Here is a 55,984-nt window from a genome sequence, read left to right as displayed (position 1 = left end):
GTCCAACAGCGAGCGGGGCCAGCGCGCCGATGGTTGCAATAGCTGTCATGAGAATTGGGCGCAGACGTGTGCCTCCTGCTTCCAATAGAGCTTCCCGTGTGGATAACCCTTCTTTTTCTTTATGGATCACACGATCAATGAGCACAATCGCATTTGTTACGACAATTCCGATCAGCATCAAGGCGCCAATCATTGCCGATACACTCAATGTTTCCCCTGCTATCAGTAAACCGACAAGTCCGCCGATAATCGTAAACGGCAGAGAGAACAAGATCGCAAATGGAGCCAGCCCCCCGCCAAACGTGATGACGAGAATCAAATAAACAATAGCGATCGCCGCAAGCATAGCAAGACCGAGCTGTGTAAATGACTCATTAATGTCTTCCGTTACGCCGCCCATGGAAACATCCACGTTTGCTGGCAGCTTCATTTTATCTACTTCACTTTTAACATCAGCAGATACTTTTGTTACGTCTTTAGATGTAATTTCACCGCTTACTTCTGCATAAATTCGGCCATTCCGGCGGGTAATCGTATTGGAAGTACTGCCTTCTTTCACTTCTGTAATTTCTTCTATCGGCACTTCCATACAGGAAGTTGCCGATGAAAGCGGTATATCAAAAGGAACTTTTTATTTATACTTTAAATCAAAAGATGCCCTCCTGTATTTTGTGCTGAAGTATTACTTTGATATCATCCAATCAAGGCTGGCAGACTTTGAGAATCAAGCGATGCCGCCGCGAGAAAAATTCACGAGCCAATTGAGAGTCCTAATGGAAACATTGAGTGAGCATAAAGAATTTATTATTATGCAGGCGCGAGAACAGGCTATTCCTTTAAACGAGTCAGTGAAGAATCTGCTTTTTCACATGCATGTAGAATCACAGAAATTTTATCGGAACGGCTTACGTGCCGTTTACGGAGAAAAATCCGAGCCATTTATTTGGGACTTATCATTAATGCTAGACGGCATCTTTCAGTCATACACGAAAATCGTACTAGCCGATGAAGAATGCTTTGATTTTAAAGAGCTTGCAGGGTTTATCATGAGAAGAATGGACAGTTTGGCAGCGGGATTTTCAGAGGATGCACCTCTTCTCTCTGAAAAGAAAGCCAAAGATTTGCTAAATAAAACAAAGAAGATGTTTATGCAGGATAATCACCCAGTAAGAACAATCTTAAATCAAATGAAACATGAGCTTCAGAAAATGGAAGACAAAAATGGCCTTGACGTGTCACTGGACGTGCTCATGGCGGAAGTAACAAAAGAAAATCCTCGCATCCCGGTCATTCAGGGAATGCTATCAAACTTTAAAGACGTGAAGGCCTTTGAAAAGTTTCGTCAGGAAATCGCGGCATTCTATCAATTTGAGGTATAAATAAGCGGCGCTGCCATTGATTCCGGGATAACTTACCTCTTCTTTCATAGTTAAGCCCTTCGCAGCATATGGAATCATGTGCATAATCGGTTGAAATAATGGTCCGTACCACCTAGTTTAAAGAAAACAGCAGCCGGGAATGATACAATAAAAAGGAGGTAGGAAATGAGAAAATTCAGTTACTTATTTGCAGTTATGGTTGTCATGTTATTAATAGTTGCTGGCTGCGGCGCTAACGAGGAAGAAGCTAGCCCACCGAACACGGAGCAGCCTGAAGAGCAAGTGACCACTGAGGGAGAAGAAGAAGCTGCCAAGCAAGAGGAAGAGAAACCGGCTGACTTGTCCAGCGGCCTTGATGAAGTGTCTACTTCTCTGAAAGATTTACAATCCAATATAGAAACTGTCCCTCAAGACGCTGATCAATTAAAAACTGCCGGCAAAGACGTTGAAGAGAAGTGGGATGCCATTGAAGAACAAATAGAGGAACAGCACCCGGAAGACTATAAGAATATCGAGGAAAGCCTGTATCCTCTTATTGATGAAACGAAAAAAGATGAGCCAGATGTAGAAAAGATGAAGCCATTACTTACTGACACAATGAAAAAAATCGATGCTTTTAAAGAAAAGGTATCATCCGGTTCTTAAAGAAAGCCCCGTCTTCCAATAAGGAATGCCCCCTTTAAACGAGCAATGAGTTTAAAGGGGGCATTTCATTTCCTATTCCGCTGTTTGAACAACTGCTTTCACTCTTTTTCTTTTCGAAAAAAACAATCGATGGCCTATTCTTTCAAAGCTATGCAAAAGAAAGCCTCCACTTGTCGTGGAAGCTTTTTTCAAAAATCAGTTACGTATTTAACTTTCAGGTTCTTTCTTTTTAACGAAAGGGAGCAGCAGGCGTCCAAATCTTTTAGCAGAAAAACCGGCAAGTTTTTGTTTTTCATATTGCTCTTTGACAAAGTCCAGAAACTTAGGAGAAACTTTCTTCGAAGCGATCAGTGGATAGTACAGCCGGTAGCCTTCTTTTAAATGCTCCCAACGCTCGTCGTTTCCGGGCTTGACGTATTCAGATACATCGATCAGCTTTATTGTTCTTCCCTGTAAAATAATATTTTTTAAATGAATATCTCTCGGGTTCAATCCTGCAAGGCGTGCCTCTTCCACCGCTTTGTCCACTTGTTCAATGACTTCGGGAGAAATATACGTCCCCGTGATCAGGCAATCGTACAAATGAATACCCGATTCAAAGCTGATAACAATAAATCGCTCGCCGGAACCATAGAAAATGGGATAGTAAGAAGAGCCGCTAAGCTTTTGATACGCCCGTTCTTCATTGATCCGCTTTTTTTCCAGACCCTCGGCATATACTTTAAACGCATAGCGTGAACTGGCAGAATGGACAAACACCGCAGCGTCAGTTCCGATTCCGATGCATTGCAGTTCAGTCGGGACAGAGCCAACCTCCACCGGCACGTTTCCCTCTCCTGCCTTTACTATAAGTGATTCAATGAGTGGAACAGCGTCTTTCCAATGAAATTCCTTCACGCAATTTTACTCTTTTTCTCTGTTGACAAAAGAACACAAAATAACCCGCGTTCTTCATTCACAGAGCCTGCTTTCATTTTTATTTTCATAAGTGTACCTTCTTTCCTTGTCTTCCTATTCAATACGCCGGCTATCAAGCTTCAGTCTCTGGCTCTTTTTTCTTCACTTCAATAAATAAAATATGGTGGCCTTCAATCTCTTTCACTTTAAAAGAGAATCCATCTTCACCCACTTCATCGCCGAGTTTTACATCGTAGCGCATCGAATGAAACCAGCCACCGAGTGTATCTACTTCTTCTTCCGAGAGAGAGGTGCCAAGAATGTCATTTACTTCTTCTATTAATACTTTTCCGTTAATAACATAATGACCTTCTGCGATTTTTTGCAGATCAGCAACTTCATCTGTGTCAAACTCGTCCCTTATTTCCCCAACGATTTCTTCTAAAATGTCTTCAACTGTAACAAGACCGGCTGTTCCTCCGTACTCATCTAAAAGCAAAGCCATATGGATGCGTTCTTTTTGCATTTTTAACAGGAGATCGTGGATCGGAATGCTTTCAATCACTCTAATAACCGGCTTAACAAAAGGAACAACAGAGTCTTTTTCCATTACAGGATCTTCAGAAGCTGCAGCGGTCAAAATTTCTTTTAAGTTGACCATGCCGACAACATTGTCTTTATCCCCTCCACTAATAACTGGATAGCGGGTATACTTTTCTCCTATGATCGTATTCAGAATTTCATGCATGGAATCTTCCACGGACAAGCTGACAATTTCCGTGCGGGGAACCATAATTTCTTTTGCTACCCGGTTATCAAATTCAAAAATACGGTTCACGTAGTTTAATTCGGATTGATTAATTTCTCCGCTTTCAAAGCTTTCCGATAAAATCATTCGGAGTTCTTCTTCAGAATGGGCCATCTCATGTTCCGAAGCCGGCTTTAGTCCAAATAAACCAACGAGCAGCCTGGCCGAACCGTTCAATACCCAAATGAAAGGAAACATGACTTTGTAAAACATAATGAGCGGGCGGGAAAATAGCATAGTGACGGCTTCTGCTTTTTGAATGGCAACCGTCTTTGGAGCCAATTCTCCAACGACAACGTGCAAAAATGTAACAGAGGCAAACGCGATACCGAATGATAAAATACTGGATAAAGAATCATTTACATGCCAGCTTTCAAACAGTGGATGGAGAATTCTTTCGACCGTCGGCTCCCCAAGCCACCCCAAGCCGAGAGCAGTAATCGTAATGCCAAGCTGGCAGGCCGACAAGTATTCATCTAAATGTGTAATAACACGCTTGGCCGACTTTGCTCCATTTCTATTTTCTTCAATCAGCTGGTCAATCCTCGTGCTTCTGACTTTAACGATGGCAAATTCAATGGCCACAAAAAAGCCAGTCAGCGCAATTAAAACAGCGACAAGAATTAAGTTAACAGTTAACAATATGCCGCCTTACATTCGTAAGGCGTCCACCTCCTCAATTATATGCAAGTTGACTTCTCATCAATCACAACAGTAAAAGAAACAAAGTTTGGATTAAAGAAAGACTTTCATGAGACAAATTATTCTGTAACAGGTCTCGTTTATTGATTCCTTTTTCTTCAAGATAAGACAGAACAACGGAAACATCCTCTTCCAGTCCCCGCATTTTTTCCTTCAACTCTTGAATATCGATCATATCTCTTTTTCTTTCAGATAATTTCATCTTAATTTCATCAAGAGAAAGATTATCTTCTTTGCATTTTTCAATAAAACGGAGCTGTTCCAAGGCTTCCTGATCGTAATAACGATAATTTGATGCAGAACGCTGCGCTGTCAACAGCCCGATATTCGTGTAATAATCAACTGTCCGCTTCGTCACATTCGCCATAGCTGCTAATTCTCCAATTTTTAGCGACACTGTCCCATTGGAATCCCCCCTTAACTATCACGTGATGGTTTGGTTATGATTATAATTTATCCTATTCCTGTTAGCCAATCATACGAACAGTGAAGATAAAAAATTTTGAGAAGATATGAAGATTTAATGAATTTCCCGAATTTGCCCATATTTACTGTGCAGCTTGCATGCACCCAGGCAGAAACATTGGCATCTATGCTAAAATCCCCTGCAGCTGATTTCTTGCCGCAGGGGATTTCCATGTTTCAAATAGACTTTTTATTCGACGAACTTAGCTTTTTTCTGCTGTTCCTCTGTTAACTTTATGCCAAGTAAGTCAGCTGTTTTTTTGTTAATGACTAATTCCAGTTTTTCAGGGAAACCGACTGGTATTTCGTTCGGTTTTTTACCTTCAAGAATGTCTACAGCCATCTTCCCTGTTGTGTAGCCAAGGTCATGGTATTCAAAGCCGTATGAGGCAAAACCGCCTCGTTTGACGGAATCGCTTTCTCCCACGAACGCTGGAATTTTCTTTGCATTAGCTACTGAAATGACCGACTCAAGAGCGGAAACGACCGTATTATCTTTCGGAACGTAAAGTACATCGGCTCTCCCTACGAGTGTTTCTGTTGCCTGCTTTACTTCCGAGCTGGCAGAAACCGTTACTTCTACTGCTTCTAATCCGTTTGCTTTCATTGCCTCCTTCGCCTTGTCGACGTTCACTACTGAATTTGGCTCTCCAGAGTTATAAATAACGCCTACTTTTTTCGCGTCAGGAAAAAATTCTTTAATCGAACCGATCGTGTTTTTTATCGCATCCGGATGCGTGTCAGACGTTCCTGTTACATTTCCGCCAGGATTGTCTAGACTTTTTACAAGCTTGGCACCGACTGGGTCAGTAATCGCTGTAAATAAAATCGGGATTTCCTTCGTCGATTGTAAAGCGGCTTGGGCGCTCGGCGTCGATATAGCCAAAATTAAATCATTGCCATCATTAACGAGTTTTTGCGCGATTGTCATATTGTTATTTACATCTGCCTGTGCATTTTGGTAATCAAGCTTCAGATTCTTTCCTTCTTCATAGCCGGCATCTTTCAATGCAGCAACGAATCCTTCTCTTGCCCCATCCAAAGACGGATGCTCAACAAGCTGCGTAATTCCTACCTTTACATTTTCCTTTTCTGCTTTGCCGCCTTCCGTTTCTCCGCCGCTTTCACTGCCGCCGGAATCGCAGGCAGTAAGTACAAGCAGAAGACCGATCATAACGGTCATCATCCATTTTTTCATTCGTTTTCCTCCTCGGCTGTCCATTCGCTTCTTTTTTAATCATTTGCTAAAGAATAAAGCATGGTATGTAAGTTTTACGCTAGTTTTCCTCCTTTTTTAGTTAATACAGGTTTTATTTTCACTCTTTTAAAAATATTCCATCTATTCCGATAGTACCATGGCTTTATAGATAGAAACAACAAATAATTTGTTATTTGCCGGAAAAGTAAAATCGGGCAGCTTGTCGAAAACAGATCCATTCACAAAACTTCTGAACTCCTTCTTTACGGATTTGCCCGAGACGGAATAACCTGCTCGGGAATCGCCCAGCCAAGCTTAATTGATGCTCATACGTCAATAAGATAGTGTTAAACAAATATAATTTTTTGCCAAAATTTAAGATCGGGCGAATGATGTAGTACCTTCTCCTACTTTGCAACATATAAATACAGGGAACTTTCTAAATAGGAGGAGAAAAGCAAATGAATAGAGAAATACTGAGCTCATTGGTAGATAAAACAGTGAAAGTGAACCGCGGCGGTCATGATTCAAGAGTTGGGCAGTTGTTGGCGGTAGAGGAAGATTACTTTGTATTGCTCACAAAAGAAGACGGTGTCCTTTATTACAAAGGCCATCACGTAAAGAGCTTAACTGACAATACGAAAAAAGGGATCGAGTTCGACCTTGTCATCCCAGAAGACTTTGATTATATGCAAGGCAAGACTTTCAAAGATATATTAAAAGGCTTAAAATATCACTGGGTCACGGTCAATCGAGGAGGACACGAAAAATATCAAGGCGTAATGGATGATATTACCGATGATTATATTACAATCGTTTTCCACGAAGAAGTTATCCGTGTAGCTATGTTCCACATCCGCAACATTAGCTATGATTTAAAAATTGAAGCTCCTCTTGCAGAAAAAGAGCCAAAAGAAAAAGAAGAAAAAAATAAAGAAAAAAATAAAGAAGAAAAAAAGGAGAACAAGGGCGAATAACCAAGCCTTATTTATTTTCAATCTATCCATCAAAGGTGCCACTTTTGAGTAATCGTGCGAGGAAATAGGCGCATTCCATATTTCCGATCTATTCAAAGTGGCCCTTTTCATATATTTCAATAAAAAGAAGGAACCTGTGAGGAGGGTTGGATATGTCGAGCCCTTATTTTCCTGAGACACTTACATCACTTATCGGGTATTCAATCGGTATTTTTTCAAGTGATGGCGCTTTAATTAAAGGAAACTTGATTGCTGTTAAAAAGGATTATCTGATTTTGCAAAACGAGAAAGATAAATACTTTTATTATCACCTCGATCAAATCAAGTCGATATCTAAAAACACAAAAGATTTAAACACAAAAAAAATAAATGATGACTACTTACAAGCAGAAAAACTACATGACATTCTTCAGCATTGCCAGCGTAGTTGGGTCACAATTAACTGCCATAATGATCAGCTCGTCACAGGCTTTTTGAGCCAAGTATTTGACGATCATATCATTTTAATCAACGGTGAAGAAAAGATTATCATGCAAAACTCATACATCAACAATATTTTCCCGGGCTTCTATGAACAAGGTGATTCTGCTGTAACTGATCATTCAAATGACAACGAACGACTTTCAGATAATGAAACAAAAATGGGCAATGAGTTATCCTCCGCCAAGGAATCAGAGACGGATATTGAAGTATCTTCCCGCAAGGAATCCAAGATGGACATTGAGATATCTTCCGACAAAGAATCAGAGAGGGACATTGAAGTATCTTCCGGCAAGGAACCGGAGAGAGAAAATGAATCATCTTCTGACAAGGAACCAGAGAGCGACATTGAAGTACCTTCCGACAAAAAATCAGAGATGGGCATTGAAGTATCTTCCAACAAAGAATCAGAGAGGGACATTGAAGTACCTTCCAGCAAGGAATCAGAAATGGAAAGTGAATCATCTTCTCACAAGAAACCAGAGAGCGACATCGAAGTATCTTCCAGCAAGGAATTGGAGATGGAAAACGATTCATCTTCTGACAAGAAACCAGAGAGCGACATTGAAGTATCTTCCAGCAAGGAATCAGAGATGGAAAGTGAACAAGAGATCGATACGGTAGACTACAGTTATTTTGACCAAAGACTACGATCAAATTTAGCTTCTCGTAAAAAAAGCTCATCAACTGCCCCTAACAAACAAACTAGACAGCCTTCTGCTTCAAATGATTTTTATATCAAAAAAAGACGAAACAACAAAAAAATAAAAATTAGCAGAAAAGAAATCCAGACGCTGCATGCGGGAGAAAAACAAAGCGTTAAACAGCAGCCAGTCTGTGCACCAGAAGATTACGTAAAGATGGCAAAGCCGGTATTGACCCTTGAAGAAAAGGAAAGACTGCTCGAATCTCAATACTACTCACTGATGAAACAAGCGGAAAAAAACTACTTGAATTTAAAAACAAGAAGGATCAATCGAGAAAAAATGAAATGATTGTCCTCTTTACAAGAAAGGAGGAGCAAATATGGCAATGACTTTTTTTTATTTGGCCACAAGCGGCTTTTTTTACTTTTTATTTATTAAGCCGACTTTCTCATCCAACTCAGCAAAAAACGAAAAAGAACTCCTTTATATAGAAGAGACTTCCTTAAAAAATAAGGCGGCGAAATCGAATGCTTGATTCTCAGCTTCTTTTAATGATAGTGACTTTTTTTGCCGTCATTATCATTATGTTGTGGCGACCGCTCGGTATGAATGAAACAATTCCAACGTCCGCCGGGGCTGCCCTTGTTTTACTTTTAGGCATCGTTCCATTAACTGATGTAATGAATATATTTAATATCGTGAGCGGCGCATCGCTGACTATTTTATCAACCATCATGATGTCTATTGTCTTAGACAGCATTGGCTTTTTTAAATGGATTGCTTTTAATATTATTATCCGATCAAGAGGGTCTGGAAAACGTCTGTTCTTTTATATTATTCTTCTCTGTTTTTTAATGACAATGTTTTTTAACAATGATGGCAGCATTCTCATTACTACCCCGATTATTATCCATATTATGACTCTTTTAAAAATGAAGCCAAAACAGGCGTTTCCCTACTTTATCTCCGGCGCTTTAATTGCCACGGCAGCAAGTGCACCGATCGCAGTCAGCAACATTTCCAATCTTATTGCTTTAAAAATAGTTGGGCTCAGCTTAAACAGTTATATTGAGATGATGTTCATTCCCTCTTTAGCAGGGATAGCACTGATTGCCCTGCTGCTTTATTTGTATTTTAAAAAAGATATACCGAATAAGACTCCTTTTCTTCATTTAAAGTGGAACCAAACATCAAATACTATTAAGTTGGATCACCCTTTAAAATTAGCAGAATCAAATGAAGAAGTTGATTGGCGGCTATTTAAAGTCTGTTTATTTGTCGTTGTTTTAACGAGGGCGAGCTTCTTTGCTTTATCTCCTTTCGGCATTCCCACTGAATGGATCGGGTTAAGCGGCGCCTTTTTACTTCTTTTCATCAGATGGTACCGGACGAAAGTAGGCGTGCTCGATGTGTTCAAGAAAACGCCGTGGCATGTGTTACTATTTGCTTTCAATATGTACGTTCTCGTTTATGGATTAAGGAACGTCGGATTAAACCACTTGATCGTGGAGAACTTAAAAGGATTTGTCATGGCTAACCACTTCAATGCAAGTATGGTAATGGGACTATTTCTTACTTTATTATCTAATGTGACGAATAATCTGCCGGCCGTAATGATTGGAACTTTATCGATTACAGAAATGGGTCTTGATCACCAGACGATGCAAATTGCCTATTTGGCAAATGTGATTGGGAGTGATATTGGCGCGCTGCTGACCCCTGTGGGTACTTTAGCTACTTTAATTTGGATGTTTTTGTTAAAAAAACATTCCATAAAGATTACTTGGGGACAATACATGAAAGTAACGTTTATCGTGATCCCTATTGGCCTTGTTGCCAGTTTACTCTTTCTTTATCTCTGGAACATTTGGCTTTTTTAAAGAATTAAGGAGGATTTTAATTGACGAAACAAATGAAAGATTACATTGGGGAACCCATTCATCTTAAGCTTTCAGGAAAAAGAGAAGTGTCGGGGATATTAATTGAATTGGGCAGCGATGTGCTCGTTCTTTATAAACAAAATGAATATTACTATATCCCACTCATTCATATTCGGGAAATAAAACTTTTAACGAAAGAAGAAGCAGATTCAATCACTCAGCCTGATACCGTAACATCTCCTCCTCTTGCTGAAAAATTGTCATTAACAGAAGTACTTCTTGCAGCCAACGGGGTGTTCGTTGAAATGAGCGTCACAGCAAACCAGCCATTCCACGGCTACATCACAAATACTTTGGATAATTATCTCGTATTTTTCTCTCCCGTTTATCAAACGATGCTCATTCCACTTCAACACATAAAATGGCTGATTCCATACCCGGCAGCTTCCCGTCCATATGGTTTTAAAAATTCCATGCACTCAGCTTCTTCTTCAGCCGCTAAAACTTGTGCCCCGACACTTGAGAACCAGATAAAAAATATGACAGGTACATTTATCACTTGCAATATCGGCGAAAAAGAAAGCATAAGCGGTAAACTGCTTCAAAAGGAAGCCCATTTTATCGACTTATTGACAGTGAAAGAGCAGCAAATTCACATTAATATTCACCATATTAAAACGATCGTGTATACGTAGTCTTTCATTGCAGCTTAAAAAGCAGCCGAGAATTGATGTCCTAGTTCTTGGCCGCTTTTTTATTTAAATGGACTGCAAAGCCTTTGAAATGGGCGTGCCACCGGAAATAAGATCAAAAGACCGGTTATATGTACGCTTTTCATCGAGCGAAGCAACAACTGTTTTCGCTACATCTTCACGCGGAATAGACGAACGCTCCAAATTTTCCGCTGCCATTATTTTTCCAGTACCGGCTTCGTTCAACAGCCCGCCCGGACGAATAATCGTGTACGTTAAGCCGCTCGCTTCTAACGCTTTGTCCGCGTAATGCTTCGCCGCATAATACGGACGGATAGCTTCGTTCCAGTTTTCTCTCCGGTGGGCCTGAAGCGCGCTTACCATGATGAATCGGCTGATACCCACCTTTTGGGCAGCTTCTACTGTTTTCACCGCTCCGTCCAAATCGACTAAAAGTGTTTTATCAGGACCTGTATGACCGCCGGATCCAGCAGTGAAAACAACCGCTTCACAGCCTTTTGCCGCTGCTGCGATTTCATCGACACTGCCTTCAAGACTAGCAACCGCTGCTTCCACTCCTGATTTTTCAAAAGACTCCGCCTGCTCCCGCTTTCTTACTAAAGCCCGTACTGTGTGCTCTTCACTTGCTTTCAACAATTGCACGACCTGCCGGCCAATTTGTCCATTGGCTCCCACAATCAATACCTTCATTTCTGCCTGACCCCTTTCTCATTCGATAAGTCTTCTCTATTATTTCAAAATTCGGATAACCCATCAAACTATACAGCCTAATGAGTAGTTACTGGCCACAACTCGATAAATACGAGCCACGCCAGGAGATTTACCGGCCGTCCCCGTCCTTCTCCCCCAAATTAAGACACAAGTTTCAAGCCAATAGCCGCCCCAAGCACCATCGCAATAAAGACGAGCCTTTTCCAATCTTTTGATTCGCCGTACAAAGCCATACCTAAAATGGCGCCGCCTGATGCACCGATGCCTGTCCAGATGGCATAGGCTGTGCCCATCGGCAAAGTTTTCATCGCCAAGGCAAGAAAAACAAAGCTTGCGCCAAACCCAGCCAGCATGAAAACGAACGACTGCCAATTTTTATTTTTATGAAGGCTGTTGATCATGACAACACCGATCATTTCAAAAACACCGGCTAACACAAGATAAAACCAACTCATGACGATTTCTCTCCTTCCGTATTATCTGTTACCAGCTTCAGACCGATCACTCCAGCTAACAGCACTAGAATCAATAGCAGCTTCACGATTTTTACTGGTTCGCCAAAAAAGAGAATTTCCGACAAAACAGTTCCTGCTGTACCCATCCCGACAAAAACGGCATACGCTGTTCCAACCGGCAGTTTATTTCCTGCCATAATTAATAAATAAAAACTCACAAAAATAGCCACTGCTGTTCCCGCCCATGTCCAAATATCATCGGCGTGTTTTAAGCCAATGACCCAAAACACTTCAAAAAAAGCGGCAATAAAGACTTTCGTCCATTCTTTCGTCATATCTTTCACTCCTTTCGTTATTAAAAACAAGAAAACCCGGAAGATTACACAATTGTATTGTCGTAATCTCCCGGGCTTTTATCCCTCCGTGTCACAGAAAGAATCTGTGCGCTTTCTCTCGGACCAGTCCGGAATGCTCCGCGGAACCCTAGAAAGCCTTGGTTATTTAATTTTCGGTAACATCTTTTAAGTTTAGCAACAAACAGCAATGTGGTCAATTCTTTTTATACTTAGGGAGCTGGAAGACCCAAACTCCAGAGATTAAACTTGAACTTCTGGTGAAGTTTTCCAGCCTGTTTTATCATCATCTTCAATAATTCCAAGCGTCACATCGGCAATTTCCGGTTCGCGCAGCAGCCGGTCCATAACGCGGAACTTAATGTCATCTGCTTCAGCAAGTGAAAGTCCTTTTTTCAGCTCTACTATGCCGTCTACATGGTAGACGCGGCCTTCCTGCATAACTCTCATTTTATAAATATCCACTACATCCGGATCGGTTAACAGCACGGCAGCCATTTTATTTTCCACTTCCATCGGTGCAGCTACTCCAATCAGCCCGACCATGTTATCATAGCCGACACGGAAAGCGACGAAGATCATTAAAAGGCCGATCAAAATCGTAATGATGCCGTCGACGACAAGTATGCCAAAAAATTGAGTAATAATGATGCCAAGCAGCGCCAGTATCGCCCCTGATGTCGCCACCAGATCCTCATAAAAAACGAGACGCGTCGCCGGAGAAGCTTTGCTCACGTTTTTAAAAGCGGCAGCAAACACATTTCCGCTTTTCTCCACTTGTGCCTCTTCTAAAATTTCTTTCATCGCTTTGAATAAAATAAACCCATCGATTACAATGGCTGCCAAGAGCACAAGAATGTTCAATAGAAAATCACTCGCTTCAGATGGATCCTTAATCAATTCCCACCCTTTCATAATCGTTTCATATGCCATAATCGTCACCACGATTACGGCAATCATGCAAAAAATATTGACGACTCGCCCGAAACCGGTCGGAAATCTTTTCGATGGCTTCATTTCAGCAAGTGCGCTGCCAAAATAAACAAAGCCTTGATTCACAGCATCGGCCAGTGAATGCATAGCCGAGGCGAACATCGTCCCGCTTCCGCTGAATGCAGCGGCCACTCCTTTTAAAATGGCGAGTACCGTATTGCCAAGTGCTGCAATGCCTGAAGAAGTGTTTCCTTTTTTTAATAGTTGAATAATGCCCATTTTCCGCCTCCCTGCTTTTTTATAGCTTTACCCAAGATGGCGTACTTTTTATCCCTTCATTTTTAAAAATGACAATTTCCTCAGCGCACAGTTATGTACTTTCCTGGTGGATGCTAATTTGAGATACATTGGAATTAAAAAAGAAAGGACAAATAACAAAAGTCCGCTTTATCTTTTGACAGCGGAATAAAAGATGCAAAAGTTAATAAATTTCCGGATGTTATTCGTTCTCGTTTTACTGTTAGCCGGATGTACAGATGCGGAAACGGAAGCAGAAGTTGCTTTATTGTATAAGGTTGAATGGACAGACGATACTAAAGATTAACTTTTGCTTCGATAAAAACGAAACTTTTTCCGCGGAAAGACCGTACTGCAATTTAAGAATTTGAAAAAAGGAGGAATTATTATGAATAACCATGAAATAGATTACAAGATTTATGGAGATGATATGCAGTTTGTGGAAGTGGAGCTTGATCCGCGTGAAACAGTCATCGCGGAAGCCGGCAGTTTAATGATGATGGAAGACGGCATTGAAATGGAAACGGTATTTGGCGACGGTTCTTCTAATCAAGGCAGCGGGTTAATGGGCAAGCTGCTCGGCGCTGGTAAACGCGTGCTGACCGGAGAAAGCCTATTTATGACGATGTTTACAAATGAAGGACAAGATAAAAAGCACGTTTCTTTTGCTTCGCCTTATCCAGGCAAAATCATTCCGATAGATTTAAGTGCGCTGAACGGAAAAATCATTTGTCAAAAAGATGCATTCCTTGCTGCTGCTAAAGGTGTCTCTGTCGGAATTGAACTGCAGCGTAAACTTGGCGCAGGATTTTTCGGCGGCGAAGGCTTCATCATGCAGAAGCTTGAGGGCGATGGCATGGCATTCGTTCACGCCGGCGGTACGATTCATAAAAAAACGCTGGCACCCGGCGAAGTACTGCGGATTGATACCGGTTGTCTCGTCGCGATGACAAGCGGCGTTAATTACAATATTGAAGCAGTGCGCGGCATTAAAACGGCTCTGTTCGGCGGCGAAGGTTTATTCTTCGCAACGCTTCGCGGGCCGGGAACTGTCTGGATTCAGTCACTTCCATTCAGCCGTCTCGCCAGCCGTGTGTTTGCTGCCATGCCTCAAAATGGCGGATCAAAAGGCGAAGGCGGAATCGGCGGACTGTTTGACATGTTTAGTGACAAATAATAAAACCGGTCCTTTCATTGAAAAGGGCCGGTTTTATTATTTTACTTTTTTCGATAACTGTAAAGCCGGGCAGCTGCTTCACCTTAAACTTGAACACTATATTGGTTTATCTACTTACATCAGGCTTTTACGTACTTGCTGTCAATTTTTATTCGCTCTCTAATTCCAACGGCCGCAAGCTTGCCTCTATTTCGTTTCGGCGAGGCTCAAGAAACGGAGGAAGAGCCAGCCTTTCTCCTAATGACTCGATCGGTTCATCTACATCAAAACCTGGTTCATCCGTCGATAATTCAAACAAAATATGATTCAGTTCCCGGAAGTAAAGGGCTTTAAAGTAATAGCGCTCTACTTTTCCGGAGTTAGGCAAACCGCTTTCCTCCAGCCTTTTTGCCCAATAATCATATTCTTCTATTGTAGGAACACGGAAAGCGACGTGGTGGACGCTTCCTCTTCCCGGACGTTCTCTCGGCAAGTCTGGCCTTGTTTCAATGTGAACTTCCGCTCCTGCTCCGCCCTCTCCCGTTGCAAAAACCTTAATATCCGGGAAATCACCGGCAAGCGATGGATAAGAACCGGCCTCTCTGAACCCCAGCAACTCTGTTAACACCCGAACAGTCGGTTCCGCATCCGCTACCGTTAAGGTGACCGGTCCGAGACCAACAATGCCGTGCTCCACAGGAATGTCGCTTTGATTCCACGGCTCGCCGGGAACCACTCCTTCTTCCCCGTTATCCGCCACTAAAATTAAGCGCGTGCCTTCATAATCTTGAAAAGCAAGCGTATCACGGCCGGCTCTTTTAACAATCTCTTCATGAGTAATGCTGTGCTGTGAAAACCGCTCTTTCCAATAGTGCAGAGACTCCGTGCTTTTGACGCGCAAAGACGTCGATGAAATACTGGAAACGCCCGGATACGTTCTACCCGCATTAGGAATATCAAAAAACGTAATTTCCGTGCCTGGGCTGCCTTTCGCATCCCCATAAAAAAGGTGATAAGACTGAGTGTTATCCTGGTTCACCGTTTTTTTAACGAGTCTCATGCCCAGCACTTTCGTGAAAAACTGATAATTTTTTTCTGCTTTCCCTGTTATAAGAGAAACATGATGCAATCCTAATAACTTCATTTCAATCAACCTTTTCATTTTTTAATTGGATGTTTTTCCCGCTGATAAAATAAAAAGCGATGACATCATGCCACCGCTTCTATTCATTCGTTTATATTACTGCATACCGTTTTTAACGGCTTGAGCGACAGTGACTGTGCGCTTTGCTTGATGTTTAACCGCTTCTTGTACATCTTCAACCATTTTTCCGTCCTGGTCCACTGAAACAGATGTGCCGTAAGGGTTTCCTCCGGCGGCAAAAACGGCATCTGCTGTATAACCAGGGGCGGCAACGATAGCTCCCCAATGATACATCGTAGTATACAATTGTAAGATTGTTTGTTCCTGTCCGCCATGCGCATTTTGAGCAGATGTCATCGCGCTTACTACTTTATTGGCCAATTTACCATGGAACCATAGCCCGCCTGTCGTATCTAAAAATTGCTTCACTTGGCCTGGGACATTACCAAATCGTGTAGGTACACTGAAAATAATGGCATCCGCCCACTCCAGATCAGCAAGTGTCACTTCAGCTACATTTTGAGTTTCGTCATGATGAGCTTTCCAGGCAGGGTTGGATTCAATTGCTGCTTGCGGAGCCGTTTCCGGAACCTTTAATACTTTTACTTCAGCACCTGCTTCTTTCGCTCCTTCTTCTGCCCATTTCGCTAACTGATAATTCGTACCTGTTGAGCTGTAATAAATAATAGCTGTATTCACATTTGACATTTGTTTCGTCTCCTTTTCATTTGAAGGTCCAAAAAACTTGCTAAACCATCCCATAACATACACCTACAGTTTTCACTTATTTATAACGAACTATGCTTAAAATTACCCTAACAACCAGCGCCTAAAACGACTTCTTCCAAAATCCTTAAATCATATATCTTGAATTCGAGATAATTATAAAACAGCCGTTCATTCTCTGTCAACGTTTTTGTTTTGCATAAGTAGTTGTCTATTACCACTTGTTTTTCTTTTATCTACAGATGAGGAACCTGTCTCTTATATAACGAATACATGGAAATAGAGAAAAATTCCAAGCGCAGACAGTTCATCCGGAAGCGGCAGCTTTTTCAGCAGTGACAGCAGTGAAGGAGGCACCGACTGAGACACTTTTTTCCTAATCGAAAAAGACCTGAAGCGGATAAATATCCGCTTCAGGTCTTTTTTTTTAACGGCCTTTTCGGCATAGCAGAAAATAGGCAGTGATTGCAGACAGATGGCAGCTTACCATAATAATGCCCATCGGCAGCGTTGTGCTGCCGGCGCCGATGCCAGCGAGTGGAGCAGCGGCAGCACCGAAAATATATGGCATAAGTCCAAGCAAGGCCGATGCACTTCCCGCTGTTTTTTCCTTATCACTCATAGCTAGTGAAAAGCACGTCGTTGCTACAACACCAACACTTGATACAGCAAACACTAACGGGATAAGAACGGCAATGAGATTTGCCCCGATCGCAAGCATAGTAAGCATAGAGCTGCTGCCGGCCAGCGCCATAAAAAGTCCCGTCTTCAATAAGGTTGATTCCTTTACTTTTCCAGCCAGCCGGCCAGTAAGCTGGGTAGCCACGACAATCCCTAGTCCGTTTATCGCAAAACATAGGCTGAAAGCTTGCGGCGATAGTCCGAAAAAATCCTGTAATACAAACGGCGAACCCGCTATGTAAGCAAACATTGCCGCCATCACAAATCCTTGCACGAGACAATAACCCATGAACACCTTGTCAGACGCTAACATTTTAAAAGTGAGTAAAGTCTGCTTCAAACCGCCGTTCGACTTCCGTTCAGCCGAAAGCGTTTCAGGCATCCCTGCAAACACCGCAATAAAAGTGATGACTCCAATGGCTGCAAGCACACCGAAAACTCCGTGCCACGACATAAACGCCAACAGCTGGCCGCCGGCGACTGGTGCTGCAATCGGCGCCACCCCATTGACAAGCATCGTCAGCGCAAAAAACTTCGTCAGCTCTGAACCAGAATAGAGATCACGGATGACCGCCCGTGAAATCACGATGCCGGCGGCTGCCGCTGCTCCTTGGATAAACCGCATAGCAATCAACCCCCAAATAGACGGCATTACCATACAGAGAACAGACGCAGCAGTAAATACAGCAAGCCCAGCCATAAGAGGCCCTCTTCTTCCCTTTGCATCACTCAAAGGTCCCGCTATCACTTGTCCGGAGGCAAGGCCAATTAAAAAAGCCGTCAAGCTGAGCTGAGCAACCGACGCCGATGCATGTAAATCACTCGCTAAAATGGGCAGAGCCGGCAGATACATATCAACGGACAACGGTCCAAACGCCGACAGCGATCCAAGCAGAAGCACCATCCACAGCCTGTTTGGCCGCCTCATTGCCTGCTTTTGCGGCAGTTGTTGTAATGCAGATTGTTTCAAGCTTTCTCCCCCCTGATTCTTATAGCGACAATCACGTCGTCTATTTTTTTCCATCATACACCATGTCAAGGCAGTGAACCAACCGGTCAGACTTTTTATCAGCCGTTTTTTCATTTACCATCCTTAGATGAATTTCACCAGCCATTTTCTTGATTCATTAGCTTTTCACTGCAACTCCTCTGGGGGATTACTGTTCAAGGTCCTGCCTTTCCGAACGCTTTTAGAATGGTGTATAATTAAAACGAAGAAACAGGGAAGCGGAGATGACAGGATGAAAACCATTGCGGATATTGCGAAGCTTGCAGGCGTGGCAAAGAGTACCGTCTCCAGGTATTTGAACGGCGGTTCGGTCAGCGAAAAAATGAAGCAGAAAATCGAAACGATTATTGAAGAAACCGGATACACGCCGAATACCTTTGCCCAAAGCTTGAAAGCAAAAAAAACAAATATGATCGGCACCATTGTTCCGCGCCTTGATTCGTATGAAACGTCACAAACCCTGACCGGAATTGATAACGAGCTGCGCGAGTGGAATTGCCATATGCTCGTTTCCAATACAAATCAGAATGTAGATCGTGAAATTGAAACTATTTATACGTTCGCAAAGCAAAAAGTTGCCGGTATCATTCTATTAGCGACCCAAGTAACTGATACGCATCTGCAGGCGTTCAGCGAAATTAATGTCCCGGTTCTCTTAGTGGGCCAGCAGCATGAAGACGTATACAGCTTAGTCCATAATGATGAAGAAGCCGGTTATGCGATTGGAAAATATATTATTGAACAAGGTCATCGACGCCTAGCCTTTTTAGGCGTCAGTGAAGAAAATATTGCTATCGGCTTAAAAAGAAAAGAAGGCTTTAAGCGGGCCATCAGAGAAGCGGGCGGCTGTGAAGTTCATTACTTCGAAACCGGCTTTACTATGAGTGAAGCGACGGCTGGCGCATTGGCGGTTTTTGATGGTTTCTTCCCTTCCGCCCTTATTTGTGCTACAGATGATATTGCCATTGGTGCGGTAAAAGCCGCTTATAAAAAAGGTATGCATGTTCCCGCTAACATATCTGTCACGGGATTTGGCGGCTACGATATAACAGCTATGATGAACCCGGCTTTAACAACCGTCAAACTCCACTTTATTGAAGCTGGAAAAACGGCTGCTCGAAATATTATACAGCTCGCAAACGGACAAGAAATCCCTAAGCTGACTTATTCGGGATTTGAGATCATTGCAAGAGAAAGCGTAGACAAACGATTCGTCCCCGGCTGATTGTCGTTCTGCATCTATTTCCTTTATAAAGATGCAGCAAAAGAAACAGTGCAAATTTTATTCAAAAAGAAATTTACACTTACTTCAATCCAGTTTGGGGCTTGTTTTCTACCCCCTTTTGGAACCGGTTCCTTTATTCCGGAACAAAAATACTGTTTTTTGCTCATTTTGAGGAACCGGTTCCAAATAGCGGTCTAATAAGGCTTGCTCCTTTAGCAAATAAAACGGATTTCCCCTCTTCCCTTACCTTTAAAAGCTGGCGGATCAGAGTAACCAGACTAGAATCCCTTTTTTCTTCCGCGAAATTCGACAATTTTATTTGGAGGTTATTATTCTAAAATATAAATACGTTTATTCTGAAGCATCAACATTCACTCCTTTTTGTATTTATATTCATTTCCCATGCATAAATGCTGCTGTATCAATGCTTCTCCCACTAGCCTTTTTGCCGTTTTCCCGTCTCTTCTTCACAAAAAAAGAGCTGGAAAATCAGCTCTCTTTTTCCAGCTCTTTTGCTAAATCATTCCTATTCAACTCTTCTATATGACTGCAAATTATTTTTGCATTTGCATCAATTCGACTCTTCCAGCTGCCTTGCTAATTATATTAAGACCTTTTATTTCCCGTCGATTACATTGCCTTCTGTCGGGATCGGATTCTCTTTTAATAACTTTGCAAAATGCATTAAGTTGTACGCCATGATTTTGGCGTGTTGCATCGTGAATTCGTTTTTGTATCCTTCGGCTTCAATGAACGATGGACCCGGACCCGCTTCTCCTACCCAGTACGTATCAACATTCGGCGGAATAGTCACCCCGATATGTGATAAGGCATAGATGATGTTACGGGAAACATGCTTCGCTCCGTCTTCATTCCCTGTCACAATGACACCACCGACTTTGTTGTAATAAATATATTGGCCTTTTTCATTTGTTAAACTGCTGCCGCCATAAAGTCTTTCAATAATTTTCGTAGTGATGCTGCTTTGATCGCCGAGCCAAATAGGCGAACCGATAATAAGAATATCTGCTTTCTTCACTTTTTCAAAAATCATTGGCCATTCATCTTTTTCACTGACAGCTTCTGCCGTAACTCCTACTTCAATATTAAAATCGTTCATTGTTAAAATTTCTGTAGAAACATCATTCGCTTCCATAATCTTCGTTACTTCTTCAATCAATGCCTGTGTATTTGAAGTCTCTCTGCTTGGCTTTAATGTGCAGTTAAGCACAAGTGCCTTAATCATCATTTGCACATTCACTCCTATAAGAATAATGTTCCCTTACTGTTCCCTGATGCATCTATTCCAAACAAGCGAAACCACTCGCCAAGTCTATTTTGCCCTCTGAGCCCCGGAAAGCTTCGTTCATCATTTTGATCATTTTGTCCACCATTCCATCTACCGAAAAAAAGAGGGCATCCTAAAAGCTTGGCTTTTAGGACACCCTCTTTCATTCTATATTTTTTCTACCTCATTGCTTCCATGCATCACCCGCAATTTTCACTACGTGGTGGACTTTCTCCCCCTGCTGTTCTTCCGTTAAAAGATTTCCTTCTTCTGTGGAAGCGAAGCCGCATTGCGGGCTCAGGCAAAGCTGGTCGAGACTGACATATTGGCTCGCTTCTTCAATTCTCGCTTGAATGTTCTCCGGCTTTTCCAGCTCGCCAAACTTAGAAGTGATCAACCCGAGCACAATTTGCAAATCTTCTCTATTGACGTGCTTCAATGGTTCAAATCCGCCTGAACGTTCGTCATCAAATTCAAGGAACAGACCATCTACATCAAGCCCTCCGAAGATAACTTCAGAAACGCTGTCATAGCCGCCGCTTGCTGTATATGTAGATTTAAAGTTTCCGCGGCAAATGTGCATCGTGATGACCATATCTTCCGGTTTGTTGGCAATCGATTCATTATTGTTATAGGCATTTGAGGCTGGTCGAATACAAAATATACAATTCCGATGAAATAAATAAGAATAATCTATTGACATCTATATTGTTTGAATATTATGATAAGATCAATCGAATAAATCTTATCAAGAGAAGCTGAGGGACTGGCCCGGTGACGCTTCAGCAACCTCTGTCTAAAGACAGGATGGTGCTAATTCCAGCAAGAAACTTCTTGAAGGATAAGAGTGAATACATCCATGTCATTCCTCTTTGCTTTCGAAAAGGGGAATTTTTTATTTTTTATAACTGCAACGAGGAGGCAGCTTTCATGACAGCAGAAGAAAGAAACCGGAAATTTGAAACAAACACAGTTCACGGCGGACAAATACCGGACCCTGTAACAGGTTCAAGAGCCGTACCTATTTATCAGACGACTTCTTACGTATTCCAAAGCACAGACCACGCCAAAAAACTTTTTTCATTAGAAGAAGAAGGAAATATATATTCACGGATGAGCAACCCGACAGTTGATGTGTTTGAAAAAAGAATGGCGCTATTGGAAAAAGGAACGGGGGCAGTCGCAACTTCAAGCGGTCAAGCCGCTATTACACTCGCCTTGCTGACACTGGCAAGCGCAGGAGATGAAATTGTCTCTGCTTCAAACATATACGGCGGCACGTACAATTTATTTGCCTCCACATTTGCCAATTACGGGATCACTGTCAAATTTGTGGACGGAACAAATCCCGAAAACTTTAAAGCAGCGATCACTGATAAAACAAAAGCCGTCTTTGCTGAAACAATCGGAAACCCGAGCCTGCACATCCTGGATACAGAAGCTGTGGCAAACATTGCTCATGACAACGGTATTCCGCTCGTAATTGACAATACGTTTGCTACTCCTTTCGTCAACCGTCCGATCGAATATGACGCTGATATCGTCGTACACTCGGCGACTAAATGGATTGGTGGACACGGAAATGCGATTGCCGGCGTGATTATTGACAGCGGCACGTTTGATTGGAATAATCCGCGGTTTCCGCAATTTACGGAACCCGATAAAAGTTACCACGGCGTTCGGTTTGCTGAAGATTTCGGAGATAAAGGCTATATAACGAAAGTGAGAGCTCAATTGCTGCGTGATTTCGGCTCAAGCCTCAGTCCGTTCAACGCATTTTTACTCCTTCAAGGGCTGGAATCATTACATGTCCGCGTAGAGAGGCACAATGAAAATGCCGCAAAGCTGGCCGAATACTTGGAAAAACATCCGGCCGTTTCATGGGTGACCTATCCTGGCCTTCCAAGCCACCCTTCTCATGAACGCGCAAAAGAAGTACTGGAGAACGGCTTTGGCTCTGTTCTTGTTTTTGGAGCCAAAGGTGGGCGCCAAGCGGCAGAAAATGTGATTGACCAAGTTAAGCTCTGGTCTCACCTGGCGAATGTCGGTGATGCTAAATCACTCATTATTCATCCAGCTTCAACGACTCACCAGCAGCTGTCTGACGAAGAATTAAAAGCAACAGGCGTGACGGAAGAATTAATCAGACTTTCCGTAGGCCTGGAAGCTATTGATGACTTAATTGAAGATTTGGATCAGGCTTTGCAAAAAGCTGAAAAACAGCAAAAAGCACCTTCTTTTGCTTAGCTGCACGATCAGATGATTGAACATATGGAGGGGAAAAATAATGGCAAAAAAAAGAATTTATTTAAATGCGTTTGATATGAACTGTGCTGGACACCAATCCCCCGGCTTATGGACGCATCCTGAGGACCGCTCTTCCACTTACAAAGATGCAGAGTATTGGGCACACTTGGCTAAGTTATTGGAAAAAGGCCGTTTTGATGCGATTTTTCTAGCTGATGTTTTAGGTACATATGACGTGTACAAAGACTCACGCGATCCCGCTGTGCAGAGCGGTGCCCAAGTACCGGTAAATGACCCAGCTTTTGTCGTTCCGATTATGGCGCAGGCAACAAAGCATCTCGGATTCGGGCTGACGGCTTCTGTCAGCTACGAGCACCCTTACACATTTGCAAGGAGAATCTCTACGCTAGACCACTTAACAAAAGGCCGGATTGGCTGGAATATCGTCACCTCTTACTTGGACAGTGCCGCGCGCAATTTAGGCCTTGACCGGCAAATGAGTCACGATGAACGATACGACATGGCCGATGAATATTTAGAAGTGGTTTATACATTGTGGGAAGCCAGCTGGGAAGACGATGCGGTTATTATGGATAAAGAACGCGGCATTTACACAGACCCTGCGAAAGTTCACGACATTCGGCACAACGGAAGATACTATCAAGTGCCCGGCGCTCACCTTTGCGAACCTTCACCGCAGCGGACTCCGGTTATTTTTCAAGCTGGTGCTTCATCCCGCGGCCGGAAGTTTGCAGCCAAACACGCAGAACTCGTTTTTATCGCTTCCACATCCATGGAAAAAACGAAAAACACCGTCACCGCTTTTAGAGAAGAAGCTTTAAAAGCGGGGCGTGAAGCAGATGAATTGAAAATCATTACAATGATTACTCCGATTGTCGGTGCCACAGAGGAAGAAGCGGAAGCAAAGTACAAAGAGTATAAAAAATATGCAAGTTACGAAGGTGCACTTGCTCTTGTCGGCGGCTGGACAGGTGTAGACATGGATGGGCTGAAACCGGGCGAAGAAATTCAATATGTTCAAAACGATGCTATCCGCTCAACCTTAAAATCCTTTTCCCACTTAACAGTTGAAGAAACGGCCGACTTTGTCGGTGTCGGCGGATTTGGACCAGTCGTTGTCGGTTCTCCTGAACAAGTGGCGGACTCGCTTGAAGAGTGGGTCGATGTAACGGGCGTTGATGGATTTAACGTGGCTTATGCCATAACACCTGGCACGTTTGAAGATTTTGTTGAATACGTAGTGCCGATCTTGCAAGAGCGCGGATTAGTGCAAAAAGAATATGGCGAGGGTACATTCCGCCGTAAATTGTTCAACAGCGATCACTTGCCGGCCCATCACATAGGCAAACAGCAAAAGGAACAGCTATTCGCCGCAGAAAGCCGCGCTTAACATATTCACCAAGGCTATGTAAAAAAGCCTAGAGATTACACAATTATATAATGGGGGAAATAAAGATGAAATATGGATTTTGGCTGCCTATCTTTGGCGGATGGCTTAGAAATGTAGAAGAGGAGCAAATGCCGCCGACGTTTGATTACGCAAAGCAAGTCATCCAGTCTGCTGAGAAATGGGGCTATGATACGACATTGATAGCAGAATTATATTTAAACGATATTAAAGGAATTGAGCATGATTCTTTAGAAGCGTGGTCAACGGCGGCGGCACTGGCGGCTGTTACAGAAAAAATCGAAATTATGACAGCCGTGCGGCCCGGCTTCCACAATCCTGCTGTTGCAGCAAAGATGGCAGCAAATATTGATCATATATCAAACGGCCGCTTCACTTTAAATGTCGTTTCAGCTTGGTGGGAAGAAGAGGCAAAACAATATGGCGGAGTATTTACTGCACACGACGAGCGATATGACCGCACAGAAGAGTTTATCGATATTTTAAAGGGGTTATGGTCGGAAAACACCTTTACTTACAAAGGGGAGTTTTATAATATCCAAAATGCCCGGCTGGCGCCTAAGCCGGTACAGCGGCCAAATCCGGTTCTGTATGCAGGAGGCGAAAGTGAACGCGGCAAACAGGCGATCGTTAACAACTGTGATGCCTACGTCATGCACGGAGGCACAGTGGAAGAAGTCGAAATAAAAATTAATGATATGAAAGCACGCCGGGAAAAAGCAGGAAAAGATCCGCTGCAATCATTCGGCATGGCTGCCTATGTCATTTGCCGCGACAGTGAAGAAGAAGCTTTCGAAGAGTGGCAGCGTATTACGGACGTAAAAGAAACAGACGGCTACGCCGGATACAATGATTTCGTCAGCAAATCGCAGCTTGAGCAGCAAGTGAAGCTGAATGATTACTCGGTTTCCAATCGTGGCCTGCGCCCGAATTTAGTGGGCACTCCGGAACAAATTGCCGAGCGTATTCTCGCTTACGAAGAAGCTGGCGTCGACTTGCTCCTGCTCCAGTTTTCTCCGCAGTTGGAGGAGATGGAGCGGTTCGCCAAAGACGTCATGCCTTTAGTAGAAGAAAAACGGCGCTCTTTACAAGTGGAAGGAGTATTGTAAATGACAGAAAAAATTTATATCATCCATGAAAATGACGAATGGACGGTTCATTTAACGAAGCGGCTCGATGAATTGCAGCTTCCTTACGAACAATGGCATTTGAATGAAGGTATAGCGAATTTAACTTCCATCCCGCCAGAAGGCATATTTTACAGCCGGATGAGCGCCTCTTCCCACACGCGGGGCCACCGATTTGCGCCAGAGTTAACGGAAGCAGTACTCGCTTGGCTTGAACAGCACGGACGGACAGTATTAAACGGCAGCCGTGCTCTCCGTCTGGAAGTAAGCAAAGTGAATCAATATACAGCTCTGCAATCTGCCGGCATCCGCACACCAAAAACGATTGCGGCTGTGGGCAAAGAGAACATTATTGAAGCAGCAAAAAAGCTGCAAGTGTCTTCCTTTATCACGAAACATAACCGGGCCGGAAAAGGGCTTGGCGTCCAACTGTTCCATTCCATCGATGCGCTGTCTGAATACGTCAACGGCCCAGCATTTGATCCGTCTGTTGACGGCATCACACTCGTGCAGGAATATATCCAGGCCTCTGAACCGTATATTACCCGTTGTGAATTTGTCGGCGGCAAATTTGTCTACGCCGTCCAGGTCGACACATCAGAAGGCTTTGAACTTTGCCCGGCAGAAGCATGCCAAATTGGCGACTTGTTTTGCCCGGTCGGCGAAGAAACACCGGAAAAGCCGAAGTTTCAGGTTATCGAAAACTTCCAAGATCCGATTATTGAAAAATACGAAGCATTTCTTAAACAAAACAATATCCAAGTTGCCGGTATTGAATTTATCCGCAATGAAGCGGGAGAAATTTTCACTTATGATGTCAATACAAACACAAACTACAACCCTGATGCGGAAGCAGCCGCTGGCAAGTATGGCATGCTGGAAGTCGCAAATTATTTAGGAAGCAAACTGCAACAAACAAATCGCAATCTCGTTAAATAACGATGAAAAAAGCTAATCGCCTACCCGGACGATTAGCTTTTTGCTTTTCACTTCTGTTTAGCTCCATGTTTTTCGGTACCATGCGGCAGCCGTTTCTACTTCTTTAAAAGTCAGCTGATGACCGCTGTTTTCCCAGTGAAGCTGTACATCGGCATTGGCTTCTTCCAGCAACGATTGAAGCTCTTTCGATTCTTCCGGCGGACAAATCGGATCGTTGCTGCCTGCTCCGATAAACACAGATTTTCCAGTTAAATCCGGCAGATCAATGCCTCTTCTCGGCACCATTGGGTGATGGAGAATCGCACCACGTAACGCATCCTCATAATGGAACAACAAGCTTGCTGCAATATTTGCTCCATTTGAATAACCAACTGCTACAATATTATTTCTGTCGAATTCATACTTTTCTGCCGCTTCATCGAGAAATTCGTTTAATTCTTTCGTGCGAAAAATAAGGTCTTCTTCATCAAACACACCTTCCGCCAATCTTCGGAAAAAACGGGGCATGCCATTTTCCAGCACATTTCCCCGGACGCTGAGGACTGACGCCTCCCCGTCTATTTCTTTTGCTAAAGGCAAAAGATCTTGTTCGTTGCCGCCTGTTCCATGAAGTAAAAGCAACGTTGGCTTTGAAGGCTGCTTGCCTTGTTGAAATATATGTTTCATCCTTTTCTCCTTTCGATGTGCATTCGTTATTTCGGTCTTTTCAAAGGAAAAATCTCCCCGACTTTGGCGTAGTCGGCACCGGCTAAACGGCTCACTGCCTTTAATTCGCCGTGATTAATCTTTCCGTTTTCATAAACGTCTTCTTCAAAATGAAACAAAACGACTTTTCCAATGAGCAAATCACTGGCAGGAGTATCCTCTCCTCCGAGTTCAAACGCATGCTCAAGCACACATTCCATCCGAATCCTTGCTTCTTTTATCCCCGGCACAGAGATGTTTGTGCTGTCGACAGGAGTCAAGCCCGCCAAATCTATTTCACTTTCATCAGGCGGCAGAGTGGCCGCTGTTTCATTGATTTTTTCCACGTTCGCTTCATCGACAATATGAACAACAAATTCTTTTGATTGTATGGCATTGCGGGCGGTGTCTTTTTGCTCTGCACCTGTTCTTTGAATCGCCAATGAAACCATTGGCGGATTAGCAGAGACGATATTAAAGTAACTAAAAGGCGCCCCGTTAAGCGTACCGTCCTTCGTCTTCGTTGTTACGAAAGCAATGGGTCTTGGCACGATGCTTCCAATCATTAGCTTATAATTTTCTTTCACATTGTTCGCTGTTGGATCAATCGAAATCATAGTCACCACTCCTTATGAAATCATCTTGAATTCGAGATAATTCTAAAACAAAAGATGGATAATTGTCAATCAGGGCATCTTTTTAAAAGATTAAAACTGCTTGTTGACTCTCCCGTTACGTCATACTTTATATTGAACGTATAAGGGAGGCAAAAGCATGGCAAAGAAAATTAAAGAAGTCGCAAATATAGCAGGCGTCAGTGTACGCACACTGCATCATTATGATGAAATTGAGTTATTAAGTCCGAAGAAAACGGCCGATTCCGGTTACCGACTCTATACGGATGAAAACCTTGAAACATTGCAGCAAATCCTGTTTTTTAAAGAACTCGGCTTCCCTTTAAAGAAAATAAAAGAAATAATCAGCAGTCCTTCATTTGACCGCCGCGAAGCGTTAAAGCTGCACCGGAAAATGCTTATAGAAAAGCGCCGCCGGCTCGATCAAATGATCACAACAGTTGAGAAAACGATCCAACACTCGGAAGGAGAGATTTACATGTCCAATAAAGAAAGGTTTGAAGGCTTTGATTTCAGCCATAATTCATATGAACAGGAGGCACGAGAACGCTGGGGCGATAAAACAGTTGATGAGTCGAATGCCAAAATGGGAAACATGTCTAAAGAAGAGAAAAACGATCTTTCTGCAGGAATGAATTCGATTTACACAAAACTTGCTGCTTTGCGCCATACTTCACCTGCTTCAGAAAAAGCGCAGGCAGCTATTAAAGAATGGTATGACTTTTTAAACAAAATTGGCAGCTACTCGCTTGATGCCTTTAAAGGATTAGGCCAGATGTACGTTGATGATGAACGCTTCACAAAAAACATCGACCAGTTCGGTGAAGGTTTGGCAAAATTCATGTGTGATACCATGGCCATTTATGCAGATAACAACAAAAAATAACAAAAGTCAAAATATTCCATATTTATCAAAACAAAACACATTGTTGAATTTTTTGTGAAGTTCGGAAATTGTAAAAACTAACATTTGCTATCTCGCTGAAAAATTGTTTAAATAATTATATGTGTTTAAAAATAAAGCAAAAGACATTGTTTTTTGCAGAAAAATTATTTTGATAAAGGCGGCAAGAAAATTGAATACAACAAAACCATATAGAGTTTTATTATATTATCACTATGTTCCTATTGCTGATCCCGAAGAATTAGCCAGCGAGCACTTGGAACTTTGCAAAGAAATCGGGTTAAAAGGACGCATTTTAATTTCTTCGGAAGGAATTAACGGCACCGTATCAGGAACCGTCGAACAAACGGAGAAATATATGAATGAAATGAAGAAAGATCCACGCTTCGCTGACATGGTTTATAAAACCGACGAAGCGGATGAGCACGCATTTAAAAAAATGCACGTGCGTCCGAAAAAGGAACTCGTAACATTACGTTTGGAAGATGACATTAATCCTTTAGAGCTTACCGGCAAACATTTGGAGCCAAAAGAATTTTTCGAACAGATGCAGCAGGAAGATACCGTCATCCTTGATGCCCGCAACGATTATGAATATGACCTCGGTCACTTCAGAGGCGCTATTAAGCCAGATATTACAAACTTTAGAGATTTGCCGGATTGGGTCCGCCAAAACAAAGATAAGCTTGAAGGCAAGAAAATTCTAACGTACTGCACGGGCGGCGTCCGCTGCGAAAAATTTTCCGGCTGGCTATTGAAAGAAGGCTTTGAAGATGTGGCCCAGCTTCACGGCGGAATCGTCACATACGGCAAAGACCCGGAAGTACAGGGAGAATTATGGGATGGGCAATGCTACGTATTCGACGAAAGAATCAGCGTTCCTGTTAATCAGAAAGAGCACGTCATTGTCGGCCGCGACTTCTTCTCGGGCGAACCTTGCGAACGCTATGTGAACTGCGCTAACCCGGAATGCAATAAAAAGATTTTAACATCGGAAGAAAATGAGCATAAACATTTGCGCAGCTGCTCACATGAATGCCGCGTACACCCGCGAAATCGATACGTCGTTGAACACGGTCTCACAGAAGAGGAATGGCAAGAGAGAGTTGAACAACTGAAAGAACAGTAATGAAGAAAAAACCGTCTTTACTTCTTTAGTAGAGGCGGTTTTTCTTTGCGTTGCTTTAGCGTGTCACCGCGTTTCTATTTTATTGTTTTTTGACGTTAGTGAATGTTTTTGCGCGATTACTTTTTACATCACACACTATTTTTTGTAAGCGCTCTCAACTATTTATTTGATTCATATAATATATGAGGAATTATTGAGGGAGGAGTTTAATCATGAATATGAAAATGCCAACGGACAACAACGAATTGCCTTCATCTATTTCATTTGATTTATTTACAAAAATTCAAGAGCATGAGCAAATATTATGCTGTAATGATCCGGACACCGGCTTAAAAGCGATTATCGCCATTCATAACACGACACTCGGTCCCGCGCTCGGAGGCACGAGAATGCGGCCTTATAAATCATTCGATGAGGCGTTAAAAGATGTGCTGCGCCTATCAAAAGGCATGACGTACAAATGTGCTGCAGCTGATCTCGACTTCGGCGGAGGAAAAGCGGTGATTATCGGCGATCCTAATAAAGATAAAACACCGGAAATGTTCCGGGCGTATGGACAATTTATTGATTCTTTGAATGGTCGCTTTTACACGGGAACCGACATGGGAACGGTGCTGGACGATTTTGTCCACGCCCATAAAGAAACGAATTGCATCGCCGGTCTGCCGGAAGAATACGGCGGCGGCGGGGAAACGTCTATCCCGACGGCGCTCGGTATTCTATACAGCATTCAAGCAATGGCCAACAGCTTATGGGGACATGAAAATTTAAGCGGGAAAAAGTTTGCGATTCAAGGCCTCGGAAAAGTCGGCTTTAAAGCAGCAGAACATCTGCTTAAAGAAGGAGCCGATTTATATGTGACAGATATCAGCGATGAAGCAGTCAGCCGGTTAACAAAAAGAGCGAAAGAACTCGACGGCCAAGTCATCGCTGTTAAAGGTGAGGAGATATATGGAACAGATGCGGACATTTTCGTTCCGTGCGCTATTGGCGGTATTCTCAATGACGAAACGATTGAACAATTAAAAGTAAAAGGCATTGCCGGAGCAGCCAACAACCAGTTGGCTAATGACGATCATGCGCTTGTATTAAAAAACAAAGGCATTTTGTATGCGCCGGATTACATCGTCAACAGCGGCGGCGTTATTCAAGTAGCGGACGAATTGTACGGTCCCGATAAAAACCGTGTGTTAAATAAAACAAAAGCAATTTATCATTCGATCCTGGAAGTACTGTGCCAAGCTGAAACTCACGATATCACGACAGTAGAAGCAGCCCACCAAATTTGTGAAAATAGACTAAAGGCACGAAATAAAAGAAACAGCTTTTTTTCTCCAAATAAACGGCCAAAATGGCAAATTCGCCAATAATTATTACTTTTCCATCAAACCAGCCGCTGCTTATGACAAGCAGCGGCTGGTTTGATTTAAGCTTTATGTGAGGCTGACTGGCCGGCTGCTTCCTTCCACGCTTGCAGCAGCACTTTTTCACGCTCACTATTTATCCCTGCTTTTCGTTCACCTATGACAAAGTGTTTTCACGTTTTTTATCACTATCCATTCATCAACTAGTATCTTCTCCGCCGCAGCTCTTGTATTAATAACACGGCTGCGATGACAATGATGACCATCGTGAAAATGATCGCTGCAGTCGAAATTGTAGAGATAAATACGACAAGACCAGCCACTTGCAATACTGCCACATTCAAGCCGACAAGAAAACCTTTTTTATAATCTTTACGGCCGGCAATAAGCATTTGTAGAGTGATGAAGTTGCTAAGCAGAAAAATGCCTGCTGCAACGGCATAATCCGCAGAAAAAATACTCGTTCCTTCTTGCGTCCCAAAAAGCGCAAACATCGCAATCGGAACTGCTGCCAGATTGACAACAATGAAAGTTAACACCCAAGTAAACCAGAACCACGCTTTATTCATGATAAAAAACTCCTCTTTTACCGTTTCAAAAATAAATATGTTTCTATTTATTTTGACTGATTTACTGATAAGACACAACAATTATGGACAGCGAAATTAAAAAAGCAGAAGCTGCTTATCCGTGCAGCTTCTGTCTCTCTTATTTTCGAATAGAGGCATTGATAGACCGTTCCATTTTTCTTAAATACAAGCGGGTGCCAAACCAGAATAAACAGTAAATAATAGTAAAAGTGACAAAACTAAGAATGATCGGAACTGCTGCTAAAGGAATCCAGCCAATGTAAACGGCGAGTGGGTAATAGACAAAAAGTGAAAGAACAAAGTGGATTGATGTAGCCTTGAGCAAACTCCACGACTCAATATCAAAAAGCATGGAAGCTGTCCCAAAATAAATACCGATCACGATACTGCCGAGCATGTTCAGCCAGATTTGCGAAACAGATGCTTCTACATCATTCAACATCATGACAGTCAGTGCAATGAACGTCAGAATGCCTGCTATACTGACCCCAACCGATGACCGTTTTAAAAATTCAAACATATTTTTTCATCCTCCTGTCGTTAATTTTTCTTTCATCGTCTTTACGTATTTTCTCGACACGTATTCTTTATTGCCTGATTTAAATGTGATGCATAAATTTCCGTTGAAGAACAACTCAAAATGTTTAATTTGATCTAGATTACCGATGACCGATTTGGAAAAACGAGTAAACTGATTTTCATCCAGTATTTCCTCAACCTCATACAGTTTCATCTTCAGTTCAACGGAACGTCCGCTTAATACAGCCATCACCTTCCGTCCATCCGCCTGCACATAATCAATTTCATCCGGCTGAATGACAATCGACTGGCCGTTCATTTCCCCCACGAGCCGCTTTCTCCGCGGCCCTTTTAACCATTTGACAATCGCTTCAAGTTCCTCTGTCCACTCTTTGGCGTGAATGGTAATGGAAGGCTCCTCATGCTTATCACTCATGTCGATTTTAATATCCACCGGCTCACCCCCTCTGTATATAGTATAGTCCGCCTTTGCTTTTATTGGCTGAAAATGGCATAACCCGTTAATTTTTTGTTATAACATGCGTGAAAAGTGGCAGAGTTTACAGTTAAGTAGATTCTAATCCATGCATCCCTTGACAAAACTTCAAACGAAAAGAAGAATAAAAGGAAGACAACCAGATAGGAGCGGCTAAAAATATGCGTGCTTTTGTTTATGTAATTGTTTTTTTCTCGTTTTTTGATTTGTTTACCCAGCTGCCGATTATGAGTCCTTTTGCCGAGTCTCTCGGCGCTACTCCATTGTTAACTGGACTTGCTGTCGGCATGTATTCTTTCTCTAACACAATTGGAAATATCTTTTCCGGGTTTTTAACTGATAAAAAAGGGGCATTTCGAATTTTATTGACCGGGCTGTTGTTAACTGGTGCGGCCCTGCTGCTTTATCATTTGGCTGTAGACGCCTGGTCACTGCTCGCTATTCGTTTTTTACACGGGTTATTGGCAGGCTTAATTGTGCCAGCGGCTTTCACTTATTTGGCTAACGCAGCGGCAGAAGGAAAGAAAGGTAAAGGAGCAGCCATTTCGGGTGCTTTTGTTGGTCTCGCAGCTATTGTGGGGCCGGCATTCAGCGGGATTGTGGCCAGCAGAACAAGTGAAACTACTGTTTTGACCGTTACAGCTGTGTCGCTGCTTATATTAGGCATGCTTGCTCTGTTCTTTTTACGCACAAATACGAAAACAGCACCGAAAGAAGAACAAAAAGAGAAGATGACAGTGCTTGCTTTTTTTCAAAATGCAAACGTTGTGAAAGCATTTATCGGGGCATTTCTGCTTATGTTTTCACAGGGAGTGCTCGCTTATATGCTGCCGCTGAAAGTGATTCACCTCGGCTATGATGCCCAGACGAGCGGCATGCTGTTAAGCGTATTCGGCATAATGGCCATTCTTGTATTTCTTCTGCCGATCAATACTGTTTTTGACCGGGTTAAGCCGATGTGGACGCTGGCGTTTGGCATGACGGTGATGGGAATCAGCCTCGTTTTAATCAGCCAGATGGGAGTCATTCAGTTCCTTTATGTATGCATGGCATTGTATGGAATTGGCTTTGCCTTTTTATTTCCGTCGCTCAATTCGTTATTAGTCAGCGCTGTTGTACCAGCTCACCGCGGCAAAGCGTATGGCTATTTTTACGCGTTTTTCTCATTCGGCGTTGTCGCAGGTTCTGGAGTAACCGGCCTGCTTGAGTTCACGGCATCAGAAGGCTTTCTGTTTACGGGAGTTTTGTTAATTGCAGCAGCAGCCGGCAGTCTCCTGAAAGAACCGCCAGTCATAAAAGAAAGACAATCTTAACAGGCGGCTTCTATTGAAGCCGCCTGTTAAGACAAGATGAGTTGCACGCCTGCATTTGCAGCTGTTACGGCAAATTGCGCGAGCCCTGCCCCTGCCATTAACCCCGTCACGCTGCGCAGCCCATTCAAAAAAGCAGCCCTGACCGTAGGACTGCCCTTCTTTCAAAGAAAGTTATTTCATTTCTTCGCCAATGATTTTTGCTTCTAACTCAAGCTCTACCCCGAACGTTTCTTTTACTTTCTTCCGCACCATGTCAATTGTTGCAATGTAATCCGAAGCTGTGGCATCATTTTTGTTTACGATAAAGCCCGCATGCTTCGTGGATACTTCAGCGCCGCCGACACCTTTCCCCTGCAGTCCGCTGTCTTGAATCAGCTTTCCTGCGAAGTAGCCCGGCGGCCGCTTGAACACACTGCCGACGGATGGATATTCGAGCGGTTGTTTGGATTCTCTTTGGAAAGTAAAATCATCCATTTTTTCTTTAATCTCTGCCGGATCGCCAGCTTCTAGAATAAACACCGCTTCTAGAACAATATCGTTATTTTTACCGATAATACTTGTACGGTAGCCGAGTGCCAATTCATCCTTCTTTAATGTGCGAAGTTCGCCTTTTTGAGTGACTACTTTCACGTGGTCAATCACATCTTTTACTTCGCCGCCGTATGCTCCGGCATTCATGACCATCGCTCCGCCGATTGAGCCGGGGATCCCGCAGGCAAACTCCAGTCCAGCTAAATGATGTTCGAGCGCCAAACGGGAAGCGTCTTTAATATTGGCGCCCCCTTGAGCAATTAACTTGTTTTCTTCGATACGCAGCTCGGTCAGGTGTTTAAACTGCAGCACGATACCGCGAATACCGCCATCGCGGACAATGACATTGGAGCCGTTGCCAAGAAGCATAAACGGCACGTTATACTTTTCTTTTAAACGAATCACTTCAGCCACTTCTTCATATGTTTCAGGCATAACAAAAAAATCAGCTTTGCCGCCAATTTTCACTAACGTATGACGTTTGAGCGGCTCATCCCGCAACACATTCTTTTCACCACAAATACGAATCAGTTCTTTATAAATGTCTTTATTCAGCATATGTTTATACCTCGTTATATTCTAGTTAGTATGGAAAAATGCAGAGAGATATTCGCTCTTTCCTCTTCCATTCTAATCAAAAACAGCCAATTTGGAAAGGGAAGCAGTGCTTGCAATTTAAGAGATTGTCTCTTTCAGCCACACGCTCACTCACCCCACTTCTGCCTTTGGATGCTGAAACTAACTGACCGCTGCTTATAATACATATTTGCTGAATCGTTACTTTATGTTTTATTTGCTAATTTATTATTTTGTACGATTTGCAAACTGTTCCAAATTCACGCGGCCATCCTTTGTAAATGAAACGCCCTCCGCTTCAAGAAGCATCCGTTGAAGCTCCCGAGACTCATCATTCGGAACCGCAATCTCTCCTTTCGCATTAACCACGCGATGCCACGGCAATTTGTATTTTTTGCTCATAGAATGCAAAATACGCACAACTTGCCGGGCAGCACGCGGACTGCCGGCCATTCGTGCAACCTGCCCGTACGTGGCCACATACCCGGCAGGAATTCCTTTTAATATTTTTATGACTTCCGCTGTGAATGGCTTTAGTTCGCTTAAAGACTGCTGATCATTTTCCATATCGTCACCTTCTACATTTTCTGCTTCCTCAATTACTCTTTCAATTCTTGTGGCCATAAACTGTATTTTCCTAGCTTCGCCATAATAGCTGGGACTAAAATCGTCCGAATTAAAAAAGTGTCGATTAATATACCAATCGCAACGGTAAAGCCAAACATAAACAGTTCCATAAGTGGCTGCGTGATCAGCACGGCAAAAGTTGCTGCTAAAATGAGGCCAGCTGAGGAAATGACTCCACCGGTTTTTGCTAAGCTGAGACGTATGGCTTGATGAATCGGATGTTTTTTCGCTTCTTCTTTTATACGGGAAATTAACATAATGTTATAATCCACGCCGAGTGCTGCAAGAAAGATAAATGTGTACAGCGGAATCCGGTAGCTGATTTCATCGTAACCGAAAAACTGATTGAAAATAAAATACCCGGAACCCAACGCCGTCAAATAAGACAACATAATCGTAGCCATCATGTATATAGGAGCCGCCAGTGATTTTGTTTGCAACGCCAGTAAGGCTGTAATGACTAAAACGGTGATCACAACAATGACCATCGTATCCCATTCATTTACATCCCTAATCTCAGCATTTTGTGCCGTTTCACCTGCAAAATAAAAGTGAGTGTTCTCCAAGTTGGCTGCTTTTTTCAACTCATCTTCTTGCGATTCAATTTGTTGCAATTGATCGAACGTTTCCTGATCATAAGGATTGCCGGAAAAAACAATGTCGATTTTCGCCTGCTTTCCGTCTTCCGTTATCCATTCTTCTAATGGACTGTGTGGAGAAGCCGAAGCAGAAAAATCCGGTGATACTTCTGCCACTCCATCAAATAAAAGTAGTTCTTTCCGTAAAGCTTTCATCGCTCCAACGGCTAGTTTCTCTTCACTCTCCACAATCATCGTCGTAGCAGCCAGCTCTCCCGGTGAAAAGTTCTCTTCCAGCTTTTCATACCCTTGTCTGGACTGAGTATCTTCCGGGAAGGATTTAATTAAATTAAACGAATACTCAATGTTCCATGTGTTCAATGCTAAAACCATCAACGGAATGGAAACGACAAGGCCGCTTCTGACCGGACGTCTCAAAACGGTATCCGCTATTTTTGTCCAAATTGTCTGTTTGTCCGAATGGTGAGACTCCACGTTCGGCATAGATGGCCAAAATGCTTTTCTTCCAAATAGCACATACAAAGCAGGCAATAGTGTAAGGCCGCCGGCTAAAATAAGAACTAACGCGAGGGAAAAGACAGGAGCAAAGTTACGGTACGGTTCATAAAACGCCAAAAACAAAACGAGCATGGCGGCTATTACAGTACTTCCGCTATATAAAATCGGTTCCGTGACTTCTTCCATACAGCGTTTCATTGCTACATATTTATTTTCTTCTTTTTTCAGCTCTTCTTTAAAACGGCTCACGATAAATAAAGAATAGTCGGTTAAAGCCGCAAAAAGCAAGATAGACATAATTGATACGGACTGACTTTCAATCGCCATGCCAAATGAGCCAAACATTCCGATCGTTTTATTAACCACTTCATACACAATTCCAGCGCCCAGCAGTGGAACGAGAGCAAGAAGTGGGGACCGGTAAATAACAATGAGCAGCACGAAGATCAATCCGATTGTCGCAAGCAGCAGTACAACATCGGCACTGGCAAAAATAGTAGTCATGTCGGCGGCAATACCGGCAGGCCCAGTGATCGCTAGCTTCACACTGTCCGTTTTTGTTAATTCTCCGTTTGCCAATTTTTCAAGTTCTTTTACCGTCTCATTAATTTCTTTCCGTTCAAGCTGACTTTTTAACGAAACCGGCAAAATCATCGTTTTGTTGTTTTCAGAAATAAACGAAGCTTTCGCCTCGGGCGGCATGTGTAAGAATGGAACAACTTCCCGCACCGAGGGCAGTTTTTCCCGGGCAATTTTTTCACTTATCTCATCCACCATTTTATACTCATTTTTAGTGAATGCTTCTTCTTTGTAAAACACTAACAGGGCGGGTACACCTTCATCTGCCGGGAAATATTGCTGCAACTTTTCACCAGCAATGACTGACTTCGCTTCATCCGGAAGCCCTGATTCATTAATGCTCGTCGCATACTCTTTTGCAGACGGTGCAAGGCCGCCCAGTAAAACGGCGGCTATGATCCAGAATGCGACGATTCCTTTTGCGCCTTTTTTGCTGCTTGAAAATGCGGTGATTTTCTTAGCTAATCGAAGCATAGTTCTTCCTCCTTTCGATCAAGTATTCATTTCTGCTTGCTATCGATAAAAAACGTCGTCATGAAAAACAAGACGAAGCTGACGAGCAGCGTGAAGCCACCGCCGATATAAAAAATTAAAGAGACTCCTTCTGAAACATTGAAAGGCTTCAAATAATACACCCACATCCCTGCTGTCAAACCTGTAGAGCCACTGATAGCCGTCCATGTGTGCCACATTGCAATCTTTTTAGACGTAATTGTGAAGACTTCATAGTACACGCCCCAAGCAAATAGCGTTAACCAGCCGACGACAAGTATATGGGCATGGATCGGCCGAAAAGCGTACGAGCCTGAACCAGCCATATGTGCTCCCAATACCGCTCCAATCACTGAAAAAACAGCTGAAAACCTGATGAGCAATAAATTTCTTCCATTCACAAAAACCCTCTCCTATCCTAATTTATTCAAAAAAATTCACCTTCCACTCACTTATGCGTTTCATTGTAAGAAACGAAAGTGAACGGAAGGTGAATTCCATATTACAATTTAGGGAGGGTAACGATAAATGTGGTGCCGGCCTGCCATTCGCTGACTACAGAAATTGTTCCTTGATGCAGCGAGACGACTTTATACACGATCGACAAACCGAGGCCTGTCCCTTCAATTGATCGTGTTCTGGAAAGGTCCGCCCGATAAAACCGTTCAAATATCCGGTTCTTCTCTTCCTCCTTCATTCCGATTCCTGTATCCGTAATGATCACTTGCAGCTGATTTTCTTCATCGCATACAGTTAGCCTGATTTCCCCGTTTTCGCGGTTGTACTTTATGGCATTAGTCAAAAGGTTTTCCCACACATTATAAAGAAGTGCAGGATCACCATAAAATTGGACCGGCGGAATTGTATACGTTAACGTCACCTTTTTTTCATCCAGCAGCCACATATACTTGTGAACTAGTTCCTTTAACTGCTTCATTAAGTCAAAGATTTTTGCTTTGCTGTAACTTTCTTCTTTCTCTAGCGAAGTCAGCAAGAGCAGCTGCTTCGTCAGCAATGATAAACGGGTTGTTTCTTGAAGGATGATGCCGATATAAGCTGCTTTGTCCTGCTGTGATAGATGCTCTTGTTCCAACAGATGAGCATAGCCCTGTATATTTAATAAGGGCGATTGAAAATCGTGAGATACATTTGAAACAAATTCCGTTCTCATCTCATCGAGCTGCCTTAATTTACTGGACATTTCTTCAAAATTTTTCGCCAGCCGCCCAATTTCATCTTGGCGGTTAATATCGAGCGCAATATTAAAGTTTCCTTCTTGTATTTTTTTCGTCGCGGAAGTTAATTTAGCAATAGGCTGGACGAGAAATTTTGAGCTGATCACGACTAACGAGATGCTGGAGATCAGCATAATGACAATCATCCAACCGAGCAGCGTATGCACTTCATTAAAAAGCAGCTTAATATCTGGACGGAGGAAAATAGCATACTGCTTGTTTTCATGTTTGAACGGTGCTCCAATCGTGTTGCGGAGTTCATTAGCAAAAAAGCCGGTGACAAATGTTTCACGTGGAAACTCTTTCATTCCGTGATAATAGTTCCCCGCCAGCACGTCAGATTTCACTTTTTCCAATAGTTGGTTATTTTTAAATTCTGCTCCAAAAAAGCGGTCACGCCCAGTTTCATCTATGAGGTACAGTTGATAACCGATGGATGCAATATTCACTAAATACTTTTCCAAATCAAGCTGCTGTTGCGCTTCTATGTAGCTGGTAATTTGCTGGGCTACTTTTAAATTTTTCTCATCATTTAACGGTTTCATCACTTGATGATAATACGTATTTGCGACAAAAAAACCAATGAGCGTGCTGGCGAGAATAATAGCAATTGTCGTCAGCACGAATTTTGAATAAATCGATTTCATTTGTTGTTGACCTCTACTAAATAGCCGACTCCGCGAATCGTTTTAATGGAGAAGTCATTCGTCAGCTGTGAGAAGCGGTCGCGGAGACGTTTAATATGAACATTGAGCGTTCTTTCATCTCCTGAAAACTCCAGCCCCCAAATTTCTTCAATTAACTGCGTCCGCGTAAATACTTGATTAGGCCTGGATGCCATCAAGCAAAGCAATTCAAATTCTTTCAGCGGCAAGATAATCGTTTGGTCCCTCACTTGCACCTCAAAATTTTGCTGGTTAATTTCCACCTCGCCTAACTTAATAAGTAAATCGCTTCGCTTCTGATAGCGCCGGAAAATCGCATTAATACGGAAAATAAGTTCTTTCGGGTCAAACGGCTTGACTATGTAATCATCTGATCCTGATTTAAACCCTGCTTCTTTATCTTCAATTCCGCCTTTCGCTGTTAACATAATAACCGGAATATCATGCAGACTGCGAATCTCCCTCGTCAACTCGTATCCGTTCATGCCCGACATCATGATATCAACCACTGCCAAGTCAATCACTTCCCGTTCCAGCACGTGCAAAGCCTCTGTACCGTTACTTGCCTGAAACACTACGTAACCGGCCTGCTGCAATTGATTTTTTACTAAATATAAAATGTTGATATCATCATCTACGATTAAGATTGCCGTCATTTTCCCATCCCCTTTCAGGCATGTAAAAGAACATTTTTTTCGATTTGCTTCATTTCGTAAAAGTAGCCTTTCTTGGCCATGAGTTCATCATACGTGCCTGATTCGATGATGGCCCCTTGCTCCAACACGATAATTTGATCCATTTTTTCGAGTCCTGTCAAACGATGACTAATGAGAACAACTGTAGCGTCTTTTGCTTCCTCGAAAAGATGATCGTAAATAAACCGTTCCGTCAGCGCATCTACAGAGGACGTCGGTTCATCCATTAACCAGAGAGGCGCTCCTTTTAATATTGCCCGGGAAATCGCCAACCTTTGCTTCTCTCCTCCGGATAAGTTTTCTCCTTTTTCAAAGACAGGATCTGATAAAGAAAACCCTTCAAGCTGTACTTTTGCTAACGCTGCTTTCATTTCTTCATCAGTCAATCCGTCTTTAGCGAGCAGAAGGTTATCTCGAATCGTGCCAAAGAAAAAGTGGTTTTCCTGTAAAACAACATTCGATTCTTTCCAAATGCTTTCCTGCGTTAGTTGTTCTAAAGACATCCCATCAAAGCGAATGCCGCCTTCATTAACTGGATATATCTTTAACAAGAGCTGCAACAACGTCGATTTCCCGGAACCGCTCGGACCGACAATCGCTGTTTTCGAGCCGGCCGGCAAATGAATCGCTATATTTTTCAGCGCCTCCCGTCTTTCGCCCGGAAAAGTAAAGGTCACACCGTTCATGTCAATCGCCGGCGCATGTTGGCTATTTAAGCAGCCTTGTGCCCGTTCTTCCCACTCTTCATTGCGAACAACGTTAGCCAGACGCGTGGCGGCGCTGCGGCTGTCTTCAAAATGGCCCGGCAAGGCAGCCATTGGCGCCGCGTTTTCAAAGACGGTTAATGAAATCATAACGAGCATAGCAAGGAAGATGCCATCAAGCTGCCCTTCTGTCACTAAAAAAGCACCAGCTGCCAGCACAAACCAGGAAACGACAAAGGAAACCACTTTATTTACCGTCTCACTGAACATCGCGTAAATACCTTCCTGCTCCTGCTCTTTAATATAGTGAGTGGACGCATCCATCAGCTGCTGCTCTTTCCCTTCTAGCTTTTGATAAATTTTCAAGTCACGAAAGCCGTAAAGAAACTCTGTCACTTCTGTCGATAACTCTCCTCTGCCTTCTCTTACATGGCGGTCAACCTTTCTCTGTCTTGCCGCAAACCAGGATGGAACGACAAAGCTAGTAAGAATGAGACCTGCAAGCAAGATGAGAGCGACATAAATCGAGTAAAAAGCAGTAAAGAAGATGGTGCTTAAAAAAACAATAACGAGGATGACCGGCGGATAAAATACGCGTAAAAAGAAGTTTTGCAAGCTTTCTACATCGCCGACAATTCTCGAGAGAAGATCCCCACTCCGGTATTTTTGAAAAACTTGAGGAGCAAGAGGTTCCAGCTTCTCGTAAAAAGACACGCGCAAATTACTTAAAATCGTAAAAGTCGCCCGATGGGAAAAATACCGTTCCGCATAACGGCTGACGGCTTTTACAAAACCAAACAGCTTTAGTGAAGCGGTCAAGATCGTCAGCGCATATAAAGGCGGTGCCAAGGCGGATTTAGCAATTAAATAACCGCTTGAAGCGAAGAGACCGACCGCCGCAATGCCGGCAAGAAAGCCAAAGAAAATAGAAATGAGAATATCCTTTTTTTCTTTCATCATCAATTTCATTACACTCACTATGTCTTTCATGTTGCCACTCCTCTCTGAGCAGAAAACATTTTTCGATAGCCAGCTGTTGATTGTAATAGTTCTTCATGCGTTCCTGCCGCAATCAGCTCGCCTTGATCGAGGAATAAAATTACATCTGCGTTCTTAATCGTATGAAGGCGGTGGGCGACGGTGATGACGGTGGACGTTTGAGCCAGCTCTTTCATTGATATTTGCAACATTCGTTCTGTATGAAGGTCTAGTCCCGTTGTCGGTTCATCAAACAAAATAATAGACGGTCGTTTTAAGAAAGCTCTCGCAACGGCTACCCGCTGTTTCTCTCCACCTGATAATCCTCTGCCTGCTTCACCAACAGCAGTATCATAACCATTTTCAAGCGATTCGATCAGCCCGGCAAGCCCCGCCTTTTCGGCCGCTCGTTCCACTTCCGCCCGGGAAGCATCAGTCCGGCCGCCAATCGCGATATTTTCTGCAATCGTTCCCGAGAAAAGATACGGATGCTGGGAAATGTAACTTAACTGATCAAACCAGTCCTTTTCGTTATATTCAGCCCGCGGCTGGCCATTGACTAGCACATTTCCTGCCGTTGGGGCAGTTAAGCCCGCGATCAAATGCAAAAGCGTTGTTTTCCCGGAACCGCTTCGGCCGACTATCGCGATTTGGCCGTACGGCGGAATGGCCGCGTTTATATTTTTTAACGAAAACCCTTCTTCGCCGTAACTGAATTCGGCTCCCTGCAATTCAATCGCAGGCGGCGTTTCGCTCTTTAAAGGAACCTGTCCCCATTGTACCGCCATCTCTGTTCTTTCCAATTCTTCCGTTATTTTTTTCGCTGCACCCATGCTGCCGCGCCCAGTATGAAACGCGCTTCCTAATTCTTTCAGCGATAAATAAAATTCAGGCGCCAGCACTAATACAAAAAACGCAGTAAAAAAAGAAATGTTTTCAAATACAACGAGCCGCAGTCCCGCTTCGAGCGCAATCATTCCGATACTGAGCGTAGAAATGAACTCTAGCGACAACGAAGATAAAAAGGCGATTTTCAGCACTTGCATCGTTGCTTCGCGAAAATCAAGACTGCTTTTTTGAATGAGCTCTTTTTGCTTAGCTGCCCGCCCGAATAATTTAAGTGTCGTCAGCCCTTGCAGCGTATCGAGAAACTTTCCTGAAAACTCCGCCATTTTTTCCAATTGCTCTTCTGATTTTTTCTGTGTTTTAATGCCAATGATGATCATGAACAACGGAATAAACGGAGCAGTAATCAGCATAATCCATCCCGTATTGGCATGCTGGGAAAAAGCGGCCGCCAATATGATGAGCGGGACGATGGACGTCTGGATCACTTGAGGAATGTAGCGGCTAAAGTAGCTGTCAATTTCATCGACCGCATCCATTATGACACTCACTTTTTGACCTGACTGCCCTTGAAGAGAAGCATGAACAGGATTTCTCGCATATTTAGCTAAAAGCGACTGTCTGAATTCTCTCTTTGCCTTGGAAGCCATCTTAACGCCAGTACGGCCATTTATATATGTTAAAGCAGCTCTTACAACAAGAACTCCCAGCAAGGCGAGTAACAATGGCACTATTTCTTGAAATGATTCATCTTTCAGAAAAACCCGATCCACAATCGTGACAAAAAAATAAGCCTGTCCGATAATCATGGCACCTGTCAATATTGACGACAAAAGCAATAAAGACATAACTGCTCTTTGCGCAAATGCTAGTTCTTTTAATTGCTTCATCTATTTTCCTCTCTCCTTACTTTAACGTCTTCTCGTTGATTTCGTGAAATACTTCACATAATCTTAATTTCATTATAACTGATTTCACTAAAAATCCCTGCGTTGGAATTGACCCTTTTATGACAGTTATTATCTGCTTTAGTCTTTTTATTATCTAAAGGTGAGGTTATATTATCCAGTTTCATCTTTGTATTATCCAAAGTAACTACTTTATTATCCCGAAACCATTATTAAGACGAAAAACACCGTTCGCCCATTTGAACAGTGTTTTCCACTAACATTCTTCTTTCTTTTCTAACAGCCGGCTTCTATAAGTTTCGTTGACTTTCGTAGAATATAAAAGCTCTTCACACTGTTCCAGTTGCCGTTTGTACTCCGTGAATTCTTTTCGCTTCAGAGGCAGACAGTCTAGATGAGTTTCATGGAAAGGAAATATTTTTGAAACAGAGCGAAAAAGAGCCTCCTCTCCACAGTGAGGGCACGGATCAATACCAGATATTTGACCCGTTTTTTCAAGCGATTTTCCTTTGAAGAGCATGTCGTAGCGGGCGAGTTCTCTCTGGTACCCCCTGCTTAATCGGCCGCAGCTGCCGCATTCTTGAAGACGATTGAGCCTATCGAGATCAGCCTTCATATCCGTCCTGGCATCCAGGCGGGTAAACACACGATCCAGAAAAGTATAAACAAAAAAACCAGCTATAGGCATTCCGATAAGAAAGAATAAAAGTGTGATGAAGCTGCTCATTTACATCATCCTTTCATTTCGCTAACTGCAGAAACCTTTATTTAACAATTTCTTCACCATCAGCATATCACAATATGTTTAGCCAAAAACACGAAAGGCTATTATAACCATGAGCATATTTTTAAATTTAACTAGAAAGGTGGATTATAATGGTTGACCATTCCCATTCTGATTTGCATCACACGAATGATGCTGTTTTAGAAACTGGTAAATATATTTGTGCAGAAGGCGCAGTGAAAGAGCTGCAAAAAGGTGATCATTTTCCTTCGTGTCCAAAAACAGCTGAGCCGACTACGTGGAGACACGCAGCGCATGAACATAAAACAGGTGAAAAAGTGACAGAAACAGGCCGTTATGTGGATGAGGACGGTGATCATGTGGATTTGAAAAATGGGGACACATTCCCAAACTGCCCTAAATCCGGCAGCCCTACCGCCTGGAAGCATGCAGATGAATGATGCCCCGACAAGATTTAAGCCCCTTTAGGTTGAAAACGGCTTGAAAAAATAGCGCCAGCTCCTCTGTCGAGGGCCGGCGCTATTTTAACTGGATAGGTTCAGCCATTGTGAATTATACCTACAGTCATAGCTGTCAAAGTATACACAGGAGAACCACCAAGTGTATCCGGAGGGCTTCCCCGTCAACAAATTATCCAAGCATCTTGCTTCGTTCTTTTTGGGAGAGCCGTTCAAAATCATACACACCTTCTACAAAAATTTGATGCCATATCATGAAGTTTAGAAATGAATAAGACCTGAATTTAAATTCAGGTCTCTTTTTTAACAATTATATATCCACCACATAACTCTTCATTCATTTTTTCAATATCCTCCGAGAAAATCCGGTCTTTCGTTATACTTGGCACCACGTTGCGCAGATGCTCCCATTTGGCACGCAGCTTCGGCGACATTTTGTCTATTCCTTTAAATTCAACTGCCTGCATGGCACAAATGCACTCAATCGCAAGTACACGTCGGACGTTTTGTATGATCATGCCGGCATGCCGGGCGGCGATCGTTCCCATGCTGACGTGGTCTTCTTGGTTAGCAGAAGACGGAATCGAATCAACGCTTGCAGGGTGCGCTAACGTTTTATTTTCTGACACAAGTGACGCCGCCGCATATTGCATAATCATGGCTCCGGATTGCAACCCTGGCTGCGGACTCAGAAATGGCGGCAAATCATTTAATTGCGGATTAACTAACCGTTCGATCCGACGCTCCGAGATATTGGCGAGTTCTGCGACAGCTATTTTCATAAAATCCATCGCTAAAGCGATCGGCTGCCCGTGGAAGTTCCCTCCTGAAATGACAAGTTCTCCTTCATCAAAGATGAGGGGATTGTCAGTGGCCGCGTTCGCTTCAATTTCCAGCTTTTCTTTCACGTAATCAAGCGCCTGCCACGAAGCGCCGTGCACTTGTGGAATACAGCGAATGGAGTAGGCGTCCTGCACCCGCTTTTCGCCTTGGCGTGTAATCAACCCGCTGCCTTTTACCCATTCGCTCACCCGTTGAGCGACGGCCACTTGCTGCGGATAGCCCCTTGCTTCATGAATGGCCAGGTGGAAAGCATCAATAATCGCTTCCAATCCTTCCATCGTTAAAGCAGCAATCCATTCACTGTCATAAGCAAGCTGCTCGGCTTCAATGTAATTCACGACCCCCATCGCCGTCATCGTCTGCGTGCCGTTAATAAGCGCCAATCCCTCTTTTGCCTGCAGAACGATCGGCTGAATGCCTTTTTGAGCTAACACAGCCGCGGAATCGACTGGCTGGCCGTGTTCATCATGAACTTTTCCTTCTCCAATTAACACGAGTGCTAAGTGAGACAGCGGCGCTAAATCACCAGATGCCCCTAACGACCCTTGCTGAGGCACGACTGGATGAACGCGCTTATTAATCAGTTCAGCCAACGTTTCCACTAACACTGGCCGGACGCCTGAAAAACCTTTCAACAATGCATTTAAGCGCAGCACCATCATCGCCCGCGACACAATTTCCGGAAAAGGATCCCCTATCCCGCAGGCATGCGACCGGATCAAATTCAGTTGCAAGTCGTGTACATCTGATTCATTAATGATCACATCGCTAAACTTTCCGAAACCCGTGTTAATTCCGTACACCGTCTTTTTTTCTGCCACAATCCGCTCCACTGCCAGCCTGCTTTCACGGACGCGTGCCATGCTTTCGCTGGATATGGATATTTGCTCCCGATCCAGAAGAATCTTTTTCAACTGTTCAACTGTCAAGGAATGACCTGTTAATTCCACCATTTACTGTTCCTCCTTTGTCGTCTAAAAACGCAAAAAAGAGGCGATGATGGCATGAAAAAATAAGCCATCATCACCTCCTAATGTCTCTTCACTATAGGTCATGATTTACTGTATTCAATTTGTCTCATTAACGGCAAATCCAGCGGCGAAGATCGATGCGTCTACTTGCTTGCATCAGCTGTCTTCTTCCGCTACTTCCCTGAGAAATTTGTTAAATATGGTTAATACCGAGCCCGGTTGCTTCGTGCTCCAGCCCTTTTACAGGCGCACCGATCGTGCCGTAAAAAGCGACTGCAATCCACTCGCCTTCTTTTTTATCCTTATACGGCTTGCCCCGTACAACAGCAAAACGAAGTCCCACTGTCCTCATCATCTCGCCAATAGCCAGCTGCCCTCTCGTTACTCCTTCAAGCGCTTCCAAAATCGCATGATACAAAGCATGTGTCTCTCTGTACACATCTTCATCAATTAGTTGCTGTCTTTTCACCGCTGTTTCAACAGCTGAAATCACCTTTTGCATGTTCATCGATCCTACTTTTCCCCGGCAGAATGTCACTTCACTGAACAACGACTCAAAAGGACTTTGCTCATTGTCATCCAGCATAGCAAGCAAGGTGGCGATCTTTCCAATTCGTACAACCTGTGTCATGTCCACACCACCCATATTAGAAGATAAAAATGATTCACTTGCTTCATATTATATGCAGGAAAAAATGGAATAGCAATGATTTTTGGTAAATTTTAGTGTGTTACCGCGTTATCAAGATGAAGAGATTAATAAAAAAAGATCAAGTAAATTCAAACGCTTTAAACGTCTGATTTCACTTGATCTTTCTAGTTTGCAGGAGAAACTCCCGAAGGCTTTACCACAATACTGGCTTAGCCACCATAAACCATAACATCAACATTAATAAGAAAATATAAATCCAGACAGACCGATGCAGTTTCCCCACAAGTGCCTGCTTGTCGGAGCCGGGGTCGTGGAATTTTCTTAGCGTCGGGGTAAAGGCGCGGGCCAGGAAGAACACCGAACTGAACATAACAGCTACAGTCATGATGATCCACGGCGTTGTCCATGGCCACGGCCCTTTCATAATAAGCAATATTCCCGATGCAACTAATACATGGCCGGCATGTTTAACGAGCCTGACAGCCGATTTAAATACATTTAAATAAGCTTGCTGCACATCCTCTTCGGCTTCGCGCAGTTTTTTAATTAAAGGGATTAATGTAAAAAACGGGCCGATAGATGCAACCGCACTAGCAATATGTGTATACACAAGAAGTTGATAGATCATATTCACTTGTTATAAAAATCATTTCTGTACTGGACGGAATTCATGAACCCATACTCTCATTTTCGGCATCCAAGGCATGCCAGGATGCATCGACAAAATAGAGTTTTTGTACTCTTCTAAGCTTCCGTAGCCCTCCTGCTGCGCATGTTCGTCAGTCAGTTCTCCGAGCGACTGAGAGTAAACACGCTCAACGACAAAATCACGGCCTTCAAGCGTCATAATTTCGCCGACATCCGCATATCTTCCGTTACGGCGAGTCGCTGTTTTTTGTCCATTCAGTACTTTTTCAACATCTTCCTTAACCGTAACCATACGTTCAATCGTACACGTTTTTGGAGGCAATACTGTATTTTCGTTTTGATTTGTCATTTTAAAACCCACCTTTTTTTTATAGAGTTCTCCTATATTATACTTCATCTCCATAAAACTGCAAAAAACGACTTACTTTCTCAGTTATCTGCGCCTGAACTATATATCACCTTTTTAAATTGGTGCCCTTCTGTTAAGGAGATAATCCATTCATTAAAAGTTGGATCGTCCTTTCAATCTCTGTATCGTCATCCCATTCTGCCTCTGGCGCGAGCAAATAACGAGCAATGATATAGCCGAAAATAGTCGATGCAGCCATTCTTATAACAGTGTCTGACGGCATTTCAATGATTTGTCCTTTTGCCTGGTAATGTTCAACAATTTGTCTAAGCCGTTCGAATACTTTTTGGGCAATGTGCTCTTTGAATTGTTCCCTCAATTCTGGTTGAAAAGGAATTTCTTGAATGAGTATCCGAAAAAGCGGCATGTTATTTTTAAGGAATTTTATACGGTTTTCGATGAATGCTTTTATAAAGTCTTCAAACCTTTCAAAATCTTGATGCAACACTTTATTTAAATCCTTTATCACAAATGGCGCAATCAGCTTCGCCATCGTTGGAGCAACAATAGCCACAAGCAGATCTTTTTTCGTTTTGTAATGTCTAAAGATGGTTCCTTCCGCCACACCCGCTTTTTTGGCGATTTCACTTGTGGAAGTTGCTGCAAACCCTTTTTCCGCAAACGAATCAATGGCAGCTGCTACGATTTTCTTCTGTTTTTCTGTTAACTCATCCGCATTATGGAATAATTCTTCTATCATTTTATCTTGTTGAGACATTTCGAGCTCCTTTACTTCTTAGATTTCCCGGTATTTTCTGAGCGCTAAGATGTTTACTATCATAAATAAAATGGAGAAGCCCAACAAGACAAAGACGTCCCTGTAGATTTCATCCCATCCATAGCCCCTGACCATAATATCTCTCAATGCGTCAGCAGCATAATACAGAGGAGTGAAAGGTCCAATCCACCTTAGCCATTCAGATATGGTTTCTAAGTTAAACAATCCTGAAAAGAAAATTTGCGGCACGACGACGATCGGGATAAATTGAATCATTTGCAGCTCATTATTAGCGAATGATGATAATAATATTCCGAGTGTGAGAGCTGTAAAAGAGAGCAGCAAGATGATGAGCAGCACATACAAAAATGCGCCTTCCATAAGCATATCTAACACATAAATGGCATACGCGGCAATAATCGTTGCTTGAATCATTGTGAAGATGCCAAAGCCAAGTACATACCCTGTGACAATCTCCCATTTGCGCAATGGCGTGGAAAGAAGCCGCTCAAGCGTTCCAGTTGTTCGTTCTCTTAAGAATGAGACGCCTGCAATCAAAAACACAAAGAAAAATACAAAAAATCCAAGTAATACAGGCCCAAAATAATCGAATTGCCCCATCCCAGCAGAACCGTGAAGAAAATCCACCTTAGGCTCTAAGGAAGGTTCGTTTCCCTGCAAAGGTTTGAGTACAGTTTGAATCCATTTAATAGCAGCTCCGTTGACAGTCGGATCGCTGCCTTCCAAAAAGATAGAAGGTGATTGATTGTGAAATACTACATAACCGTCTATCTCTTGAGAGGATAAGTCTTCTTTCGCTTCTTTTTCATTCTTATATTCAGTGATTTTCTCATCAGATATATCGATTTGATCCACGATGGATTCAGGAATGTGAACGAACCCAATTTTTGGAGTATAATCATTGCCGTTAAAAACTAAATGCAACATGGTCAATACAAGGATCGGAGCAAAAATAAGCAATCCCATCGTTCTCTTATCCCGTACAATCTGCCGCAAAATCCTGATAATTAACGCCGTAATCCTCATATTAAGCACCTCCATAGACAAGAAACGCTTCTTCAATCGTCGCTGAATTTGTTTTTTGTTTTAACTCTTCAGGAGTACCGACTGCAATTAGACTGCCATTCCTGATCATTCCTAACCGATCGCATTTTTCCGCTTCATCCATGACGTGTGTTGTAACGATAAGAGTCGTCCCTTTATTCTTTAATTCATAAAAGGCTTCCCAAATACTCTTCCGCAGCATTGGATCAATGCCTACAGTCGGTTCATCAAGAATCAAAATTTCAGGCTCATGAAGGAGTGCAATCGCTAACGACAGCCTTCTTTTCATTCCTCCAGAGTAATTGGAGACGAGCTTGTGAAGATGATCTGAAAGTTGAACAAGCTTCATTACTTCTTCTATTCTTTGCTGCTGCTTTTTCCCTTTCAACCCGTACAAAGCTGAAAAAAATTGAAGGTTTTCCTTGGCTGACAGTTCTCCATAAAGGGCATCGGATTGAGCCATATACCCTACTTTTTCAATCAGCTTTAGAGACGGCATTTTTTCTTGAAGCAGAAAATTCTCTCCTGATGTCGGGGTGTCTAACCCAGCTAGCTGCTTGACTAACGTAGTCTTGCCCGCACCTGATGGGCCTAATAAACCAAATATTTCACCCTCCATGATTTCCAAGCTAATCTTCTTCAGTACTTGCTGTTTCCCAAATTGTTTCGAGACGTGACGAATCGAAATACACGCTTTTGTCGCTTCCACTATTTCCCCTCCTTCGCAGGTGAGTGATTACTCACTTTTATATTATGCTGTAACTTGCCATTTATCAACTTAAAGTGTTACCACCGAAGAATGTTCGGCAGTCAAATCAGCAAAGACTCTGACGCTATTAAAAAGATCCAGATCAAAGATGGGAGCTATACTTACAGCAAGGAAATGAAAACGATGCTATACTTAAGGAAATATATGTTAGGAGGATGAATGATGAAATTAACAGTTTACTTGGCTGGAGAAATTCACAGTTCGTGGCGGGAAGAAATTAAACAAAAGGCAGAGGCGCTTAAGCTCCCTGTAGACTTTGTTGGACCAATGGAAGATCATGACCGCTCCGATAATATTGGCGAAGAGATCTTAGGCAAACAGCCCGACGCCATCTTCCGTGATGCGGCAGCCTCAAGTTTCAATAATTTGCGCACAGAAGTGCTGATAAAGAAGTCGGACCTTGTCATCGCGCTGTTCGGGGAAAAGTACAAGCAGTGGAACACGGCCATGGATGCGAGTGCAGCCGTCTCTCTCGGTAAACCGCTCATCCTAATCCGTCCTGAAGCACTGCATCATCCATTAAAAGAATTATCCAGGAAAGCAAATGCCACAGTCGTAACCGTCGATCAAGCTATTAAAGCGCTTGCGTATATATTAGAATAAAACAGCAAAAGGGCTGTCCCGAAGATCGGTGAGTAACTGACTTTTTGGGCAGCTCCTTTGTTAAATAGAGAAATTGCTTGATTGTTGATTATGAATGGAGGATTCCAATGGATCATTCAATTATTGACGCCCACATTCATTTAGATTTATATGATGCGGACGAGCAGGCCTTCATTTTACGGGATATGGAAAAGCACGGGGTACAAGCACTTATTTCCGTGTCGCAGCACCTCTCTTCTGCCAGAGTCAATTTAACATTGTCCCAAAAAGACAACCGAATCAAGCCAGCTTTCGGATTTCATCCGGAACAAGCGCTGCCCGAGGAAAAAGAACTTACTAACCTAAAGCTTTTTACCGAAAAGCACCATGCAGAAATGGCAGCCATTGGAGAAGTAGGGCTGCCCTATTACTTAAGGAAAAAAGATTCCAGCATTCCAATAGAACCGTATATTGAAATACTGGAACAGTTCATCCAGCAGGCTGTGGCGCTGAATAAACCGATTGTGCTTCACGCTGTTTATGAAGACGCGCCTATCGTCTGTACACTGCTGGAGAAACACTCAATCACTAAAGCCCATTTCCATTGGTTTAAAGGTGACCGGAAAACGATGGAACAGATGATCAGCAATGGCTATGGTGTCTCCATTACGCCGGATGTCTTGTACGAACAGGAAATTCAACAGCTCGTCAAACAGTATCCATTGTCACATATGATGGTTGAAACAGATGGACCTTGGCCATTTGAAGGCCCCTTTAAGAAAAAAATGACCCATCCAAAAATGATTCATCACACAATAGAAAAAATCGCTTCCATAAAAAAGATGGAAGCGCAGGAAGTATACAATATACTATATGAAAATACAAAACAATTTTATTTCTAGCCAGTTGATCACGTTGAATAACAAAGGAGAAGTTTATGTTAGCCGCATTACTGCACGGCATCGCATTAGCGTTCGGATTAATCCTTCCGCTCGGTGCCCAAAACGTCTTTATTTTTAATCAAGGCGCGTCACAGCCAAAGTTTAGAGGAGTCATTCCCGTTGTTATTACGGCTTCCCTTTGCGACACTCTGCTTATTTTATTAGCTGTACTCGGCGTCTCTGTTATTGTGTTGACTATCCCGGTATTACAAACCATCTTCTATTCTATCGGACTGTTATTCCTGATTTATATGGGCTGGTCGATTTGGAATAGCGATCCCGTCAACTTAAGCCGAAAAGAAACAGCGATGCCGCCTAAGAAGCAGATTATATTTGCCATGTCTGTATCCTTGCTTAACCCTCACGCCATCCTGGACACAATCGGCGTGATTGGCACGAGTTCTTTAAGCTACATCGGTTCAGAAAAAATCGTCTTTACTGCTTCTTGCATCGTCGTCTCCTGGCTTTGGTTTCTCGGCCTTGCGATAGTTGGAAGAGCAGTCGGCAGCTTTGATACAAAAGGCAAGTTCTTAAAGTTGATCAATAAAGTGTCTGCTTTTATTATTTGGGGAGTGGCGCTATATATTGCCAGCCAGCTTTATCAGATGATTTAAGATGAAAACTAAATCATCTGCTCCGTGTTAGATACAAGATTTCGAAGCATGTTTACTTCTGCCCTCGTTCTACCTTTGTCTGAAGACAATATTGAAAATAAAAAATGTGCAAGGATAAAAAATCCCTTACACATTTTTCAATCATTCTTTCGACTCAGAGAAGTATCTGCTCCTAAAGACTTTTATGCCTACTATTTACTTCAATGTAGCTAGCTATTATTTTTTACGCGCCTTAGAGGATTCGAACCTCTGACCGACAGCTTAGAAGGCTGTTGCTCTATCCTGCTGAGCTAAAGGCGCATCCTATGTATGGCGGAGAAGGAGGGATTTGAACCCTCGCGCCGCTTACGCGACCTACACCCTTAGCAGGGGCGCCTCTTCAGCCTCTTGAGTACTTCCCCATAAAAAAATATAACTCCGCAGGCAAGATTCGAACTTGCGACCGATCGGTTAACAGCCGATTGCTCTACCACTGAGCTACTGCGGAATAAAGTGGGCCTGAATGGACTCGAACCATCGACCTCACGCTTATCAGGCGTGCGCTCTAACCAGCTGAGCTACAGGCCCATTTATGAAAATGGAGCGGGTGAAGGGAATCGAACCCTCATCATCAGCTTGGAAGGCTGAGGTTTTACCACTAAACTACACCCGCATATTTAAAATTGGAGGCAGCACCTGGATTCGAACCAGCGCATGACGGAGTCAAAGTCCGTTGCCTTACCTCTTGACTATAGCCCAATAATAAATTTAAATGGGGCGGCTGATGGGAATCGAACCCACGAATGTCGGAACCACAATCCGATGCGTTAACCACTTCGCCACAACCGCCATAGTTGGCAGGGGTAGTAGGAATTGAACCCACACTGGAGGTTTTGGAGACCTCTGTTCTACCTTTAAACTATACCCCTAACTTACTGGTGGAGGGGGGCAGATTCGAACTGCCGAACCCGAAGGAGCGGATTTACAGTCCGCCGCGTTTAGCCACTTCGCTACCCCTCCATATTTAAGCAAAGAAAGTATTTAATTAAAAAATGGTGGCTCAGGACGGAATCGAACCGCCGACACATGGATTTTCAGTCCATTGCTCTACCGACTGAGCTACTGAGCCACACAAAATCTATATATTAACAGTAGGGTTATCCTGCTGAAAAATATGGCGGTCCGGACGGGACTCGAACCCGCGACCTCCTGCGTGACAGGCAGGCATTCTAACCAACTGAACTACCGGACCATATTGCGGGGACAGGATTTGAACCTGCGACCTTCGGGTTATGAGCCCGACGAGCTACCGAACTGCTCCACCCCGCGGCGATATAATCGGAAAAATAACATGGAGGAGGAAGAGGGATTCGAACCCCCGCGCGGTTTAACCCGCCTGTCGGTTTTCAAGACCGATCCCTTCAGCCAGACTTGGGTATTCCTCCATATAACTATAAGTGGACCCTGCAGGACTCGAACCTGCGACCGGACGGTTATGAGCCGTCAGCTCTAACCAGCTGAGCTAAGGGTCCACTGCCGATGAATCAACTTTCCTATTCATTCTTATAGCGGCGGAGGGGATCGAACCCCCGACCTCACGGGTATGAACCGTACGCTCTAGCCAGCTGAGCTACACCGCCATGTTAGTAAATATAATGGAGCCTAGCGGGATCGAACCGCTGACCTCCTGCGTGCAAAGCAGGCGCTCTCCCAGCTGAGCTAAGGCCCCATATTTTAAAGTTGTCTAGTTTCGGCGCCTAGAAGCCTAGCGCTTTTCTAGAAATCGGGAAGACAGGATTCGAACCTGCGGCCCCTTGGTCCCAAACCAAGTGCTCTACCAAGCTGAGCTACTTCCCGTTAATAAGTTATTAATTTATAATGGCGCGCCCGAGAGGAGTCGAACCCCTAACCTTTTGATCCGTAGTCAAACGCTCTATCCAATTGAGCTACGGGCGCGAATATGGTGTCGAGAACCGGAATCGAACCACCGACCCTCTACTTGTAAGGAAGATGCTCTCCCAGCTGAGCTAATCCCCCATAAATGGTGACCCCTACGGGATTCGAACCCGTGTTACCGCCGTGAAAGGGCGGTGTCTTAACCGCTTGACCAAGGGGCCAATATAATAAAATTATGCAAAATAAAAACCCCAATAGGGGCTTTGCCTGGCAGCGTCCTACTCTCACAGGGGGAAACCCCCAACTACCATCGGCGCTGAAGAGCTTAACTTCCGTGTTCGGGATGGGAACGGGTGTGGCCTCTTCGCTATCGCCGCCAGACTGTATAAAATTGAAAGAGTTGTTCTTTCAAAACTGGATAATATGTTGTATAAGTAACCGGCAATACCATGCCATTGTTTATTGCTTTCACGCGGTTAGGCGCTTCCGCTTTTCGATTTTGTCCAGCTCCGGCTCCTAGACACTCGAGGTCAAATAACCTGCCGCTTACAAGGCTTAGCGCCTTTTCAGCGTCAGAACATTTGCTTGTCGTGTCTAAACAGTCGCCTCTGCTTTT

Annotated in this window: 55 protein-coding genes, 18 tRNA genes, 1 rRNA gene, 3 pseudogenes and 2 riboswitches (1 of these 79 cut by a window edge); of the genes and pseudogenes, 22 read left to right on the top strand and 55 right to left on the bottom strand. The window is 43.2% G+C overall.

From position 1 onward, the window contains the following. Nucleotides 1–562: pseudogene (locus tag F9802_RS16275) on the bottom strand (efflux RND transporter permease subunit); its annotated part reaches 143 nt to the left of the window's first position; the annotation flags it as partial. Between F9802_RS16275 and F9802_RS16270 the strand changes: the two are divergent. Continuing rightward, nucleotides 537–1,379 carry a TetR/AcrR family transcriptional regulator gene (locus F9802_RS16270; protein WP_191992020.1) on the top strand — a complete coding sequence of 281 codons (843 nt, stop codon included), beginning with the start codon at nucleotides 537–539 and terminating at the stop codon, nucleotides 1,377–1,379. The pseudogene F9802_RS16275 and the gene F9802_RS16270 sit on opposite strands and share 26 nt — an antisense overlap. Nucleotides 1,380–1,544: 165 nt before the next feature. Then, nucleotides 1,545–2,024 (top strand): hypothetical protein, encoded by a 480-nt coding sequence (locus F9802_RS16265; protein ID WP_152153848.1) that lies wholly within the window; start codon nucleotides 1,545–1,547, stop codon nucleotides 2,022–2,024. A 207-nt stretch (nucleotides 2,025–2,231) separates the two neighbouring features. On the opposite strand, the gene F9802_RS16260 is transcribed toward F9802_RS16265, so the two are convergent. The 4 genes from F9802_RS16260 to F9802_RS16245 form a co-directional block, all read right to left on the bottom strand. Further along, nucleotides 2,232–2,921 carry a serine/threonine protein kinase gene (locus tag F9802_RS16260; protein WP_152153846.1) on the bottom strand — a complete coding sequence of 230 codons (690 nt, stop codon included), beginning with the start codon at nucleotides 2,919–2,921 and terminating at the stop codon, nucleotides 2,232–2,234. Between the two features lie 133 nt (nucleotides 2,922–3,054). Further along, nucleotides 3,055–4,371: a hemolysin family protein gene (locus F9802_RS16255; protein ID WP_152153844.1), complete on the bottom strand. Its 1,317-nt coding sequence runs from the start codon at nucleotides 4,369–4,371 to the stop codon at nucleotides 3,055–3,057. A 64-nt stretch (nucleotides 4,372–4,435) separates the two neighbouring features. Further along, the gene (locus F9802_RS16250) at nucleotides 4,436–4,798 is read right to left on the bottom strand and encodes a MerR family transcriptional regulator (protein WP_152154022.1); all 363 of its coding nucleotides are present in this window, start codon (nucleotides 4,796–4,798) and stop codon (nucleotides 4,436–4,438) included. 288 nt (nucleotides 4,799–5,086) lie between these two features. Continuing rightward, nucleotides 5,087–6,094, bottom strand: coding sequence for an ABC transporter substrate-binding protein (locus F9802_RS16245; RefSeq protein WP_152153842.1), 1,008 nt, complete (start codon nucleotides 6,092–6,094; stop codon nucleotides 5,087–5,089). Nucleotides 6,095–6,555: 461 nt separating this feature from the next. On the opposite strand from F9802_RS16245, the gene F9802_RS16240 reads away from it, so the two are divergent. The 5 genes from F9802_RS16240 (at nucleotide 6,556) to F9802_RS16225 (ending at nucleotide 10,773) form a co-directional block, all read left to right on the top strand. After that, a complete protein-coding gene (locus F9802_RS16240) occupies nucleotides 6,556–7,071 on the top strand; it encodes a hypothetical protein (protein ID WP_152153840.1) in 516 nt (171 codons plus the stop codon). 152 nt (nucleotides 7,072–7,223) lie between these two features. Then, nucleotides 7,224–8,546, top strand: coding sequence for a DUF2642 domain-containing protein (locus F9802_RS16235; protein ID WP_152153838.1), 1,323 nt, complete (start codon nucleotides 7,224–7,226; stop codon nucleotides 8,544–8,546). Between the two features lie 31 nt (nucleotides 8,547–8,577). Further along, nucleotides 8,578–8,733 carry a hypothetical protein gene (locus F9802_RS19790; protein WP_191992019.1) on the top strand — a complete coding sequence of 52 codons (156 nt, stop codon included), beginning with the start codon at nucleotides 8,578–8,580 and terminating at the stop codon, nucleotides 8,731–8,733. Next, complete coding sequence (locus tag F9802_RS16230) at nucleotides 8,726–10,078, top strand: arsenic transporter (protein ID WP_152153836.1); 1,353 nt, start codon at nucleotides 8,726–8,728, stop codon at nucleotides 10,076–10,078. Before F9802_RS19790 ends, F9802_RS16230 begins: the two co-directional genes overlap by 8 nt. Nucleotides 10,079–10,098: 20 nt before the next feature. Next, nucleotides 10,099–10,773, top strand: a complete 675-nt coding sequence (locus F9802_RS16225) for an LSm family protein (RefSeq protein WP_152153834.1) — start codon at nucleotides 10,099–10,101, stop codon at nucleotides 10,771–10,773. A 63-nt stretch (nucleotides 10,774–10,836) separates the two neighbouring features. Here F9802_RS16225 and F9802_RS16220 read toward each other — a convergent pair whose 3' ends face one another. From F9802_RS16220 to F9802_RS16205, 4 genes are all read right to left on the bottom strand, one after another. Continuing rightward, on the bottom strand, nucleotides 10,837–11,481 hold the full coding sequence (locus tag F9802_RS16220; RefSeq protein ID WP_152153832.1) for an SDR family oxidoreductase: 645 nt from the start codon (nucleotides 11,479–11,481) through the stop codon (nucleotides 10,837–10,839). Nucleotides 11,482–11,642: 161 nt separating this feature from the next. Next, nucleotides 11,643–11,957, bottom strand: coding sequence for a DMT family transporter (locus tag F9802_RS16215; protein ID WP_152153830.1), 315 nt, complete (start codon nucleotides 11,955–11,957; stop codon nucleotides 11,643–11,645). After that, a complete protein-coding gene (locus F9802_RS16210; RefSeq protein ID WP_152153828.1) occupies nucleotides 11,954–12,292 on the bottom strand; it encodes a DMT family transporter in 339 nt (112 codons plus the stop codon). The genes F9802_RS16215 and F9802_RS16210 overlap by 4 nt, the downstream gene beginning before the upstream one ends. A gap of 65 nt (nucleotides 12,293–12,357) precedes the next feature. Then, nucleotides 12,358–12,455, bottom strand: a riboswitch (guanidine-I (ykkC/yxkD leader). Nucleotides 12,456–12,553: 98 nt separating this feature from the next. Further along, a complete protein-coding gene (locus tag F9802_RS16205) occupies nucleotides 12,554–13,522 on the bottom strand; it encodes a cation diffusion facilitator family transporter (protein ID WP_152153826.1) in 969 nt (322 codons plus the stop codon). 193 nt (nucleotides 13,523–13,715) lie between these two features. Here F9802_RS16205 and F9802_RS20105 point away from each other — a divergent pair, with 193 nt between their 5' ends. Continuing rightward, on the top strand, nucleotides 13,716–13,847 hold the full coding sequence (locus F9802_RS20105; RefSeq protein WP_263862316.1) for a hypothetical protein: 132 nt from the start codon (nucleotides 13,716–13,718) through the stop codon (nucleotides 13,845–13,847). 81 nt (nucleotides 13,848–13,928) lie between these two features. Further along, nucleotides 13,929–14,717 (top strand): TIGR00266 family protein, encoded by a 789-nt coding sequence (locus tag F9802_RS16200; protein WP_152153824.1) that lies wholly within the window; start codon nucleotides 13,929–13,931, stop codon nucleotides 14,715–14,717. 148 nt (nucleotides 14,718–14,865) lie between these two features. Here the strand turns inward: F9802_RS16200 and F9802_RS16195 are convergent, their stop codons facing one another. From F9802_RS16195 to F9802_RS16185, 3 genes are all read right to left on the bottom strand, one after another. Then, entirely contained in the window at nucleotides 14,866–15,840 is a 975-nt protein-coding gene (locus F9802_RS16195) for a ring-cleaving dioxygenase (RefSeq protein ID WP_152153822.1), read from the bottom strand. A 96-nt stretch (nucleotides 15,841–15,936) separates the two neighbouring features. Further along, a complete protein-coding gene (wrbA, locus tag F9802_RS16190) occupies nucleotides 15,937–16,548 on the bottom strand; it encodes an NAD(P)H:quinone oxidoreductase (protein WP_152153820.1) in 612 nt (203 codons plus the stop codon). A 445-nt stretch (nucleotides 16,549–16,993) separates the two neighbouring features. Next, entirely contained in the window at nucleotides 16,994–18,175 is a 1,182-nt protein-coding gene (locus F9802_RS16185; RefSeq protein ID WP_152154021.1) for a multidrug effflux MFS transporter, read from the bottom strand. Between the two features lie 313 nt (nucleotides 18,176–18,488). On the opposite strand from F9802_RS16185, the gene F9802_RS16180 reads away from it, so the two are divergent. Then, nucleotides 18,489–19,481 (top strand): LacI family DNA-binding transcriptional regulator, encoded by a 993-nt coding sequence (locus F9802_RS16180; protein ID WP_152153818.1) that lies wholly within the window; start codon nucleotides 18,489–18,491, stop codon nucleotides 19,479–19,481. Between the two features lie 616 nt (nucleotides 19,482–20,097). Here the strand turns inward: F9802_RS16180 and F9802_RS16175 are convergent. Both F9802_RS16175 and F9802_RS16170 read right to left on the bottom strand, forming a co-directional pair. After that, nucleotides 20,098–20,730: a flavodoxin family protein gene (locus F9802_RS16175; protein ID WP_152153817.1), complete on the bottom strand. Its 633-nt coding sequence runs from the start codon at nucleotides 20,728–20,730 to the stop codon at nucleotides 20,098–20,100. 223 nt (nucleotides 20,731–20,953) lie between these two features. Further along, nucleotides 20,954–21,394 (bottom strand): annotated as a pseudogene (locus tag F9802_RS16170) (5-methyltetrahydropteroyltriglutamate--homocysteine S-methyltransferase); the annotation flags it as partial. A gap of 117 nt (nucleotides 21,395–21,511) precedes the next feature. Continuing rightward, a riboswitch (SAM riboswitch) is annotated at nucleotides 21,512–21,617 on the top strand. A gap of 82 nt (nucleotides 21,618–21,699) precedes the next feature. Here F9802_RS16170 and F9802_RS16165 point away from each other — a divergent pair. From F9802_RS16165 to F9802_RS16150, 4 genes and pseudogenes are all read left to right on the top strand, one after another. Beyond that, nucleotides 21,700–22,983 (top strand): annotated as a pseudogene (locus tag F9802_RS16165) (O-acetylhomoserine aminocarboxypropyltransferase/cysteine synthase family protein); the annotation flags it as partial. A 73-nt stretch (nucleotides 22,984–23,056) separates the two neighbouring features. Beyond that, nucleotides 23,057–24,427, top strand: a complete 1,371-nt coding sequence (locus tag F9802_RS16160) for an LLM class flavin-dependent oxidoreductase (protein WP_152153810.1) — start codon at nucleotides 23,057–23,059, stop codon at nucleotides 24,425–24,427. Between the two features lie 65 nt (nucleotides 24,428–24,492). Then, nucleotides 24,493–25,554, top strand: a complete 1,062-nt coding sequence (locus F9802_RS16155) for an LLM class flavin-dependent oxidoreductase (protein ID WP_152153808.1) — start codon at nucleotides 24,493–24,495, stop codon at nucleotides 25,552–25,554. Then, on the top strand, nucleotides 25,555–26,511 hold the full coding sequence (locus F9802_RS16150; RefSeq protein ID WP_152153806.1) for an ATP-grasp domain-containing protein: 957 nt from the start codon (nucleotides 25,555–25,557) through the stop codon (nucleotides 26,509–26,511). It abuts the gene before it with no gap. 57 nt (nucleotides 26,512–26,568) lie between these two features. On the opposite strand, the gene F9802_RS16145 is transcribed toward F9802_RS16150, so the two are convergent. Continuing rightward, the gene (locus F9802_RS16145; protein WP_152153804.1) at nucleotides 26,569–27,177 is read right to left on the bottom strand and encodes an alpha/beta hydrolase; all 609 of its coding nucleotides are present in this window, start codon (nucleotides 27,175–27,177) and stop codon (nucleotides 26,569–26,571) included. 26 nt (nucleotides 27,178–27,203) lie between these two features. Next, nucleotides 27,204–27,812, bottom strand: a complete 609-nt coding sequence (locus F9802_RS16140; RefSeq protein WP_152153802.1) for a flavin reductase family protein — start codon at nucleotides 27,810–27,812, stop codon at nucleotides 27,204–27,206. Between the two features lie 157 nt (nucleotides 27,813–27,969). Between F9802_RS16140 and F9802_RS16135 the strand changes: the two genes are divergently transcribed. From F9802_RS16135 to F9802_RS16125, 3 genes are all read left to right on the top strand, one after another. Then, complete coding sequence (locus tag F9802_RS16135) at nucleotides 27,970–28,716, top strand: MerR family transcriptional regulator (protein WP_152153800.1); 747 nt, start codon at nucleotides 27,970–27,972, stop codon at nucleotides 28,714–28,716. Between the two features lie 190 nt (nucleotides 28,717–28,906). After that, a complete protein-coding gene (trhO, locus tag F9802_RS16130; RefSeq protein WP_152153798.1) occupies nucleotides 28,907–29,863 on the top strand; it encodes an oxygen-dependent tRNA uridine(34) hydroxylase TrhO in 957 nt (318 codons plus the stop codon). Between the two features lie 212 nt (nucleotides 29,864–30,075). After that, nucleotides 30,076–31,233, top strand: a complete 1,158-nt coding sequence (locus tag F9802_RS16125) for a Leu/Phe/Val dehydrogenase (protein WP_318636120.1) — start codon at nucleotides 30,076–30,078, stop codon at nucleotides 31,231–31,233. A 197-nt stretch (nucleotides 31,234–31,430) separates the two neighbouring features. Here F9802_RS16125 and F9802_RS16120 read toward each other — a convergent pair whose 3' ends face one another. The 3 genes from F9802_RS16120 to F9802_RS16110 form a co-directional block, all read right to left on the bottom strand. Next, the gene (locus F9802_RS16120) at nucleotides 31,431–31,796 is read right to left on the bottom strand and encodes a hypothetical protein (RefSeq protein ID WP_152153796.1); all 366 of its coding nucleotides are present in this window, start codon (nucleotides 31,794–31,796) and stop codon (nucleotides 31,431–31,433) included. Nucleotides 31,797–31,935: 139 nt separating this feature from the next. Next, a complete protein-coding gene (locus F9802_RS16115; RefSeq protein WP_152153795.1) occupies nucleotides 31,936–32,337 on the bottom strand; it encodes a DUF3021 domain-containing protein in 402 nt (133 codons plus the stop codon). A 6-nt stretch (nucleotides 32,338–32,343) separates the two neighbouring features. Beyond that, complete coding sequence (locus tag F9802_RS16110) at nucleotides 32,344–32,790, bottom strand: LytTR family DNA-binding domain-containing protein (RefSeq protein WP_152153793.1); 447 nt, start codon at nucleotides 32,788–32,790, stop codon at nucleotides 32,344–32,346. Nucleotides 32,791–32,993: 203 nt separating this feature from the next. Between F9802_RS16110 and F9802_RS16105 the strand changes: the two genes are divergently transcribed. Then, nucleotides 32,994–34,145 (top strand): MFS transporter, encoded by a 1,152-nt coding sequence (locus F9802_RS16105; protein WP_152153790.1) that lies wholly within the window; start codon nucleotides 32,994–32,996, stop codon nucleotides 34,143–34,145. Between the two features lie 171 nt (nucleotides 34,146–34,316). Here F9802_RS16105 and murB read toward each other — a convergent pair whose 3' ends face one another. The 9 genes from murB to F9802_RS16060 all read right to left on the bottom strand — a co-directional run bounded on the left by murB (nucleotide 34,317) and on the right by F9802_RS16060 (nucleotide 44,805). Then, the gene (gene murB, locus F9802_RS16100; protein WP_152153789.1) at nucleotides 34,317–35,234 is read right to left on the bottom strand and encodes a UDP-N-acetylmuramate dehydrogenase; all 918 of its coding nucleotides are present in this window, start codon (nucleotides 35,232–35,234) and stop codon (nucleotides 34,317–34,319) included. Nucleotides 35,235–35,480: 246 nt separating this feature from the next. Next, nucleotides 35,481–35,819 (bottom strand): MGMT family protein, encoded by a 339-nt coding sequence (locus F9802_RS16095; protein WP_152154017.1) that lies wholly within the window; start codon nucleotides 35,817–35,819, stop codon nucleotides 35,481–35,483. A 32-nt stretch (nucleotides 35,820–35,851) separates the two neighbouring features. Next, nucleotides 35,852–38,029 carry an MMPL family transporter gene (locus F9802_RS16090; RefSeq protein ID WP_152153788.1) on the bottom strand — a complete coding sequence of 726 codons (2,178 nt, stop codon included), beginning with the start codon at nucleotides 38,027–38,029 and terminating at the stop codon, nucleotides 35,852–35,854. Between the two features lie 26 nt (nucleotides 38,030–38,055). Beyond that, nucleotides 38,056–38,448: a hypothetical protein gene (locus tag F9802_RS16085; protein ID WP_152153786.1), complete on the bottom strand. Its 393-nt coding sequence runs from the start codon at nucleotides 38,446–38,448 to the stop codon at nucleotides 38,056–38,058. A 101-nt stretch (nucleotides 38,449–38,549) separates the two neighbouring features. Continuing rightward, nucleotides 38,550–39,929 carry a sensor histidine kinase gene (locus tag F9802_RS16080; RefSeq protein WP_152153784.1) on the bottom strand — a complete coding sequence of 460 codons (1,380 nt, stop codon included), beginning with the start codon at nucleotides 39,927–39,929 and terminating at the stop codon, nucleotides 38,550–38,552. Continuing rightward, on the bottom strand, nucleotides 39,926–40,603 hold the full coding sequence (locus F9802_RS16075) for a response regulator transcription factor (RefSeq protein ID WP_152153782.1): 678 nt from the start codon (nucleotides 40,601–40,603) through the stop codon (nucleotides 39,926–39,928). The genes F9802_RS16080 and F9802_RS16075 overlap by 4 nt, the downstream gene beginning before the upstream one ends. 14 nt (nucleotides 40,604–40,617) lie before the next feature. Next, the gene (cydC, locus tag F9802_RS16070) at nucleotides 40,618–42,336 is read right to left on the bottom strand and encodes a thiol reductant ABC exporter subunit CydC (protein ID WP_152153780.1); all 1,719 of its coding nucleotides are present in this window, start codon (nucleotides 42,334–42,336) and stop codon (nucleotides 40,618–40,620) included. After that, entirely contained in the window at nucleotides 42,333–44,060 is a 1,728-nt protein-coding gene (gene cydD, locus F9802_RS16065) for a thiol reductant ABC exporter subunit CydD (RefSeq protein ID WP_152153778.1), read from the bottom strand. The genes cydC and cydD overlap by 4 nt, the downstream gene beginning before the upstream one ends. 274 nt (nucleotides 44,061–44,334) lie before the next feature. Continuing rightward, the gene (locus tag F9802_RS16060) at nucleotides 44,335–44,805 is read right to left on the bottom strand and encodes a hypothetical protein (protein ID WP_152153776.1); all 471 of its coding nucleotides are present in this window, start codon (nucleotides 44,803–44,805) and stop codon (nucleotides 44,335–44,337) included. Between the two features lie 149 nt (nucleotides 44,806–44,954). Here F9802_RS16060 and F9802_RS16055 point away from each other — a divergent pair, with 149 nt between their 5' ends. After that, nucleotides 44,955–45,263, top strand: a complete 309-nt coding sequence (locus F9802_RS16055) for a hypothetical protein (protein ID WP_152153774.1) — start codon at nucleotides 44,955–44,957, stop codon at nucleotides 45,261–45,263. A gap of 308 nt (nucleotides 45,264–45,571) precedes the next feature. Here the strand turns inward: F9802_RS16055 and hutH are convergent, their stop codons facing one another. From hutH to F9802_RS16020, 7 genes are all read right to left on the bottom strand, one after another. Then, a complete protein-coding gene (gene hutH / locus F9802_RS16050) occupies nucleotides 45,572–47,077 on the bottom strand; it encodes a histidine ammonia-lyase (RefSeq protein WP_152153772.1) in 1,506 nt (501 codons plus the stop codon). Nucleotides 47,078–47,288: 211 nt separating this feature from the next. Then, complete coding sequence (hutP, locus tag F9802_RS16045; protein WP_318636119.1) at nucleotides 47,289–47,732, bottom strand: hut operon transcriptional regulator HutP; 444 nt, start codon at nucleotides 47,730–47,732, stop codon at nucleotides 47,289–47,291. 208 nt (nucleotides 47,733–47,940) lie between these two features. Next, on the bottom strand, nucleotides 47,941–48,375 hold the full coding sequence (locus F9802_RS16040) for a hypothetical protein (protein ID WP_191992018.1): 435 nt from the start codon (nucleotides 48,373–48,375) through the stop codon (nucleotides 47,941–47,943). Nucleotides 48,376–48,393: 18 nt separating this feature from the next. Continuing rightward, nucleotides 48,394–48,744 carry an ASCH domain-containing protein gene (locus F9802_RS16035; RefSeq protein WP_152153767.1) on the bottom strand — a complete coding sequence of 117 codons (351 nt, stop codon included), beginning with the start codon at nucleotides 48,742–48,744 and terminating at the stop codon, nucleotides 48,394–48,396. Nucleotides 48,745–48,877: 133 nt separating this feature from the next. Then, entirely contained in the window at nucleotides 48,878–49,522 is a 645-nt protein-coding gene (locus tag F9802_RS16030; protein WP_152153765.1) for a TetR/AcrR family transcriptional regulator, read from the bottom strand. Nucleotides 49,523–49,540: 18 nt separating this feature from the next. Next, nucleotides 49,541–50,569 (bottom strand): ABC transporter permease, encoded by a 1,029-nt coding sequence (locus F9802_RS16025; RefSeq protein ID WP_152153763.1) that lies wholly within the window; start codon nucleotides 50,567–50,569, stop codon nucleotides 49,541–49,543. Between the two features lies 1 nt (nucleotide 50,570). Then, the gene (locus F9802_RS16020) at nucleotides 50,571–51,296 is read right to left on the bottom strand and encodes an ABC transporter ATP-binding protein (protein ID WP_152153761.1); all 726 of its coding nucleotides are present in this window, start codon (nucleotides 51,294–51,296) and stop codon (nucleotides 50,571–50,573) included. A 222-nt stretch (nucleotides 51,297–51,518) separates the two neighbouring features. Here F9802_RS16020 and F9802_RS16015 point away from each other — a divergent pair, with 222 nt between their 5' ends. The 3 genes from F9802_RS16015 (at nucleotide 51,519) to F9802_RS16005 (ending at nucleotide 53,493) form a co-directional block, all read left to right on the top strand. Then, nucleotides 51,519–51,959 carry a YtoQ family protein gene (locus F9802_RS16015; RefSeq protein ID WP_152154015.1) on the top strand — a complete coding sequence of 147 codons (441 nt, stop codon included), beginning with the start codon at nucleotides 51,519–51,521 and terminating at the stop codon, nucleotides 51,957–51,959. 107 nt (nucleotides 51,960–52,066) lie between these two features. Further along, complete coding sequence (locus F9802_RS16010) at nucleotides 52,067–52,840, top strand: TatD family hydrolase (protein ID WP_152153760.1); 774 nt, start codon at nucleotides 52,067–52,069, stop codon at nucleotides 52,838–52,840. Between the two features lie 35 nt (nucleotides 52,841–52,875). Continuing rightward, nucleotides 52,876–53,493, top strand: a complete 618-nt coding sequence (locus F9802_RS16005; protein ID WP_152153758.1) for a LysE/ArgO family amino acid transporter — start codon at nucleotides 52,876–52,878, stop codon at nucleotides 53,491–53,493. Nucleotides 53,494–53,719: 226 nt separating this feature from the next. On the opposite strand, the gene F9802_RS16000 is transcribed toward F9802_RS16005, so the two are convergent. The 20 genes from F9802_RS16000 to F9802_RS20000 all read right to left on the bottom strand — a co-directional run. Continuing rightward, nucleotides 53,720–53,793: transfer RNA gene (locus F9802_RS16000), tRNA-Arg, on the bottom strand. A gap of 10 nt (nucleotides 53,794–53,803) precedes the next feature. Next, nucleotides 53,804–53,894 (bottom strand) — tRNA-Ser (locus tag F9802_RS15995). Between the two features lie 14 nt (nucleotides 53,895–53,908). Further along, a tRNA-Asn gene (locus F9802_RS15990) sits at nucleotides 53,909–53,980 on the bottom strand. 6 nt (nucleotides 53,981–53,986) lie between these two features. Continuing rightward, a tRNA-Ile gene (locus tag F9802_RS15985) sits at nucleotides 53,987–54,060 on the bottom strand. An 11-nt stretch (nucleotides 54,061–54,071) separates the two neighbouring features. Beyond that, nucleotides 54,072–54,145: transfer RNA gene (locus F9802_RS15980), tRNA-Gly, on the bottom strand. A 100-nt stretch (nucleotides 54,146–54,245) separates the two neighbouring features. Continuing rightward, a tRNA-His gene (locus tag F9802_RS15975) sits at nucleotides 54,246–54,321 on the bottom strand. Between the two features lie 6 nt (nucleotides 54,322–54,327). Then, nucleotides 54,328–54,401, bottom strand: a tRNA-Trp gene (locus tag F9802_RS15970). Between the two features lie 7 nt (nucleotides 54,402–54,408). Further along, nucleotides 54,409–54,492 (bottom strand) — tRNA-Tyr (locus tag F9802_RS15965). 33 nt (nucleotides 54,493–54,525) lie between these two features. Further along, nucleotides 54,526–54,601 (bottom strand) — tRNA-Phe (locus tag F9802_RS15960). A gap of 46 nt (nucleotides 54,602–54,647) precedes the next feature. Next, nucleotides 54,648–54,724: transfer RNA gene (locus tag F9802_RS15955), tRNA-Asp, on the bottom strand. A gap of 3 nt (nucleotides 54,725–54,727) precedes the next feature. After that, a tRNA-Met gene (locus F9802_RS15950) sits at nucleotides 54,728–54,801 on the bottom strand. A 23-nt stretch (nucleotides 54,802–54,824) separates the two neighbouring features. After that, a tRNA-Ser gene (locus tag F9802_RS15945) sits at nucleotides 54,825–54,917 on the bottom strand. 13 nt (nucleotides 54,918–54,930) lie between these two features. Beyond that, nucleotides 54,931–55,004: transfer RNA gene (locus F9802_RS15940), tRNA-Ile, on the bottom strand. A gap of 34 nt (nucleotides 55,005–55,038) precedes the next feature. Continuing rightward, nucleotides 55,039–55,112, bottom strand: a tRNA-Met gene (locus tag F9802_RS15935). A 16-nt stretch (nucleotides 55,113–55,128) separates the two neighbouring features. After that, a tRNA-Ala gene (locus tag F9802_RS15930) sits at nucleotides 55,129–55,201 on the bottom strand. 54 nt (nucleotides 55,202–55,255) lie between these two features. Then, nucleotides 55,256–55,329, bottom strand: a tRNA-Pro gene (locus tag F9802_RS15925). Nucleotides 55,330–55,351: 22 nt separating this feature from the next. Next, nucleotides 55,352–55,428: transfer RNA gene (locus F9802_RS15920), tRNA-Arg, on the bottom strand. Nucleotides 55,429–55,514: 86 nt separating this feature from the next. After that, a tRNA-Glu gene (locus F9802_RS15915) sits at nucleotides 55,515–55,589 on the bottom strand. 44 nt (nucleotides 55,590–55,633) lie between these two features. Then, nucleotides 55,634–55,749 (bottom strand): 5S ribosomal RNA (rrf, locus tag F9802_RS15910). Then, nucleotides 55,736–55,984, bottom strand: a 249-nt coding sequence (locus tag F9802_RS20000) for a hypothetical protein (protein ID WP_225435381.1), incomplete at its 5' end; no start/stop codon positions are given. The genes F9802_RS20000 and rrf, both read right to left, overlap by 14 nt.

Origin of the sequence: Bacillus aerolatus (assembly GCF_009183655.1) — a bacterium.
GTDB classification, from domain to species: Bacteria; Bacillota; Bacilli; order Bacillales; family Domibacillaceae; genus Pseudobacillus; species Pseudobacillus aerolatus.
The sequence above is the reverse complement of the archived record's forward strand: the minus strand, read 5'-3'. Positions and strand labels throughout refer to the sequence as shown.

What these genes read in the sequence shown, in the direction of transcription:
- F9802_RS16145 (WP_152153804.1), bottom strand. Translation starts at nt 27,177, where the DNA reads ATGAAACATATATTTCAACAAGGCAAGCAGCCTTCAAAGCCAACGTTG.
- F9802_RS16250 (WP_152154022.1), bottom strand. Translation starts at nt 4,798, where the DNA reads ATGGCGAATGTGACGAAGCGGACAGTTGATTATTACACGAATATCGGG.
- F9802_RS16055 (WP_152153774.1), top strand. Translation starts at nt 44,955, where the DNA reads ATGGTTGACCATTCCCATTCTGATTTGCATCACACGAATGATGCTGTT.
- F9802_RS16215 (WP_152153830.1), bottom strand. Translation starts at nt 11,957, where the DNA reads ATGAGTTGGTTTTATCTTGTGTTAGCCGGTGTTTTTGAAATGATCGGT.
- cydD (WP_152153778.1), bottom strand. Translation starts at nt 44,060, where the DNA reads ATGAAGCAATTAAAAGAACTAGCATTTGCGCAAAGAGCAGTTATGTCT.
- F9802_RS16175 (WP_152153817.1), bottom strand. Translation starts at nt 20,730, where the DNA reads ATGATGATTAAGGCACTTGTGCTTAACTGCACATTAAAGCCAAGCAGA.
- F9802_RS16200 (WP_152153824.1), top strand. Translation starts at nt 13,929, where the DNA reads ATGAATAACCATGAAATAGATTACAAGATTTATGGAGATGATATGCAG.
- F9802_RS19790 (WP_191992019.1), top strand. Translation starts at nt 8,578, where the DNA reads ATGGCAATGACTTTTTTTTATTTGGCCACAAGCGGCTTTTTTTACTTT.
- F9802_RS16125 (WP_318636120.1), top strand. Translation starts at nt 30,076, where the DNA reads ATGAATATGAAAATGCCAACGGACAACAACGAATTGCCTTCATCTATT.
- F9802_RS20105 (WP_263862316.1), top strand. Translation starts at nt 13,716, where the DNA reads ATGCAAAAGTTAATAAATTTCCGGATGTTATTCGTTCTCGTTTTACTG.
- murB (WP_152153789.1), bottom strand. Translation starts at nt 35,234, where the DNA reads ATGCTGAATAAAGACATTTATAAAGAACTGATTCGTATTTGTGGTGAA.
- F9802_RS16155 (WP_152153808.1), top strand. Translation starts at nt 24,493, where the DNA reads ATGAAATATGGATTTTGGCTGCCTATCTTTGGCGGATGGCTTAGAAAT.
- F9802_RS16040 (WP_191992018.1), bottom strand. Translation starts at nt 48,375, where the DNA reads ATGATCTATCAACTTCTTGTGTATACACATATTGCTAGTGCGGTTGCA.
- F9802_RS16220 (WP_152153832.1), bottom strand. Translation starts at nt 11,481, where the DNA reads ATGAAGGTATTGATTGTGGGAGCCAATGGACAAATTGGCCGGCAGGTC.
- F9802_RS16025 (WP_152153763.1), bottom strand. Translation starts at nt 50,569, where the DNA reads ATGAGGATTACGGCGTTAATTATCAGGATTTTGCGGCAGATTGTACGG.
- F9802_RS16235 (WP_152153838.1), top strand. Translation starts at nt 7,224, where the DNA reads ATGTCGAGCCCTTATTTTCCTGAGACACTTACATCACTTATCGGGTAT.
- F9802_RS16180 (WP_152153818.1), top strand. Translation starts at nt 18,489, where the DNA reads ATGAAAACCATTGCGGATATTGCGAAGCTTGCAGGCGTGGCAAAGAGT.
- F9802_RS16185 (WP_152154021.1), bottom strand. Translation starts at nt 18,175, where the DNA reads ATGAGGCGGCCAAACAGGCTGTGGATGGTGCTTCTGCTTGGATCGCTG.
- F9802_RS16010 (WP_152153760.1), top strand. Translation starts at nt 52,067, where the DNA reads ATGGATCATTCAATTATTGACGCCCACATTCATTTAGATTTATATGAT.
- F9802_RS16120 (WP_152153796.1), bottom strand. Translation starts at nt 31,796, where the DNA reads ATGAATAAAGCGTGGTTCTGGTTTACTTGGGTGTTAACTTTCATTGTT.
- F9802_RS16005 (WP_152153758.1), top strand. Translation starts at nt 52,876, where the DNA reads ATGTTAGCCGCATTACTGCACGGCATCGCATTAGCGTTCGGATTAATC.
- F9802_RS16245 (WP_152153842.1), bottom strand. Translation starts at nt 6,094, where the DNA reads ATGAAAAAATGGATGATGACCGTTATGATCGGTCTTCTGCTTGTACTT.
- F9802_RS16205 (WP_152153826.1), bottom strand. Translation starts at nt 13,522, where the DNA reads ATGGGCATTATTCAACTATTAAAAAAAGGAAACACTTCTTCAGGCATT.
- F9802_RS16195 (WP_152153822.1), bottom strand. Translation starts at nt 15,840, where the DNA reads ATGAAGTTATTAGGATTGCATCATGTTTCTCTTATAACAGGGAAAGCA.
- cydC (WP_152153780.1), bottom strand. Translation starts at nt 42,336, where the DNA reads ATGAAAGACATAGTGAGTGTAATGAAATTGATGATGAAAGAAAAAAAG.
- F9802_RS16230 (WP_152153836.1), top strand. Translation starts at nt 8,726, where the DNA reads ATGCTTGATTCTCAGCTTCTTTTAATGATAGTGACTTTTTTTGCCGTC.
- F9802_RS16135 (WP_152153800.1), top strand. Translation starts at nt 27,970, where the DNA reads ATGGCAAAGAAAATTAAAGAAGTCGCAAATATAGCAGGCGTCAGTGTA.
- F9802_RS16150 (WP_152153806.1), top strand. Translation starts at nt 25,555, where the DNA reads ATGACAGAAAAAATTTATATCATCCATGAAAATGACGAATGGACGGTT.
- F9802_RS16160 (WP_152153810.1), top strand. Translation starts at nt 23,057, where the DNA reads ATGGCAAAAAAAAGAATTTATTTAAATGCGTTTGATATGAACTGTGCT.
- wrbA (WP_152153820.1), bottom strand. Translation starts at nt 16,548, where the DNA reads ATGTCAAATGTGAATACAGCTATTATTTATTACAGCTCAACAGGTACG.
- F9802_RS16060 (WP_152153776.1), bottom strand. Translation starts at nt 44,805, where the DNA reads ATGAGCAGCTTCATCACACTTTTATTCTTTCTTATCGGAATGCCTATA.
- F9802_RS16210 (WP_152153828.1), bottom strand. Translation starts at nt 12,292, where the DNA reads ATGACGAAAGAATGGACGAAAGTCTTTATTGCCGCTTTTTTTGAAGTG.
- F9802_RS16140 (WP_152153802.1), bottom strand. Translation starts at nt 27,812, where the DNA reads ATGATTTCGATTGATCCAACAGCGAACAATGTGAAAGAAAATTATAAG.
- F9802_RS16095 (WP_152154017.1), bottom strand. Translation starts at nt 35,819, where the DNA reads ATGGAAAATGATCAGCAGTCTTTAAGCGAACTAAAGCCATTCACAGCG.
- F9802_RS16265 (WP_152153848.1), top strand. Translation starts at nt 1,545, where the DNA reads ATGAGAAAATTCAGTTACTTATTTGCAGTTATGGTTGTCATGTTATTA.
- F9802_RS16030 (WP_152153765.1), bottom strand. Translation starts at nt 49,522, where the DNA reads ATGTCTCAACAAGATAAAATGATAGAAGAATTATTCCATAATGCGGAT.
- F9802_RS16015 (WP_152154015.1), top strand. Translation starts at nt 51,519, where the DNA reads ATGAAATTAACAGTTTACTTGGCTGGAGAAATTCACAGTTCGTGGCGG.
- F9802_RS16075 (WP_152153782.1), bottom strand. Translation starts at nt 40,603, where the DNA reads ATGACGGCAATCTTAATCGTAGATGATGATATCAACATTTTATATTTA.
- F9802_RS16080 (WP_152153784.1), bottom strand. Translation starts at nt 39,929, where the DNA reads ATGAAATCGATTTATTCAAAATTCGTGCTGACGACAATTGCTATTATT.
- F9802_RS16090 (WP_152153788.1), bottom strand. Translation starts at nt 38,029, where the DNA reads ATGCTTCGATTAGCTAAGAAAATCACCGCATTTTCAAGCAGCAAAAAA.
- F9802_RS16105 (WP_152153790.1), top strand. Translation starts at nt 32,994, where the DNA reads ATGCGTGCTTTTGTTTATGTAATTGTTTTTTTCTCGTTTTTTGATTTG.
- F9802_RS16115 (WP_152153795.1), bottom strand. Translation starts at nt 32,337, where the DNA reads ATGTTTGAATTTTTAAAACGGTCATCGGTTGGGGTCAGTATAGCAGGC.
- F9802_RS16035 (WP_152153767.1), bottom strand. Translation starts at nt 48,744, where the DNA reads ATGACAAATCAAAACGAAAATACAGTATTGCCTCCAAAAACGTGTACG.
- F9802_RS16240 (WP_152153840.1), top strand. Translation starts at nt 6,556, where the DNA reads ATGAATAGAGAAATACTGAGCTCATTGGTAGATAAAACAGTGAAAGTG.
- hutH (WP_152153772.1), bottom strand. Translation starts at nt 47,077, where the DNA reads ATGGTGGAATTAACAGGTCATTCCTTGACAGTTGAACAGTTGAAAAAG.